Source organism: Streptomyces sp. NPDC002463, from assembly GCF_042889835.1.
Taxonomy (GTDB): Bacteria; Actinomycetota; Actinomycetes; order Streptomycetales; family Streptomycetaceae; genus Streptomyces; species Streptomyces nymphaeiformis.
Genome location: NZ_JBIARL010000011.1, coordinates 1 through 55922 on the forward strand (window position 1 = coordinate 1; position 55922 = coordinate 55922).

Consider the following 55922-nt stretch of genomic DNA (forward strand, 5'->3'; position numbering starts at 1 on the left):
GGTCCCTTTCGCTTTCGCTCCGGGCCCTTCCGGCGGTTCCGACTCTATCAGATCCTTTCGGCGTCTGATTCCCAGTCAGGGGGTTTGTCTTTCCGGCTGTTGGGCCGTTCCGACGAGTGAGACTTTAGCGGATTCCTGCCGTCCGACGCGAATCGGGCGACGTGCGCCCAGACCTTCGAACGCGAATTCCTCATTTCGCAAAAACGCACGGAAAGCACGACGGCGCGGCAAAGCACCGTCAGGTTCAGTGGATCTTGCGGAATGGCTGTCCGGGGCCGACCGGAGTCGGTGCTCACGTCGGACAACTCGGAGAACCTTACGGACCGGGGGGTGCCGTGTCAACCCTGGTCCGTGGGGGTTCCTCTGCCCGGGTGACGGAAGGCGTTGCGGTAGTCGCGGGGGCTGGTGCCCAGGTGGGAGGCGAAGTGCTGGCGCATGGTGACCTCGCTGCCGAAGCCCGCGCGGCGGGCCACCTCGGGGAGGGGGTGGTCCGTCCGTTCGAGGAGCTTCTGGGCTGCCGCCACGCGCTGGGTGATGAGCCAGTGGAGAGGGGTCGTTCCGGTCGTGGCCTGGAAGTGGCGGGCGAAGGAGCGGGGGGACATGCCGGCGACGGCGGCCAGGCTTGCGACGGTGTGGGGGTCGGCGAGGTGGGCCAGGGCGTGGGCGCGTACGGCGGCGAGGGCGTCGGCGTCGCGGTCGGCGCGGGGTGTGGGGTGCTCGATGAACTGTGCCTGGGTCCCCGTACGGAAGGGGGCCGTGACCATCGAGCGGGCGACGGTGGCCGCCGCCTCCGCTCCGTGGGCGGTGCGGATCAGGTGGAGGCAGAGGTCGATGCCCGCTGCGGTGCCGGCCGAGGTCCAGACGCCGGTGTCCTCGACGAAGAGCGCGTCGGGTTGGACCTGGACGGCCGGGTGGAGGGCGGCCAGGGTCCCGGCGAGGTGCCAGTGGGTGACGGCGCGGCGTCCGTCGAGGAGGCCGGCGCGGGCGAGGACGAAGGCGCCGGCGCAGAGCGAGGCGACCGGGACGCCGGCGGTGTGGGCGCGGCGGAGGGCGTCGAGGACGGGGGCCGGGAGGTCGGCGTAGGGGTCTTCGATGCCGGGGACGACGACGAGGTCGGTGGGGGTGAGGTCGTCGATCCAGGTGAGTGGGCGGTCGGGGGTGAGGGTGAGGCCGCCGCGCAGGGGGATGGGGGTGTCCGGGTCTGCGGCGGTTCTGCGGAGTTCGAAGGGCGGGACGCCGCGGAGGGTGCGGTCGCTGTCCCAGACCTCGGTGATGACGGAGATGTCGAAGGCGCGGATGCCGGGGAAGGCGACGAGGGCGATGCGCTGGGGGCGTGGTGTGGGTGTCTGCGGCACGGTTGGCAGTAAAGCATCGATCGCTGGCATTCACCCCTCTGGGACGCGGGGGCTCACGGCGGGAGGATCGTTGTCATGGAGATCAACGAGAACGCGGCGCTGGTGGTCATCGACGTGCAGAAGGGCTTCGAGTCGGAGTTCTGGGGGCGGCGGGACAACCCGGACGCCGAGAGGAACATCGCGGCTCTGATCGACGTGTGGCAGGAGACGGGGCGGCCGGTCGTCTTCGTGCGGCACGACTCGCCGCGGGCCGGGTCGCCGCTGGAGCCGGGGACCGAGGGCAACGAGTTCAAGGACTTCGTCGAGGAGCGGCGGGGGAAGGGCTCGGGGCCGGAGCTGTTCGTCACGAAGTCCGTGAACTCCGCCTTCTACGGGGAGCCCGATCTGGATGCCTGGCTGAAGGGGGCCGGCGTCGAGCAGTTCGTGGTGGTGGGGATCCAGACCAACATGTGCAACGAGACCACCGCGCGGATGGGCGGGAACCTCGGGTACGACGTGCTGTTCGCCCTGGACGCGATGCACACCTTCGACCTGGCGGGCCCGTTCGACTGGACGCAGACGGCGGAGGAGCTGACCCGGGCGACGGCGGTGTCGCTGCACGGTGGGCGCTTCGCCCGGGTCGTGACCACGGAGGACGTGGTGAAGGGTGCGTCGGCGGAGTAGTCGCTCAGCTGTTGCCGGAGGCGAGCTCGCGGCTGCGGTCGCGGGCCGCTTCCAGCGCGGCGATCAGGGCGGCCCGCACGCCGTGGTTCTCCAGCTCGCGGATGGCGCTGATGGTGGTGCCGGCCGGTGAGGTGACGGCCTCGCGGAGCTTGACCGGGTGCTCGCCGCTGTCGCGGAGCATCACGGCGGCGCCGATGGCGGCCTGGACGATGAGGTCGTGGGCCTGGGCGCGGGGCAGGCCGAGGAGGATGCCGGCGTCGGTCATCGCCTCGACGAGGAAGTAGAAGTACGCGGGGCCCGAGCCCGAGAGGGCGGTGGCGGCGTCCTGCTGGGACTCGGGGACGCGGAGGGTCTTGCCGACGCCGCCGAAGATCTCCTCCGTGTGGGCGAGGTGCTCGGGCGTGGCGTGGCTGCCGGCCGAGATGACGGACATGCCCTCGTCGACGAGTACGGGCGTGTTCGGCATGACGCGGACGACGGGGGTGCCGGCGGTGAGGCGGTCCTCGATGAAGGACGTGGGGATGCCCGCCGCCGCGCTGATGATCAGGCGGTCGGCGGTGACGTGCGGGGCGAGCTCGTCGAGGAGGCGGCCCATGTCCTGCGGCTTGACGGCCAGGATGAGGGTGTCGGCGCGCTTGGCGGCCTCGGCGTTGGTGACGGTCTCGACGCCGTAGCGGGTGCGGAGTTCCTCGGCGCGTTCGGCGCGGCGGGTGGTGACCAGGAGGTTGGTGGGGCGCCAGCCGGCGCGGATCATGCCGCTGAGGAGCGCTTCACCGATCTTGCCGGTGCCGAGGACTGCGACGGTCTGGGTCATGGGTCTGTTCACCTCGCCGGAGGGGGCCTTTTCGACATCCTTTCACCGGTGGGGGCCGGGGTGCGCGGGGTGTCCGAGGGGCGGTCAGGCGGTACGGCGGCGGAGGGTGGCCGCGCCGAGGCCGAGGACGAGGACGGCGCAGCCCGCGACGACGAGGGCGTCGCGGACGAAGGCGGTGGTCATGTCGGGGTGGCGCAGGACCTCGTTCATGCCGTCGACGGCGTATGACATGGGCAGGACGTTCGAGATCGCCTCCAGGGCCGGGGCCATGCGGTCGCGCGGGGTGAACAGGCCGCAGAGCAGGATCTGCGGGAAGATCACGGCCGGCATGAACTGGACGGCCTGGAACTCGGACGCGGCGAAGGCGGAGACGAAGAGGCCGAGGGCGGTGCCGAGGAGGGCGTCGAGGAGGGCCACCAGGAGGAGGAGCCAGGGGGAGCCGATGACGTCGAGGCCGAGGAACCAGACGGCGAGGCCGGTGGCCAGGACGGACTGGAGGACGGCGACGAGCCCGAAGGCGAGGGCGTAGCCGGCGATGAGGTCGGCCTTGCCGAGGGGCATGGCGAGGAGGCGTTCCAGGGTGCCGGAGGTGCGTTCCCTGAGGGTGGCGATGGAGGTCACCAGGAACATCGTGATGAGCGGGAAGATGCCGAGGAGCGAGGCGCCGATGTTGTCGAAGGTGCCCGGGCTGCCGTCGAAGACGTAGCGGAGCAGGAAGAGCATCAGGCAGGGGACGAGGAGCATCAGGGCGATCGAGCGCGGGTCGTGGCGCAGCTGGCGCAGGACGCGGGCGGCGGTGGCGAGGGTGCGGTTCGCGTTCACGGGCGGTGCTCCTGCTGTTCGGCTGCGGCTCGGGCGGCTCGTTCGTTCGCCGCGTCCACGAGGTGCAGGAAGGCTTCTTCGACGGTGGCCGTGTCGTTGCGGCGGCGGAGGTCGTCGGGGGTGTCCTCGGCGAGGATCTCGCCCTCGCGCATGAGGAGCAGTCGGTGGCAGCGCTCGGCCTCGTCCATCACGTGGGAGGAGATGAGGAGGGTGGTGCCCCGGTCGGCGGCGATCCGGTGGAAGAGGTTCCACAGGTCGCGGCGGAGGACGGGGTCGAGGCCGACCGTGGGCTCGTCGAGGACGAGGAGCTCCGGGGTGCCGAGGAGGGCGACGGCGAGGGAGACGCGGCTGCGCTGGCCGCCGGAGAGCCGGCCGGCGAGGGCGTCCGCGTGGTCGGCGAGGTCGACGTCCTCGATGGCCCGGTCGACGGCGGTGCGACGGTCGTGTCGGTGGGCGCGGCCGGGGAGCAGGACGGCGGCGAAGTAGTCGAGGTTCTGGCGGACGGTGAGGTCGTCGTAGACGGACGGGGCCTGGGTGACGTAGCCGATGCGGGAGCGGAGGGCGGGGTCGCCGGCGGGGCGGCCCAGGACCTGGAGGGTGCCGGTGACCTTGGCCTGGGTGCCGACGATGGCGCGCATGAGGGTGGTCTTGCCGCAGCCGGAGGGGCCCAGGAGGCCGGTGACCTGGCCGGTCGGGACGGTGAAGTCGATCCCGCGGAGGACTTGGCGGTCGCCTCGGACTGTGGTGAGGCCGTCTGCGATGACCGCTGCCTGGTCGGGCTTGCCCGGCAGGTAATTCATCATGCGATGAATAGTGGGGCTGGGGGTGTCCGGGCGTCAAGGACCTGGGCCTTGGGTTCGTGCGGGTGCATGTGGTGCGGGTCAAGGCGCGGAACGCGGAGGCGCCGCTGAGCGCGCCGTCCCGTGTGCCCACCCTCCCCCACGCCCCAGCGGGACGATTGCCCACACGGGCGGGACCCCCACCGAGGTGGGCTACTTGCGCTTCGGCTTCTTGCGGGTCGACGGGTTGCCCGTGCGGGAGGCTCGGCGGTTCTCGTACTGCTTCACTGCCGCTTCGTGTTCCGTGCGGTGGAGTTTTTCGCCCGGGGCCTCGATGAGGCAGCGGGCCGCGTAGGCCAGGAGGGAGCCGATGAAGCCGATGGCCTTCAGGCTGCGCAGGGACTCCTCGCGGGCCGGGTCGGCCGGGCGGCGGACGAAGCCCTCCCAGGTCTTGGCGAAGGCGATGGCGCTGCAGACCGCGAACATGATGACGACCAGCATGTTGACGACGCCGCCGACGTCCGCGATCTGCAGGCCCTCGTAGGCGAAGCGCAGCACGAAGCAGGCCGCGACGGCGGCGGCGAGCGCGCCGACGGCGAGGCCGGCGCGGCGCAGCGCGTAGTGGCCGCTGTGGTCGACCCAGGTCGTGCCGAAGAAGCGGATCTCCTCCGGCTGCGGGCCGCTGGGCTGCTTCTCTTCGTCGCTCACAGGGTCGATTATCCCCGGGGCGGCGGTGAGGAGCTCAGGAGCAGCGCGGTGCGACCATCTCGTCGCTGCCCGTGTGGACGTACGCGTCGGAGACGTACTCCCCCGGCGCGATGCTGTCCCAGATGTTCGTCGTGCCGTACGGGCCGCTGACCCACTCGCCGTACTTCTGGCAGTAGATCGCGACGGTGGCGCCGAGCGGCAGTGCCCGGACGATCGGGTACTTGGTGCTCGGGCCCGAGCGCACGTTGACCCGGTAGCCCGGTGCGACCTCGTAACGCGTGGTCATGGTGTCCTCCCCCTGTGGCGCAAAAGCGCTCCGCCGAGTTTCACTCTCCGCGACGCGCAGGCTAGCAAGCTCCACCGACATCGCGGGCACCATGGACTAGGCTCCGTCGGGTCGCGCACGTGCGCGCGATGTGACGGGGAATCACACGGGGGTGGGCGATGCCACCGTTGCGCGGCACCGGTGCCGAACGCTATGCGGAGGAGCCCGAATACGCGGGCGACTACCGTCTCCAGGCCTGTCTGGGATCCGGCGGCATGGGCGTCGTACACCTCGCGAGCTCAGCCTCGGGGCTGCGGCTCGCGGTGAAGGTCGTACACGCTCGGTATGCGGAGGACCCCGAGTTCAGAGCGCGTTTCCGCCAGGAGGTCGCGGCCGCCCGCCGGGTCAGCGGGGCCTTCACGGCGCCGGTCGTCGACGCCGATCCCGATGCCGAACGCCCCTGGATGGCGACCCTCTACGTGCCCGGCCCGACCCTCGCCGACCAGGTGAAGCGGAACGGCCCGCTGTCCCCGGCCGAGCTGCGCCGGCTCACCGCCGGGCTCGCCGAGGCGCTGCGCGACATCCACCGGGCCGGGGTGGTCCACCGGGACCTCAAGCCCAGCAACGTGCTGCTGACCGACACCGGGCCGAAGGTCATCGACTTCGGGATCTCCCGGCCGGTCGACAGCGATCTGCACACGGAGACGGGCAAGCTCATCGGCTCGCCGCCGTTCATGGCGCCCGAGCAGTTCCAGCGGCCCCGGGAGGTCGGGCCGGCGGCGGACGTGTTCGCGCTGGGTTCCGTGCTGGTGCACGCGGCGACCGGGCACGGACCGTTCGACTCCGACAGCCCGTACATCGTGGCGTACCAGGTCGTCCACGACGAGCCGGACCTGACGGGGGTGCCCGCGGACCTGGCGCCGCTCGTCGCGCGCTGCCTCGCCAAGGAACCGATCGAGCGGCCGACGCCGGCGCAGATCATGCAGGCTCTGCTGCCTCCCTCGTACGCGGCCGAGGCCTTCATACCGGCGCAGCGGCGGCGTCCCGCGCTGCCCGAGGGCGAGGACGCCGGCCACACGCCCGCGTGGGACGCGGACACGCCGGTCCGGGCACCCGCGCCGGCCGCACCCCGGCGCGGTCCGCGGATCCGGCCGCGTCCGACGATCGCCGCCGCCGCCGCGCTGGCGCTGACCGCTGCCGGGCTGTACGCGGCGCTCAGCCGGCCCGCGGACCGGCCCGAGACCCCGACGAGCCCGGACGAGGTGGCGACCTCGTTCGCCGGCTGGACCACCGGGCTCCAGAAGTACGGTCCGTCGTCCGCGCCCGCCTGTACGCACGACACGGGCGCGCTGTACTGCACGGCAGGGGGCATCGGGATCGCTCGGCTCGACCCGGTGACCGGGCGGGTCCTCTGGTCGCGAACCGCGCCCGTCGAGGAGCTGGCACCGAAGGCCCCCGTGTCCCTCGCGGAGGGGGTGGTCGGGGCCGCCGCTCCGGCGGGTCCCCTGCGGGCGTACGCGGCCGGGGACGGCGCGCCCGGCTGGACCGCGCGCGGCAAGCTCCCCGAGGTGTACCGGCCGGCCGGCGGGGCCGTCGTCCTGTCCGACGGCATGGGCGGCATCCGGGCGGTCGACGCGCGCGGCGGCGAGGAGCTGTGGCGGCACGGCCTTTCCGGCTTCGGGGTGCCGCGCCCCGGACCGTACGACGCGCCCTCGGGGCTCCTCACGGTGTCCGAGGCGTCGGAGGACGCGACGCACACCCGGGTCGGTGCGATCCGGCCCGCCACCGGCGAGGTGGTCTGGCAGCGGAACCTGGACGGCAACCTCGATCCGCTGGGCCGCACCGGGGACGGCACGCTGGTCCTCGCGGCCTTCCGCGGCGCCGACGCCTCGCTGGTCGACGCCCTCGTCCTCCTGGGGCCCGGCGGGGGCCACGGGGCCGTGCGCAGGCTGTCCCTGCCGTACCGGATGGACCTCCGGGGCATCGCGGTGAGCGGCGCCGTCGTCCATCTGCTCGACGCGGACGGGCACCTCACCGCCTTCGACACCGCCGCCCCGAAGGGGAAGGTGCTGTGGGACCTGGAGACGGCCGCCGGGAACGTCTCCCAGCCGGTCCTCGGCCCCCGCGACCGGCTCTACTTCTCCGTCCAGGACGGCCGGCTGCTCGCCGTCGACACGGTGCGCGGCGCGCTGGTCGGCCAGACCCGGCCCCGGCTGCGCAACGGCCGCCTCGGGTACGCGCCCCTGGTGCCCGCGCCGCTGGTCGCCGGGGACCGGGTCTTCGGGACGGCGCCGGACGGCTCCGTGTTCGCGGTGGACGCGCGCGATCCGGCGTCCTGGTGACCACGTACGACGAAGGGGAGCGGGTTCGGGAACCCGCTCCCCTTCGTCGTACGTCCTTCGCCGGGGTCAGCCCAGCTTCGTCACGTCCCGGACCGCGCCCTTGTCGGCGCTCGTCGCCATCGCCGCGTACGCCCGCAGCGCCGCCGACACCTTGCGCTCCCGGTTCTTCGGCGCGTACACGCCGCCGAGGGCCTCACGGCGGGCCGCCAGGGTGGCGTCGTCGACGAGGAGCTCGATCGAGCGGTTCGGGATGTCGATGCGGATGCGGTCGCCGTCCTCGACGAGCGCGATCGTGCCGCCCGAGGCGGCCTCGGGCGAGGCGTGGCCGATGGAGAGGCCCGAGGTGCCGCCGGAGAAGCGGCCGTCGGTGACGAGGGCGCAGGTCTTGCCCAGGCCGCGGCCCTTGAGGAAGGAGGTCGGGTAGAGCATCTCCTGCATGCCGGGGCCGCCCTTGGGGCCCTCGTAGCGGATGACGACGACGTCGCCGTCCTTGACCTGCTTGTTCAGGATCTTCTCGACGGCCTCCTCCTGCGACTCGCAGACGACGGCCGGGCCCTCGAAGGTCCAGATGGACTCGTCGACGCCGGCGGTCTTCACGACGCAGCCGTCGACGGCGAGGTTGCCGTGCAGGACGGCGAGGCCGCCGTCCTTCGAGTACGCGTGGGCCGCGTCGCGGATGCAGCCGTTCGCGGCGTCCGTGTCGAGGGTGTCCCAGCGCTCCGACTGGGAGAAGGCGGTCGCGGAGCGGACGCAGCCGGGGGCCGCGTGCCACAGCTCGACGGCCTCCTCTGAGGGGGAGCCGCCGCGCACGTCCCAGGTGTCCAGCCACTGCTTGACGGAGGGCGCGTGGACGGCGTGGACGTCCTCGTTCAGCAGACCGGCGCGGTAGAGCTCGCCGAGGATGGCGGGGATGCCGCCCGCCCGGTGCACGTCCTCCATGTAGTACGTGCGGTCCTTGGCGACGTTCGGGGCGACCTTGGCCAGGCAGGGCACCCGGCGGGAGACCTCGTCCATGTCCGGCAGGCCGTAGTCGAGCTCGGCCTCCTGGGCGGCGGCGAGCAGGTGCAGGATCGTGTTGGTGGAGCCGCCCATGGCGATGTCGAGGGCCATGGCGTTCTCGAAGGCGGCGCGGGACGCGATCGAGCGGGGCAGGACGGAGTCGTCGTCCTCGTCGTAGTACCGGCGCGTGATGTCGACGACCGTGCGGGCCGCGTTCTCGTACAGCGCCCGGCGGGCGGTGTGGGTGGCGAGCACCGTGCCGTTGCCGGGGAGGGAGAGGCCGATCGCCTCGGTCAGGCAGTTCATCGAGTTGGCGGTGAACATGCCGGAACAGGAACCGCAGGTCGGGCAGGCGTTCTCCTCGATGCGGGAGATGTCCTCGTCCGAGATCTTCGGGTTCACGGCGTCGGAGATCGCGTCGACCAGGTCGAGCGTGCGGACCGAGCCGTCGACGAGCGTGGCGCGGCCGGACTCCATCGGGCCGCCGGAGACGAAGACCGTCGGGATGTTGAGGCGGAGGGCCGCCATCAGCATGCCGGGGGTGATCTTGTCGCAGTTGGAGATGCAGATCAGGGCGTCGGCGCAGTGCGCCTCGACCATGTACTCCACGCTGTCCGCGATCAGGTCGCGGGAGGGCAGGCTGTAGAGCATGCCGCCGTGGCCCATGGCGATGCCGTCGTCGACGGCGATCGTGTTGAACTCGCGGGCGATGCCGCCGGCCGCGGTGATGGCCTCGGAGACGATCCGGCCGACCGGCTGGAGGTGGGTGTGGCCGGGGACGAACTCGGTGAAGGAGTTGGCGACGGCGATGATCGGCTTCCGGCCGATGTCCGCGCCGGGTACACCGGAGGCGCGCATAAGGGCGCGTGCGCCCGCCATGTTGCGGCCGTGGGTGACAGTGCGGGACCTCAGCTCGGGCATCGTCGCTCGCTCCTCGTGATGGGTGTGCTTGCATTCGAGCGTACGCCGGTGCTCCAAGATCTGGACAGGGCGTCCGGAATGCGGGACGGGTGTTCAGGCTTCGGTCAGGTGAGGCGTCAGGCTTCCGTCAGGTAGCGCTGGAGGGTCGGGGCCACCTGTTCGACGATCCGCTCCGGGTCCGCCGAGGCCAGCGGCTCGACCTGGATCACGTACCGCATGATCACGATCCCGATCATGTGCGAGGCGGCCAGCTCCGCGCGGAAGCCCGGGTCCGGCACGTCGAGCTCGGCCGCGATCCGCTCCAGGAGCCGGCGCAGCACGAAGGTCCGCAGCACCTTGGCCGCCGCCTCGTGGGTGAGCGCGGAGCGGACGATCGCGAGGAGCGGGGCGCGGGAGGCCGGGTTCTCCCAGACGCCGATGAAGAAGCGCGCGAGCCGCTCGCCGATGGCCTCGCGTGGGCCGCCGATGATCGCCGGGAGGACTGCCGCGGGCTCGAAGGAGACCTCGATCGCGGCGGCGAAGACCTCGTCCTTCGTGCCGAAGTAGTGGTGCACGAGCGCCGGGTCCACGCCGGCGGCCTTGGCGATGCCGCGCACCGAGGCCTTGTCGTAGCCGCGCTCGGCGAACTGGGCGCGGGCCGCCTCCAGGATGCGGGTCCGGGCGTCCGGGCCGCTCTCCTCCTCGGTACGGGACGGGCGGCCGCGCCGGCGCGGGGCCGGGTCGGTCATGTGCGGGGGGCCCGTTCGGTCGTCGGGCGGGCGGGCGCCGAGGCCAGGTGGAGGCGGGTGAAGGCGAGGGCCTCCGCGAGATCGGCCTCGCGTTCGGCGGCTGACATCGCGCGGCGGGTGTTGACCTCGATGACGACGTGCCCGTCGAAGCCGGTGAGCGCGAGCCGCTCCAGGAGCTCGGCGCAGGGCTGCGTGCCGCGCCCCGGGACGAGGTGCTCGTCCTTCGCGGAGCCCTTGCCGTCGGCGAGGTGGACGTGGCCGAGCCGGTCGCCCATGCGGTCGATCATCGCGAGGGCGTCGGTGCGGGCGGTCGCGGTGTGCGAGAGGTCGACGGTGAAGTGCCGGTAGTCGTCCTTGGTGACGTCCCACTCGGGGGCGTACGCGAGCATCTCGCGGTCCTTGTACCGCCACGGGTACATGTTCTCGACGGCGAAGCGCACGTCCGTCTCGTCCGCCATCCGCCAGATGCCGGTCACGAAGTCCTTGGCGTACTGGCGCTGCCAGCGGAACGGCGGGTGCACGACGACCGTCGACGCGCCGAGCCGCTCGGCGGCGGCCTGGGCGCGCTGGAGCTTGACCCACGGGTCGGTGGACCAGACGCGCTGCGTGATGAGGAGGCAGGGGGCGTGCACGGCCAGGATCGGGACCTGGTGGTAGTCGGAGAGCCGGCGCAGCGCCTCGACGTCCTGGCTGACCGGGTCGGTCCACACCATGACCTCGACGCCGTCGTACCCGAGGCGCGCGGCGATCTCGAAGGCCGTCGCCGTCGACTCCGGATAGACCGAGGCCGTCGACAGGGCGACCTTCGCATCCGGGATGCGCACCACTGGTTCTGCCACGGGGTAAGGGTACGGGGCGGGCCGGGGGGCCGGAGGGTGGTTCCGGTCACGCCCCGGCCGGTGCGGGGTGCGGATCGTCAGTGCTCCGGCAGGTGGTCCAGGCGGCGGAGGATGACGCCCTCGCGCAGGGCCCAGGGGCAGATCTCCAGTTCCTCGACGCCCAGCAGGTCCATCGCGCCCTCCGCGACGAGCGCGCCCGCGAGGAGCTGGCCGGCGCGGCCCTCCGAGACGCCGGGGAGGGCGGCGCGCTCGGGCGCGGTCATGCCGGCGAGGCGCGGGACCCACTCCTCCAGGGACTTGCGGGACAGGATCCGCTGGACGTAGAGACCCTCCCCCGAGCCGGGCGCGCCCGCGATCCTGGCGAGCTGCTTGAAGGTCTTGGAGGTGGCCACGACGTGGTCGGGGCGGCCGAAGCGGCTGAACTCGTGGACCGTACGGGCGATCTGCGCGCGCACGTGGCGGCGCAGCGCCTTCACGTCGGCGGTGTCCGCCGGGTCGCCGGGCAGCCAGCCCGCCGTGAGGCGCCCGGCGCCCAGGGGCAGGGAGACCGCCGTGTCCGGGTCCTCGTCGATGCCGTACGCGACTTCGAGGGAGCCGCCGCCGATGTCGAGGAGGAGCAGCTTGCCGGCGGACCAGCCGAACCAGCGGCGGGCGGCGAGGAAGGTGAGCCGGGCCTCCTCCTCGCCGGTGAGGACCTGGAGGTCGACCCCGGTCTCGTCCTTCACGCGCGCGAGGACCGCGTCGGCGTTGCTGGCCTCGCGCACGGCGGAGGTCGCGAAGGGCAGCACCTCCTCGCAGCCCTTGTCCTCGGCGGCGAGGAGCGCGTCCCGCACGGTCGCGATGAGCCGCTCGACGCCGTCGGGCGCGATGGCACCCCGCTCGTCGAGCAGTTCGGCGAGCCGGAGCTCCGCCTTGTGCGAGTGGGCGGGCAGCGGCCGGGCGCCGGGGTGGGCGTCCACCACGAGGAGGTGCACTGTGTTCGAACCGACGTCGAGGACTCCGAGTCTCATGGGCGGAACGCTACTGCGCCGACCCGCATACGCTTGGTCTTGTGCCAAAGACGAAAAAGGCGAAGCCGGGCAAAGAGAGCGAAGGCGCGCGCGTGAAGGACGCCAGGACCGCGCACGCGGCGAAGGCCGTGAAGGCGGTCAAGGTCGGGAAGCAGAAGCGGGGCAAGGCCGAGGAGCCCGACGAGAAGGGGCTCGACTTCGCGCGCGCGTGGGTCGAGTTCCCCGATCCGGCCGACGAGGAACAGGTCTTCCGCTGCGACCTGACCTGGCTGACCTCGCGCTGGACGTGCATCTTCGGCAACGGCTGCCAGGGCATCCAGGAGGGGCGCGCCGACGACGGCTGCTGCACGCTGGGCGCGCACTTCTCCGACGAGGACGACGAGAAGCGGGTCGCCGGGCACGTGGCCCGGCTGACGCCCGAGCTGTGGCAGTTCCACGACGTCGGTACGGAGTCTGGCTGGGTGCAGCTCGACGAGGACGGCGACCGGCAGACCCGCCGCTGGGAGGGGTCCTGCATCTTCCAGAACCGGCCCGGTTTCGCGGGCGGCGCGGGCTGCTCGCTGCACATCCTGGCGATGAAGGAGGGCCGCGAGCCCCTGGAGACGAAGCCGGACGTGTGCTGGCAGCTGCCGGTGCGGCGGACGTACGACTGGGTCGACCGCCCCGACGACACCAAGGTGCTCCAGGTGTCGATCGGCGAGTACGACCGGCGCGGCTGGGGTCCGGGCGGCCATGACCTGCACTGGTACTGCACGACGGCGTCGTCGGCGCACGTCGGCGGGGAGCCGGTGTACGTCTCGTACCGGCCTGAGCTGGTCGAGATGATGGGCGAGGAGGCGTACGAGGTGCTTGCCGGGCTGTGCGAGGCGCGGCTCGCCTCGCAGCTGCCGCTGGTGGCCCCGCATCCGGCGGACCCCGTCTAGGGCCTGTCCGCCCCTGATCCGCCGGGCAGGCCCTAGGCGCCTCGGTCTCTAGGGCGCCTCGGTCTCTAGGGCGTCTCGGTCGACGGCGGGGTCGTGGCCGGGTCCGAGTTCGTCGGTGGGGGTTCCTCGGTCGCCGGCGGTGTGGTGCTCGGGTCCGGCGTCGGCTCGGTGGTCGGCGGCGGGGTCGTGGGCTCGGTCGTGGGCGGCGTCGTCGGTTCCGTGGTGGGCGGGCTCGTGGGCGGGTCGGTCGGTTCCGTCGTCGGCGGAGACGTCGGCGGGGTCGTCGGTTCCGTCGTCGTGGCCGGCGGGGGTGTGACGACCCGGCCGGTCGGCGGCTTGGCGGGGCCGTGGCCGTCGATCCGTACGACCGCGCCCGAGGGGTTCACCCCCACGCGCGCGCTCCACGGGCCCGCGGGTGTCCGGCCGTGGTCGACACGGACGGCGATCGTGATCGTCTCGCCGGGGCGGAGCGTGCCGGAGGCCCGGCTGACGTACAGCCAGGGGGCGTCCGTCCACAGCGACCAGTCGACGGGTGAGCCGCCGGCGGCGGTGAGGGTGAGCAGGGTGACGTCGCCGTGGCCGGCGGCGGTGACCGTGATCCAGCCGGCGGCGGGTTCGCCGGGGCGGGCCGGTTCGGTGGGGGCGCCGGGGCTGACGACCTCGACGGAGACGTCGGGGGCACGGCTGCCCTGGGTGAAGCGGGGCTCCGGGGCGGCGCTCGCGTTGCCCGCGTTCTCGTAGCGGTCGTACGGGCTGCCGTCGGGGCCCACCGGTTCGTCCGCCTCGCGCGCGCTGATCCTGCGTCCGTCGTGGCCGGTCTCGTCGGCGGCCGGGGTGCCCCGGTACGAGGTCCACAGGGCGAGGACGGGGGCGGCGACCACGGCGGCGACGACGGTGGTGGTCACCGCGCGGGCCCGCATCCGGTCCCGGCGGGCGACGTGGTCCTTCGGGTCCATGGGGAAGCCGGTCGGCGCGAAGCGCGGGGCGCCGGCACGCGCGCGCGGGACGTGCAGCATCGCCATGTACGCGGCGGCCCTGGGCGCCTCGACGAGCGGCAGCCGGTCCGCCGGGAGGGCCGAGGCCCCGGGCCAGGGCCCTGCGGCACCGACCCGCTCGGCCGCTCGGCGGCAGCGGGGGCAGTCGTCGACGTGCCGGACGAGCTCGGCGCGCAGGGCGGCCGAGAGGAGCACCCGGTGGTCGCCGGTGAGCCGGGCGACGGTGGGGCAGCTGCCGGTCTCGACGACGGCGAGGGCGGCGCGGGTGCGTTCGACCTCGCAGCCGGCGGTGGCGAGGAGTTCCCGGGCGGCGAGCGGGTCGAGGGAGAGCACGGCGGCGACCTGACGGTGGCTGAGGCCGTGCCGCACGGCGAGCTCCAGGGCCTCCCGCTGCTCGGGCGTGGTGCCGGCGGCCTCGGGCCAGGCGAGCAGGGCGAGCTCGGCGCGGCGCCGCTCGGCGGTCTCCTCGGAGACCCGGGGCGGCTCGGGGGCGGTGACGGCGGGCCGGCCGGTGTGGGCGCCCTGGCGCTTGCGGCGCTGCTCGCCGAGGCTGCGCAGGCAGGCCCAGCGGGCGAGGGCGTACAGCCAGGCCGTGCGGCCGTCCTCGTCGGAGGGGCAGCGGCCGTGGTGGCGCTCGGCGACGGCGAGGACGTCGCCGAGGACGGCGGTGGCCGTGTCGTGGTCGCAGAGCACGGAGAGGCAGTACGTGAAAAGGCCGTCGAGGGCGGCCTCGTAACGGGCGGGGGGGCGCCGGCCGAGCGTGCGCGGTCCCTGGTCCGTGGCGCGGTGCGCCCGGTGTGCGCCGGTGGTGCGTGCGGGGGATTCCAGCCTGCTGCTCGTCACTGGGCGACCGTAGGCAAGGCCGGGGCACTCTTCGTACCGGTTGCTCCATTCTCATTCTTACGGGTGAAGGTATCGCTCGAAAGGGGACAGGAGGCGGGCGTTCCGGTGCCCTGGGGCCGCCCCTGTGGACGGCCGGGGCCCGTTGTCGGTGGCGGCGGATACGGTGTGACTCATGGCTGCCCGTACGAAAACCGCCAAGGACCGGCCGTCCTACCGCTGCACCGAGTGCGGCTGGCAGACGGCCAAGTGGCTCGGCCGCTGCCCCGAGTGCCAGGCCTGGGGGACGGTCGAGGAGTACGGCGCGCCCGCCGTCCGGACGACCGCCGCCGGCCGCGTCTCCACCGCCGCGCTGCCCATCGGGCAGGTCGACGGCCGGCAGGCGACCGCCCGCTCGACCGGCGTCGACGAGCTGGACCGGGTCCTCGGCGGCGGCCTGGTGCCCGGCGCCGTCGTGCTGCTCGCGGGCGAGCCCGGGGTCGGCAAGTCCACGCTCCTGCTCGACGTGGCGGCCAAGGCGGCGAGCGACGAGCACCGCACGCTGTACGTGACGGGCGAGGAGTCCGCGAGCCAGGTCCGGCTGCGCGCCGACCGGATCAACGCGCTCAGCGACCACCTGTACCTGGCGGCCGAGACCGACCTGTCGGCCGTCCTCGGGCACCTCGACGCGGTGAAGCCCTCCCTGCTGGTCCTGGACTCGGTGCAGACCGTCGCCTCCCCCGAGATCGACGGCGCGCCCGGCGGCATGGCGCAGGTCCGCGAGGTCGCGGGGGCCCTCATCCGGGCCTCCAAGGAGCGCGGCATGTCGACGCTCCTCGTCGGCCACGTCACCAAGGAGGGGGCCATCGCCGGGCCCCGGCTCCTGGAGCACCTGGTCGACGTCGTCCTCAGCTTCGAGGGCGACCGGCACGCGCGCCTGCGGCTGGTCCGGGGCGTGAAGAACCGCTACGGGGCGACCGACGAGGTCGGCTGCTTCGAGCTGCACGACGAGGGCATCACGGGACTCGCCGACCCCTCCGGACTCTTCCTGACCCGGCGTGACGTGGCCGTGCCCGGCACCTGCCTGACGGTCACCCTGGAAGGCAAGCGTCCGCTGGTCGCCGAGGTGCAGGCGCTGACGGTCGACTCGCAGATCCCGTCGCCGCGGCGGACGACCTCGGGTCTGGAGACCTCCCGGGTCTCGATGATGCTGGCGGTCCTGGAGCAGCGCGGCCGGATCAGCGCGCTGGGCAAGCGGGACATCTACAGCGCGACCGTCGGCGGCGTGAAGCTCACCGAGCCCGCCGCCGACCTGGCGATCGCGCTCGCGCTGGCCTCCGCGGCGAGCGACACCCCGCTGCCGAAGAACCTGGTCGCGATCGGCGAGGTCGGGCTCGCCGGCGAGGTGCGGCGGGTGACGGGCGTCCAGCGGCGGCTCGCCGAGGCGCACCGGCTCGGCTTCACGCACGCGCTGGTGCCGGGGGACCCGGGGAAGGTGCCGGCCGGCATGAAGGTGACGGAGGTGGCGGACGTGGGGGATGCGTTGCGGGTGCTGCCGCGGAGCCGCAGAGCGAAGGGCGCGGAGGAGAAGACGTCCAGCTGATCGAACCCGGTCCTCGGGGGTGCCGAACAGGCGGCGGAGCCGTCTCGGCGGGGGCCCGCCCTCCCCCGGACTCCGTCCGGGGGGACCCCCACGTCCTGCGGAACGTATGCCCACACCGCTGCGGCGAACCCTGCGCCGGGGTGGTGTCGCTAGACTTTGCCCTGGTCTCGCCCATCCGTACGAGCCGGAGGAGAGCAGTGGCAGCCAAGGACGGGAACGAAGCGCTGATGCGCGCAGCCCTCAGCGCGGTCGCTCCCGGCACCGCGCTGCGTGACGGCCTGGAGCGGATCCTCCGGGGGAACACGGGCGGTCTCATCGTCCTCGGCCTGGACAAGACGGTCGATTCGATGTGCACCGGCGGGTTCGAGCTGGACGTCGAGTTCACCGCCACGCGCCTGCGTGAGCTGTGCAAGCTCGACGGCGCGCTCGTCCTCGACAAGGACATCACCAAGATCCACCGCGCGGGTGTGCAGCTGGTCCCGGACGCCTCCATCCCCACCGAGGAGACCGGCACCCGCCACCGCACCGCGGACCGGGTCTCCAAGCAGTGCAGGTTCCCGGTCGTCTCCGTCTCCCAGTCGATGCGTCTGATCGCGCTGTACGTGGACGGTGAGCGCCGGGTCCTGGAGGAGTCGGCCGCGATCCTGTCCCGCGCGAACCAGGCGCTCGCGACCCTGGAGCGGTACAAGCTGCGGCTCGACGAGGTGGCCGGCACGCTCTCGGCGCTCGAGATCGAGGACCTGGTCACGGTCCGGGACGTCACCGCGGTCGCGCAGCGCCTGGAGATGGTCCGCCGGATCGCCACCGAGATCGCCGAGTACGTCGTCGAGCTCGGCACCGACGGGCGGCTCCTCTCGCTCCAGCTCGACGAGCTGATCGCGGGCGTGGAGCCGGAGCGCGAGCTGGTGATCCGGGACTACGTGCCGGAGCCGACGGCGAAGCGCTCGCGGACGGTCGCCGAGGCGCTCACCGAGCTGGACGCGCTCACCCACACCGAGCTCCTCGAACTTCCGGTCGTGGCGCGTGCCCTCGGCTACAGCGGCTCGCCAGAGACCCTCGACTCGGCGGTCTCGCCGCGCGGCTACCGGCTCCTGGCCAAGGTGCCGCGGCTGCCGGGCGCGATCATCGAGCGTCTGGTGGAGCACTTCGGCGGGCTGCAGAAGCTGCTCGCGGCGAGCGTGGACGACCTCCAGACCGTCGACGGCGTCGGCGAGGCCCGGGCCCGCAGTGTCCGCGAGGGACTGTCGCGCCTCGCGGAGTCCTCGATCCTGGAGCGGTACGTCTAGGACGTGCCGCCCGCTCAGTCCTTGGCGAGCGTGAACGAGGCGGCGAGCACCTTCGCGCCCGGCACCTTCGCCTCCACCAGGTAGGTGCCCGGGCCGGCCTGGCCCGCCGGGGCGCTGGCGCACTGCGGGGCGCTGTGACCTCGGTCCCATTCCACGGTGTGGGTGATGGTGGTGTGCGCGGGGACGCGCAGCAGGACCGGGGTGCCGGGGCGCGGGCAGTCGGCGGTGGACCAGACCTCGTCGTCACGGTCGTCACTGACCGTGAGAACCGCGCTGCGGGGCCCGAAGTCGGCCTTGCAGGTGGTGTTCGAGGTGTTCTTCGCGACGAGGTGGAAGCGGGGCTTCTCCCCTGCCTCGTAGGTGAGTTTGATGGAGCGGAGCTCCAACTGCAGCGCTCCGGCAGGGCAGTTCGGGAGCGGGGAGTTCGCCGGGACCTGCCGGCCCGCGCCGGTGCCCGCGCCGCCGTCGGCGCCGGCGCCGTCGGTGTCGCCGTTCTTGCCGGTGCCGGTGGTGCCTCCCGTGCCCTCGGCGCCGGAGTCCGTACCGGCGTCGGCTCCCGCGTCCGTACCGGAGCCCGCCGAGCCGCCGTTGTCGCCCGCGGTCTCGCCGGAGTCGCCCGACTCGTCGCGCCCACCGGGCTGTTGACTGATCGCCGGGCCGGTGCCGGAGGGGCCGGGAGTGATCGACGGCGGGGTCGGCGACGAGCCGTTGGCGGCGTCGTTCGGCTTCTTCCCGTCGCCGTCACCGGAGGTGACGGCCCATACGGCGAGCAGCGCGAGCAGCGCCACCAGGCACGCCGCCACCGCCCTCCGTCGCCAGTAGATGGTGGAGGGAAGCGGCCCGACCGGATTGCGCAAAGATCCCACGACCCGAACCTTACGAGAGATCCGGCCCAACTCCCGCCCCACCCGCCGCCCCAGGCCTCAAGTTTTGCCGATGATCACATCCGTGGGTTCCGGGAACTTTCCCCGATCCGGCGCGGATCCGGTACGGCATCCCGCCCTAAACCCGAGGGAAACCGTAGGGAACCGGGCCGAATCGCAGCCCCCCGCTGTCGCCGGGGGTCGTTCCGGCCGGCGGCCCGGGGCGGCGGACTCCGGATTCCGGTTAGCGTCGTACCCCATGAACACCCTTCTCGACCTCTCCGACCGTCTGTATCTCGACGTCGCCGACTTCGCCCACTCCACGCCCCACTGGTTCCAGTGGATCGCCGAGGTGTGGACGGAGCTCGGGCTGCTGCTCTTCGGCGTGCTGTTCCTCGCCGGCTGGTGGCGCACCCGGGAGGGTTCGAGCCGGGCGATGGCGCTCGCGCTGCTCGCCCCGATCGCCACCGGCTTCGGTTACGTGGTGAGCGAGGCCCTGAAGTCGCTGATCGACGAGGAACGTCCGTGCCGGGCGGTCGCCGAAGCGCCCGTCTCGCTCGTCGCCTGCCCGCCGCACGGCGACTGGTCCTTCCCCAGCAACCACTCCGCCATCGCGGGCGCCGCGGCGATCGCGCTCGCCCTGTCCTGGCGCGGGATCGTCTGGCTGACCGTGCCGATGGCGCTGCTCATGGCCTTCTCCCGGGTCTTCGTCGGCGTCCACTACCCGCACGACGTGACCGTCGGCCTGCTCGTCGGCGCCCTGATCGCCTTCGTCGTGATGCGGGCGGCGGAGCGCCCCGTCCGGGCGCTGGTGGAGACGGCCAGGTCGAGCCGGAGCTCGGCCGTGGTGTGGTGCGCGGGGCGCGGGCCGAGTGCGCACGCCCCCGCGCACTCCGAGCGGCGCTCGCGCGCGCGCCACGGCGCGTACTGATCACGCCGGGGACGTGCCAGGATCGGGGGTGCCATGACTTCCATCGACACTCCCCCCACGTCCGAGGCCCCCGTCGTGCTCCCCGCCGAGCTGCACGGGCCCGTCCTCGCCTGGTTCGACCGGCACGCCCGCGACCTGCCCTGGCGCCGCCCCGAGGCCGGTGCCTGGGGCGTCATGGTCAGCGAGTTCATGCTCCAGCAGACCCCGGTGGTCCGGGTCCTCCCGGTGTACGAGCAGTGGCTGGCGCGCTGGCCGCGCCCGGCCGACCTGGCCGCCGAGGCCCCCGGCGAGGCGGTCCGCGCCTGGGGCCGGCTCGGCTACCCGCGCCGGGCGCTGCGGCTGCACGCGGCGGCCGTCGCGATAACGGAACGGCACCACGGCGACGTGCCCAGCGACCACGCGCAACTGCTCGCGCTGCCCGGCATCGGCGAGTACACGGCGGCGGCGGTGGCCTCCTTCGCGTACGGGCAGCGGCACGCGGTCCTCGACACCAATGTGCGCCGGGTCTTCGCGCGGGCGGCGACCGGCGTCCAGTACCCGCCGAACGCGACCACGGCCGCCGAGCGGCGGCTCGCCCGCGCGCTGCTGCCGGAGGACGAGACGACGGCGTCCCGCTGGGCGGCCGCCTCCATGGAGCTGGGCGCCCTGGTGTGCACGGCGAAGAACGAGGACTGCGGGCGCTGCCCGATCGCCGAGCGGTGCGCCTGGCGGCTCTCGGGCAAGCCGGCGCACGACGGTCCGCCGCGGCGCGGTCAGACGTACGCCGGGACCGACCGGCAGGTGCGCGGCCGGCTCCTCGCGGTGCTGCGGGATTCGGCGGAGCCGGTGCCGCAGGCGGCGCTCGACGCGGTCTGGGACGAGCCGGTGCAGCGGGCCCGGGCCCTGGACGGGCTCGTCGCGGACGGGCTCGTCGAGCCGCTGGAGGGCGACCGGTACCGGCTGCCGCTGTCCTGAGCCCCTGGACGTCTTGAGGCCCCGCTCTCCCGAGAGCGGGGCCTCAAACCTTTTCCGTCCCCGCTGTTACACAACCGATGGGTAGCCGTGCGTCCACCGACGGCTGCCCCGCACAGCCCCGTGACAAGCGCTCCGTAGCGTCGTCCACGACACGAGGACAAGCAGGGCACGGGGAACGGAGGCGGTTCGGATGAGGCACGGCGGCGAGGTGCTCGACTTCGAGGATTACGTACGCACGCGGCAGGACGCACTGCTGCGCAGTGCCCGCCGCCTCGTCGCCGACCCCGTCGACGCCCAGGACCTCCTCCAGACGGCTCTGGCCCGTACGTACGGCCGCTGGGACGGCATCGCCGACAAGTCCCTCGCCGACGCCTACCTGCGCCGCGTCATGATCAACACGCGGACCGAGTGGTGGCGCTCCCGCAAGCTCGAAGAGGTGCCGACCGAGCAGCTGCCCGACGCGTGCGTCGACGACCCGACCGAGCAGCACGCCGACCGCGCCCTGCTCATGGACATCCTGAAGGTGCTCGCGCCGAAGCAGCGCAGCGTCGTCGTCCTGCGTCACTGGGAGCAGATGAGCACGGAGGAGACGGCGGCGGCGCTCGGCATGTCGACCGGTACGGTGAAGTCGACGCTCCATCGTGCGCTCGCCCGGCTCCGCCAGGAGCTGGAGAGCCGTGACCTCGACGCCCGTGCCCTGGGGCGGACCGGGGAGCGGGCGACCGTACGAGGTGACGAAGGGGGTCGGGAGCGGTGCGCGGCGTAGACGGCGACCCCTGTGGCAGACCGCAGGAAGGCCACCACTGTGTGAGCGGCGGCGACGACCGGTGTCCGACCGGACGGCGCCGCCCGCGGCGTACCGTCAGGGCGGCGAGCGTCACGGCCACGGCCGGGCTCGTCGCCGTCGGGCTTTCCCTGGCCGGATGCTCCACCGGTGGCACCGGCTCCCGCGACGAGGGCGCGGCCCGCTCCGACGAGATCGCCGCCGCCGCGCCCACCCCGTCCGTCTCCGGCACGGCGGGCCTGCAGTCGGCCGAGCGGGTGGATCCGATAGCGCTCCTGAAGGCGGACCCGAAGATCGGCGCGCGGCTCAAGGACGACCTGAAGCCGTGCGTCGCCGACGCGTACCCGGTGGAGACCTCCTACGGCAATCTCACGAACACCGCCTCCCCCGACGTCGTCGTCAACGTGATGACCTGCGGGGACGCCGTCGGCATCGGCTCGTACGTGTACCGCAAGGAGAACGACCGGTACGAGAACGTGTTCATGGCCGAGGAGGCGGCGGTCTACGCGACGATCGACCGGGGCGATCTCGTCGTCAGCAAGCAGGTGTACGCGAAGGGCGACCCGGTCGCGTACCCCTCGGGCGAGGACGTGATCACCTACCGCTGGTCGGGGAACGCTTTCACCCAGCACGACTGGGTGCACAACGAGTACAGCCGGGCCGTCGGCGACGCCCCCACCGCGGAGCCCGCCCCGAGCGAACCGGCCGCCAACTGAGCCGTGAGCCGTCCTGGACCGCCGCGGACCGCCGCCGGCCGAAAGACCGTACAGACCCCGAAGGGCACATCACGATGGCCGAAACCCATGTCCTGTTCGTCGAGGACGACGACGTCATCCGTGAGGCCACCCAGCTCGCCCTCGAGCGGGACGGCTTCCGGGTGACCGCCATGCCCGACGGGCTCTCCGGTCTGGACGCCTTCCGGGCACAGCGCCCCGACATCGCGCTCCTCGACGTGATGCTGCCGGGGATGGACGGGGTCAGCCTCTGCCGTCGCATCCGCGACGAGTCGACCGTGCCCGTGATCATGCTCTCGGCGCGCGCCGACTCCATCGACGTCGTGCTCGGTCTGGAGGCGGGGGCCGACGACTACGTCACCAAGCCCTTCGACGGTTCGGTGCTCATGGCCCGCATCCGGGCCGTGCTGCGCCGCTTCGGGCACGCGGGCGGCGTCGGCAACGGCGAACAGGGGGACGCGCCGGACGGCGGCGGGCTCCTCGTCTTCGGCGACCTGGAGGTCGACACCGAGGGCATGGAGGTCCGCAGGGGCGGGGCGCCGGTGGCGCTGACCCCGACGGAGATGCGGCTGCTCCTGGAGTTCTCGTCGGCGCCGGGCACCGTACTGTCCCGGGACAAGCTCCTGGAGCGGGTCTGGGACTACGGCTGGGGCGGGGACACCCGGGTCGTGGACGTCCATGTGCAGCGGCTGCGCGCCAAGATCGGCCAGGACCGGATCGAGACGGTCCGCGGCTTCGGCTACAAGCTCAAGAACTAGGGCCCGTACTTGTGCATGTGAAGCTGCGCCCCTTGCGTACCGGGGTCCGTTGGAAGATCGCCGTCGCCATCGCGGCGGTCGGCGCGCTCATCGCGGTCACCCTGAGCATCGTCGTGCACAACGCCGCCCGCATCTCGATGCTCGACAACGCGCGCGAGGTGCAGATGGAGCGGCTGCTCTTCGCCCAGCGGATGTACGAGACGTCGAAGCCGAAGGAGCCCCGCTTCGGCACGAAGATCAACGACCCGGCGCTGCCGCCGCAGCTCCACCAGCTGATGCGGGACAAGCGGCGCGGGACGTACGTGCAGGAGCACCGGCACGGCGGGCCGCCGGACGTGTGGGCGGCCGTGCCGCTCGCCAACGGCGACGTGCTGTCGCTGCACATCCCCTTCGCCGACCGCAGCGCGACGATCATGAACGATCTGGACCGGGCCCTCGTCATCGGCTCGGTGTCCGTGGTCTTCGGCGGCTGCGCGCTCGGCGTGCTCATCGGCGGCGGGCTCTCGCGGCGGCTGCGGAAGGCCGCCGTCGCGGCCGGCCGGGTGGCCCAGGGCAATACGGAGGTCCGGGTACGGGACGCCGTCGGCGGGGTCGTACGGGACGAGACCGACGACCTGGCCTGGGCGGTGGACGCCCTGACCGACGCGCTGAACGAGCGGATCGAGGCCGAGCGGCGGGTCACCGCCGACATCGCGCACGAGCTGCGCACCCCCGTCACGGGGCTGCTCACGGCGGCCGAGCTGCTGCCGCCGGGGCGGCCGACCGAGCTCGTACGGGACCGGGCGCAGGCCATGCGGACGCTGGTCGAGGACGTTCTGGAGGTGGCCCGGCTCGACAGCGCCTCGGAGCGGGCCGAGCTCCAGGAGATCGCGCTCGGCGAGTTCGTGGAGCGGCGGGTGCGGGCCCTGGACCCGGAGGTCGAGGTCCGGGTCGTGCACGAGTCCTGGGTGAACACCGACCCGCGCCGCCTGGAGCGGGTCCTGGGCAATCTCCTCGCCAACGCGGCCAAGCACGGCAAGCCGCCGGTCGAGGTCACCGTCGAGGGCCGGGTGGTCCGGGTCCGCGACCACGGTCCCGGCTTCCCGGAGGCGCTCCTCAAGGAGGGCCCGAGCCGGTTCCGTACGGGGACGAGCGACCGCGCGGGCCAGGGCCACGGCCTGGGCCTGACGATCGCGGCGGGCCAGGCCCGGGTCCTCGGCGCCCGCCTGACCTTCCGGAACGTGGCCGCGGAGGGGTCGCCGGGCGGGGTCGGCGGGGCCATCGCCGTGCTGTGGCTGCCGGACCACGCGCCGACGAACACGGGCAGCTTCCCGGTGCTGCGGCCGGCGGACTGACGGGTACGCGATCCCGGTGCTGCGGCCGGCGGAGTGAGAGGTACGGCGAAGGGGGCCGGGTCCATGACTGGACCCGGCCCCCTTTCCCGTACGGGAGATCGCTACGCGAGATCAGACGGTCTCGGCGACCTTGGGCGCGTCGTCGCCGGACTCCGCCTTCGGGGCCGCGGCCGGTCCGGCGCCGCGCAGCGCCACCTCCTTGACGAAGAAGGCGAGGACGAAGCCGAGGACGGCGACGGCCGAGGCGACGAGGAAGGCGCCGTGCGTGCCGGTGGCGACCGCGTGCTGGTAGGCCTCGCGGAGCGCGGCCGGCAGCTTGGCGAGGCTCGCCGCGTCGAGCTGGGCGGTCCGCTCGGTGAGCCCGCCACCGCCGCGGGACGCCATCTCGTCCTGGACGCGGCTGGTGAAGAGCGCGCCCATGATCGCGACGCCGAAGGAGGAGCCGAGCGTCCGGAAGAGGGTGGTGGAGGAGGAGGCGACGCCCATGTCCTTCATCTCCACGCTGTTCTGGGCGACCAGCATGGTGATCTGCATGAGGAAGCCCATGCCGGCGCCGAGGACGGCCATCCAGATCCCGGAGACGAGGCGCGAGGTGCCGGTGTCCATGGTGGAGAGCAGGAAGAGACCGGCGACCATGAGCGCGCCGCCCACGATCGGGAAGACCTTGTACTTGCCGGTGCTGGTGGTGAAGCGGCCCACGAGCAGCGAGACGACCATCATCGACAGCAGCATCGGCAGGAGCAGCAGGCCGGAGTTGGTGGCCGAGGCGCCCTGGACGGACTGCTGGAAGATCGGCAGGTAGAGGACCGCGCCGAACATCACGAAGCCGGTGATGAAGCCGATCAGGGACATCAGGGTGAAGTTGCGGCTGCGGAAGATGTGCAGCGGCATGATCGGGTCGCTCGCCCGGGTCTCGACGAAGAGGAAGGCCGCGAGCGCGGCGACGCCGCCGGTGATGAGACCGACGATGGTGGCCGAGCCCCACGCGTACTCGGTGCCGCCCCAGGTGGTGACGAGGACGATCGCGGTGATGCCGACGGTCAGGAGCGCGGCGCCGAGGAAGTCGATCCGGGTGCCGGTGGCACGTTCCTTCTTCGGCAGGTGCAGGACCGTGGTGAGCATGGCGAGGGCGACGGCACCGAGCGGCAGGTTGATGTAGAAGGACCAGCGCCAGCCCCAGTGGTCGGTGATGGTGCCGCCGACGAGGGGGCCGCCGATCATCGCGAGGGCCATGATTCCGGCCATCATGCCCTGGTACTTGCCGCGCTCGCGGGGCGGGATCAGGTCGCCGATGATCGCCATGACGCCGACCATGAGGCCGCCGGCGCCGAGGCCCTGGACGGTGCGGAAGCCGATGAGCTGACCCATGTCCTGGGCCATGCCGCTGAGCGCCGAGCCGATCAGGAAGATCACGATCGAGGTGAGGAAGACGCCCTTGCGGCCGAACATGTCGCCGAGCTTGCCCCAGATCGGGGTGGAGGCGGCGGTGGCCAGGGTGTAGGCGGTGACGACCCAGGAGAGGTGCTCGAGGCCGCCGAGCTCGCCGACGATCGTCGGCATCGCGGTGCCGATGATCATGTTGTCCAGCATCGCGAGCAGCATCGCGATCATGAGGGCGAGGAGGACGACCCGTACGCTGCGCGGCTGCGGGTCCGCAGCCTCCCCCTGTGCTGCCTGAACGTTCTGTTTCGTCGCCATCTCGATCCCTTACTTGCCGCCCGGCTAGTTACTACACTGAGGAAGGTAGGCCGGTAACTTGCCGGTCGTCAAGTAAGTTTTGTGGAATGTGGAGTGAGCAGCCATGGCCCGAGGCAACACCCGCCAGCGCATCCAGGACGTGGCTCTCGAACTCTTCGCCGAGCAGGGCTACGAGAAGACCTCGCTCCGCGAGATCGCCGAGCACCTCGACGTCACCAAGGCGGCGCTCTACTACCACTTCAAGACCAAGGAAGACATCATCATCGGGATCTTCCAGGACCTGACGCGCCCGCTCGACGAGCTCATCGAGTGGGCGGGCGATCAGCCGCGGACCCTGGAGACGAAGCAGGAGATCCTGCGCCGGTACCAGAAGGCCCTGCTCGCCGCGGCCCCGCTGTTCCGCTTCATGCACGAGAACCAGGCGACCGTGCGCGACCTGAGCATCGGGCTCACCTTCAAGGAGCGCTTCATCGCGCTCAACAGGTTCGTCCAGGAACCCGAGGCCCCGGTGAAGGACAAGGTCCGCGCCGTGAGCGCGGTCTTCGCGCTGCACGCCGGGACCTTCTTCATGGAAAACATCGAGGGCGACCCCGAGGAGAAGCAGGAAGCCGTCCTCGAGGTCGCCCTCGATCTGATCGAGCAGGCCGAGCGGGCCTGAAGCTCTACGGGGTGCGTCAGACGCCGACGCCGTGGGCCCGCAGGAAGGACATCGGGTTCACGGCCGAGCCGTAGTTCGGGGTCGTACGGATCTCGAAGTGAAGGTGCGGGCCGGAGGAGTTGCCGGTGTTGCCCGAGAGGGCGATCTGCTGGCCGACGGCGACCTTCTGGCCGATGTTGACCTGGATCCGCGACAGGTGGGCGTACTGCGAGTACGTGCCGTTGGCGTGCTTGATCACGATGGCGTTGCCGTACGCGGGGCCGTCGCCGCCGCCGTTCGGGCCGGCCTTCACGACGGTGCCGGCGGCCGCGGCCTTGACCGGGGTGCCGACCGGGACGGCGAAGTCCTGGCCGGAGTGCTTGTGGGCCCACATGGCGCCGCCCTGGTTGAAGCTGGCGCTGAGGGCGTAGGTGGTGACCGGCTTGACCCAGGCCGGGGCGGCCTTCTTGACGGCCTTCACGGGCGTGGCCTTCACGGCGGCGGCCTTGGCGACGGCGGCCTTCACCTGGGCGGCGACGTGGGCCTGGGCGTCGGCCTGGGCGGCCACGGCGGCGGACACGGTCAGCGCGGCCGGGGCGGCCTTGCCCTCGGCGGCGAAGGCGGACCCTGCTCCGGCCACCAGCGTCGCTCCCAGACCCGCGGCGGCGAGAGCAACGGCGGTGATACGGGCGGCGGGGTTCATGACGCGCTTCGACATACGGGGGAAAACCTCCGGGACGTACGGGACCCGGCGCGGACGGTGCGCTGCGCCGGGCTTGCTCATCCTTGGTAACCCGGACCCCCAGCCATCCCAAAACACCCCATCTACGACATGGCGTCGTAGCGATCTCTCCGGAAGTTCACCCTTCGACGACCCCTGAGAGGGGTCGCGAAAACGGACATACCGGAACAAGAGAATCGGTTTACGCGCACGTCGCGGGGGTCCGGAACCGCCCGAAACGCTGCCTGACGCCCGGTTCGGTCCACATCGGGACCAAAGCCCCGACGGTTCACACCTGAACGTCCCGAATCGACACCAAACGTCGCCACTATTCCGGTTAGTACCCCTCGAAACGCCTGTGCGCGAGGTCACCAGCGCCCCACCCCGAATGGGACCTGGGTCACGCAACCGAACCGCCCCGAAGCCCGTCCCGCACTACGCTGACCGCTTCGGGAATCCAGGGAATCCACGGGGGGACCACGCATGGAACCGGCACTCATCGGCACGCGCCTCGCGTCGGCCGCGATCGGCCCGCTGCTGAAGAAACTGCTGGTCAGCGAGGGTCCGGGTGCCGGTCTCACGGGCTCGTCGCAGAAGATCCGGCTCTCCTCCCTGGTCACCTTCCGCGGTGAGAAGCGCACCCTGACCGAACAGGACGTCCGCAAGCTCGCCTCGACCCTCGTCGAGCGGTCCCAGGGCGGGGACGGCGAGCGCCCCTTCCCCGCCGACGAGTCCGAGGCCGTCACCGACACCCTCGCCCGGACCCTCCTCGCCCTCGGCGACCTCGACATGGACGACGTCCAGGCGGTCCGCCTCGGCCACCGCGACCTCGCCCGCCGCCTGCGGACGGCGGCCCCGCCCCCGGACGGCCTCTCCACGGACTCGGCCCTCTATCTGGAGTCCCTGACCGAATGGGCCTGCCTCCACATCCTGGAGTTCTTCACCCAGCGCTCCACATTCGTCGCCCGCAGCCTGGTGGAGCAGACCCGGGCCCAGGCCGAACTCATCGCGAAGGTCGACGAGGTCATCCGCCGGACACCGCGCGCGGACTCACGGGACACCGACTTCGAACGCCGCTACCTGGCCCACCTCGCCAAGAAGCACGGGCGCCTCACGATCTACGGCGTGGACCTCCGGGACGCCCCGGAGAAGTGGCCGCTGGACGTGGCGTACCTGTCGCTGGAGGCGACGGGAGGCCTCGTGCCCCCGAGCCGCCTGCACCGGGAGTACGGGGAGTACGTCGGCACGGCTGATCGCGACGCGTTCGCCGGCACCGCCGGCGCCCTCCTCCGGGGAGACCCGTCGGGCGGCCGCGCCGACCAGATCCTCACCCGGCACGACAAGGTCCTCCTGCGCGGCACGGCCGGCTCCGGCAAGACGACCCTCATCCAGTGGCTGGCCGTCTCCGCCGCACGCGAGGACCTCGCGGACGGCATGACATACCTCCGCGACCGCATCCCCTTCGTCCTTCCCCTGCGCGCCCTCACCCGCCACGGCGAGCGGCTCCCCGCCCCCGACCGTTTCCTCTCCGCCGTCGGCTGCCCGCTCTCCGCGCCCGACGGCTGGGCCGACCGCGTCCTCGCCGCCGGGCGCGGCCTGGTCCTCGTCGACGGCATCGACGAGATCCCCGAGGCCGAGCGGGACCGCGCGCGCCGCTGGCTCCGCGACCTCCTCGACTCCTACGACGGCAACCGCTGGCTCGTGACCTCCCGCCCCACCGCCGTACGCGACGACTGGCTCGCCCCCGACGGCTTCGCCGAACTCACCCTCGCCCCGATGTCCTCCGCCGAGGTCGCCACCTTCGTCCGCCGCTGGCACCGGGCCGCCGGACCGGAAGCGACAGCGTACGAACAGCCCCTCCTCGACGCCCTGCGCACGACGGCGGACGTCGCCCAGCTCGCCACCAACCCCCTCATGTGCGGCCTGATCTGCGCCCTGCACCACGGCAGGCGCGGCTTCCTGCCGCGCGGCCGGAAGGCGCTGTACGACGCGGCCCTCGCGATGCTGCTCTCGCGCCGCGACCGCGAGCGGGACATGGGGACCCCGTACGGGATCGATCTCGGCGAGACCCCGCAGATCCAGCTGATCCAGCGGATCGCGTACTGGCTGACGCTCAACGGCCGCACGACGATGGACCGCGCGCACGCGCAGGACGTCGTACGGGAGGCCGTGCCCGCGATCACGGAGGCCGCCGGCTACGACCCCGCCCTGGTCTTCACCCACCTCCTCCACCGCAGCGGCCTCCTGCGCGAGCCGACGGCGGACACGGTCGACTTCGTCCACCGCACCTTCCAGGACTACCTGGCGGCGAAGGCGCTCGTGGACCGGTGGGACATCGGCGTCCTCGTCCGGCACGCGGCGGACGACCAGTGGGAGGACGTCATCCGCATGGCCGTCGGGCACGCGCGCCCGCGCGAGTGCGCGGAGATCTTCGACGAGCTGCTGAAGACGGCGGACGCGGCACCGGACCGCCGGACCCAGCTCCGCGTCCTGGTCGTGGCGGCGACGGCGCTGAACCACGCGACGGAGGTGGCACCGGAGATCCGGGAACGGATCCTGGCCCGCACGGCCGAGGTGATCCCGCCGCGCGGCCCGGACGAGGCCCGGGAGCTGGCGAGGGTGGGACGGGCGGTCCTGGACCTGCTGCCGGGCCCGGAGGAGCTGGACGAGGACGCGGCACAGGACGTGGTGATCACAGCGACCCACATCACCGACGACGCGACGCTGCCGTACCTCGCACGCTTCACGGACCATCCGTCCCTGGGCGTCCGCTCCCAGCTGATGTGGGGCTGGGCCCGGTTCGCGACGGCCCCCTACGCGGAGGAGATCATCGCCCGGCTCGATCAGACCGACCTCGACTTCACACTCGTGTCCGACGACCAGGCAGCCCAGGTCGCCCGCCTCGGGCTTCGCCCCGAGAGCCTCGACCTGCGCATGAGTCCGAGCCTCACCCTCGACGGCATGTCCACGATCCGCGCGGCGTTGGGCGAGGCGCGGATCGTGGGACTGTCGGGAGAACTGGCCCCGTCCCTGAGCCATCTCCCCTCCGACAACAAGCTGGGCAGTCTCACCCTGACCAGCCCTCCCCCAGGAGGGCTCGCCTTCCTCCGCCGCCTGACCGGTCTCCAGATCCTCGTCATGATCGAAGACGCCGTCATGAGCGAGGAGGACTGGCACGCCGTGGCTGCTCTGGAAGGCCTCTCGCAGCTTCAGCTGCCGGCCGAGAGCGTGCAGAGCCTCCCGGAATCGCTGCGGCTGTCGCAGACGGAGAATCTACTCGTGGACTGCTCCGGCCGCGCCGCACCGCTGGATGTCATCGCCCGGTCCTTCCCCTCCCTCCGGCTGCTGACCCTCCACTGCGACCGCGAAGGAGAGGTCCACGACCTCACACCGCTGGCGCCCCTGGCCGAACTCCGGTACGTCAACGGCTTCGGCCTCCGCTTCAGCGGCACCGAAGCCCTCGCGCCCACGGTCGGAATCCACACATGAGCTGACCGCCCTCCGCCTCCCCCGATACGTTCATGGCCATGACCGACATCGAGCTCGCCGACGCCATCTCCTCCGTACGCGACCAGCTCGTCACCGCCGCCACGCGGGCGACCGGGCAACCCGTCGCCTTCGAAGTGGGTGACATCGAGATGGAGTTCACCATCGAACTCCGCAAGGAGGTGAAGAGCGGCGGCAAGGTCAAGGCCTGGGTCGTCGAGGCCGGTGCCGACGCCTCCCGCACCCGGGGCGAGACCCACCGGGTCTCCTTCACCCTGAAGCCCCTGAACGCCACGACCAACGGCCCCTGGCTCGTCGGCAACGACGAGGGAGCGGATCTGTCCGACTTCGGCGGTGGGGCCGAGGGACGGTGAGCGACGTCGCCGGCGTTTTCGCCGTCCTCGGCGAGCAGCAGGGCACCGGGGTCCTGCTGACCTCGAACCTCATCCTGACCAGCGCCCACGTCCTCGGCGACGCCCGCTTCGTCACGGCCGCGGCACCGCACCAGGCGGTGCCGGGACGGCTGCCGGTCGTCTGGTCCGACGACCGCCTCGACGCCGCCCTCCTCCAGTCCGGCGTTCTCCTCGGCGTCCCGCCCCGGTTCAGCACCCTCGCCACCGACCGGCCGATACCCGGCTGCGAGATCGTCGGCTTCCCCCGTGTCCAGCGGTACGACGGCCGGAAGCTGGACGTCGACCAGTTCACCGGCACCGTCCTGCCCATGGCCGGGCTCCTCCGCCGCACGCTGACCGTCGAGCTCGACCACCCTCCCGTCACCGGGACGGAGGACGGCCCCTCGCCCCTCGCGGGCCTGTCCGGCGCCCCCGTCCTCGCCGACGGGAGGCTCCTGGGCATCGTCCGCGCCGTACCGCGCGGACGCGGCCACCGACGCCTGGAGTGCATGCCGCTCACCGCCGTCCTCGCGGACGAGGAGGTGCGTCGGTGGCTTCCCGCCGACGTCGCCCCGCCGATACGGATCACCGGCACGCACCCCCACGACCAGCCTTACGAGGAGGAGTACGCGGAGGCCGTCGGAGCCGCCTACCGCCGCACCCGGATCTTCGGCCTCGACGAACTGGGCAAGCGCGCCTCCCAGTGGGACCTCGACACCGCCTACCTCTCCCTGGAGGCCGCTTCCAAGACCCCCGACTCGCCCGCCCCCGTCCCGCAGCGCATCGACAACCTGCTCGCCTCCCGGCCGCGCGTCCTCCTCCGGGGCGACGCCGGGGCCGGGAAGACCACCCTCGTGTGGTGGCTGGCCGCGCACGCCGCCGCCGGGACCCTCGGGCCGAACCTCGCCGAGCTGAACGGCCTCGTCCCCTTCGTCGTCCCACTGCGCACCCTGCGCGCCCGGGGCAACGGCTACCCGTCCCCCGCCGACCTGCCCGGAGTCGCCGGGCTCATGGTCGACGCGGCCCCCGACGGCTGGGCGGGCCGAGTCCTGGCCGCCGGGCGGGGACTCCTCCTGGTCGACGGCCTGGACGAGGTCCCGGCGGAGGAGCGCGAGGCCGCCCACGCCTGGCTCTCCCAGCTGCTCACCCGCTACCCCCGCACCCGTTGCGTCGCGACCGTACGGCCCTTCGCCGTCGCCCCCGACTGGCTCGGCTCCGAGGAGTTCGAGGAACTCACCCTCCTGCCGCTCCGGGACGCCGACATCCAGGCCTTCGTCGCGGCCTGGCACGCGGCCGCCCGGCTGGACGGAGACCCCGACCGGAACCTCGCCGACCTCGAACGCGACCTGGCCCAGCAGTTCGACCACAACCCCGCCCTGGCCGACCTCGCCCGGACCCCGCTGCTCTGCGCGGTCATCTGCGCCCTGCACCGGCTACGTGAGGGCTTCCTGCCCAAGACCCGCTGGGCGCTCTACTCCTCCGCGCTCCAGATGCTGCTCGGCGCCCGCGACGAACAGCGCGGGATCGGCACCCCCGACGGCATCGGCATGACGGTCGACGAGCACACCGAGCTCCTCCAACGGCTCGCGGCCTGGCTGGTCCGGGGCGGCCAGACCGAGTTCACCCGGGAAGAGGCCCTGCGGCAGATCGCACGCGCCCTGCCCGGCATGCCGGACGTCGCCGGCCAGGGCACCCCGGAGAAGATCCTCACCCACCTCCTGAACCGGAGCGGCCTGCTCCAGGAGCGCACGGACGACGTCTTCCAGTTCGCCCACCGCACGTTCCAGGACTTCCTGGCGGCGAAGGAACTGGTGGACGGCGACCACCTCAAGGAGGCCCTGGTCCACGCCCACGACCAGCAGTGGCACGACGTCCTGCTCCTGGCGGCCGGCCACTGCACCCGCCGCGACCTGCCCGTCCTGATCGAAGGTCTCCTCGCTGCCGGCTCGGCCACCGGCAAACGGGACCTGAAGACCACGCTGTACGTCCTGGCCGCCCTGGCGGCCGAGCACGCGGCCTGGCTGGACGCCAGCCTGCACGGACGGGTGCGGAAGGCGGTGAAGTCGATGATCCGGCCGAGGAACCGACACCAGATCGACCAACTGGCCCGCCTGGGCGAGTACGTGCTGCCGCTGCTGCCGGAGCCGGAAGCGATGCCCGCGGATGCCGTGGGCCCGGTCACCGAACTGATCGCCTCGATCGGAGGCCACGTCGCCCTGACGTATGCCCAAGCTTTCTCCGAGGCGGGGCACGCGCACAGATTCGGCGACAAATGGCGGTATTTCCCTGCGGAGGCCTTCGCCCGCCAGATCGCCCCGCACCTCAACGACAACGTCGGGTTGCTGCTCGTGACCGAAGCAGCGCAGCTCCGCATCCTGAGCACCTTGCGAGGCCAGCAGGCCGTCCAGATCATCGGCGACTTCGACGAGGACGACCTCGCCCTCGGACTCGACATGCACCAGCCGACGTTCCTCGCCCTCGGACGCAATACCCGGGTCGCCGACCTCGGCTTCCTGCGAGCGCTGGACTGCTCCCGGCTCGGCATGATCGTCCTGAACGGCTGCCCCCGGCTGACCGACCTGACAGCGCTGGTCGACCTGCCGTCCGTGTCGATACAGGTCACCGGAGTGCCCCGCGACGAAATCATCGGCGCCGATGCCCTCGGCGATCGGCTCAGGGCCCGATAGACGGCAAAGGGGCGGCCCCGGAACCAATCAGGTTCCGGGGCCGCCCCTCACAGCGCTACAAGCTCAGCGCAGCGTCACGCTTCCTTCGAGAGGTTCGGGCCCGAGCCGCCCGCGGCCTCGATCGGCGGGGCGTCCGGCAGGGCCGACTTCTCCTCGCCGCGGAAGGTGAACTTGCGCTCCTCGCCCTCGCCCTCCGTGTCCACGACCACGATGTGACCGGGGCGCAGCTCGCCGAAGAGGATCTTCTCCGAGAGCGTGTCCTCGATCTCGCGCTGGATCGTCCGGCGCAGCGGCCGGGCGCCCATCACGGGGTCGTAGCCCTTCTTGGCGAGCAGTTCCTTCGCGGACTGGGAGAGCTCGATGCCCATGTCCCGGTCCTTGAGGCGCTCGTCGACGCGGCTGATCATCAGGTCGACGATCTGGAGGATGTCCTCCTGCGTCAGCTGCGGGAAGACGATGATGTCGTCCACACGGTTGAGGAACTCCGGGCGGAAGTGCTGCTTCAGCTCGTCGCTGACCTTCGCCTTCATCCGCTCGTAGTTGGACTTCGTGTCGCCCTGGGCGGCGAAGCCCAGGTTGAAGCCCTTCGAGATGTCCCTGGTCCCGAGGTTGGTCGTCATGATGATGACCGTGTTCTTGAAGTCCACGACCCGGCCCTGGGAGTCGGTCAGGCGACCGTCCTCCAGGATCTGGAGAAGGGAATTGAAGATATCGGGGTGGGCCTTCTCGACCTCGTCGAAGAGGACGACGGAGAACGGCTTGCGGCGCACCTTCTCGGTGAGCTGACCGCCCTCTTCGTAGCCGACGTATCCGGGCGGCGAACCGAAGAGACGGGAAACCGTGTGCTTCTCACTGAACTCCGACATGTCGAGGGAGATCATCGCGTCCTCGTCGCCGAAGAGGAATTCGGCGAGCGCCTTCGAGAGCTCGGTCTTACCGACGCCGGACGGGCCGGCGAAGATGAACGAGCCACCGGGGCGCTTCGGGTCCTTCAGACCCGCACGGGTGCGGCGGATGGCCCGCGAGAGGCCGATGACGGCGTCCTTCTGGCCGATGACGCGCTTGTGGAGCTCGTCCTCCATGCGGAGCAGACGCGAGGACTCCTCCTCGGTCAGCTTGAAGACCGGGATGCCGGTGGCGGTCGCGAGGACCTCGGCGATGAGCTCGCCGTCGACCTCGGCGACGACGTCCATGTCGCCGGCCTTCCACTCCTTCTCGCGCTTGGTCTTCGCGGCGAGGAGCTGCTTCTCCTTGTCGCGGAGGGACGCGGCCTTCTCGAAGTCCTGCGAGTCGATCGCGGACTCCTTGTCGCGGCGGACGCCGGCGATCTTCTCGTCGAACTCGCGGAGGTCCGGCGGCGCGGTCATCCGGCGGATGCGCATCCGGGAGCCGGCCTCGTCGATCAGGTCGATCGCCTTGTCCGGGAGGAAGCGGTCCGAGATGTACCGGTCGGCCAGGGTCGCGGCCTGGACGAGGGCCTCGTCGGTGATGGAGACCCGGTGGTGGGCCTCGTACCGGTCGCGCAGACCCTTGAGGATCTCGATGGTGTGCGGCAGCGACGGCTCGGCGACCTGGATGGGCTGGAAGCGGCGCTCGAGGGCGGCGTCCTTCTCCAGGTACTTGCGGTACTCGTCGAGCGTGGTGGCACCGATGGTCTGGAGCTCACCGCGGGCGAGCATCGGCTTGAGGATGCTCGCGGCGTCGATCGCGCCCTCGGCGGCGCCCGCACCCACGAGGGTGTGGAGCTCGTCGATGAACAGGATGATGTCGCCGCGGGTGCGGATCTCCTTGAGGACCTTCTTCAGGCGCTCCTCGAAGTCACCGCGGTAGCGGGAGCCGGCGACCAGCGCGCCGAGGTCCAGGGTGTAGAGGTGCTTGTCCTTGAGGGTCTCGGGCACCTCGCCCTTGACGATGGCCTGCGCCAGGCCCTCGACGACGGCGGTCTTGCCGACGCCGGGCTCGCCGATGAGGACCGGGTTGTTCTTGGTGCGGCGGGACAGCACCTGCATGACCCGCTCGATCTCCTTCTCGCGCCCGATGACCGGGTCGAGCTTGGATTCGCGGGCCGCCTGGGTGAGGTTCCGGCCGAACTGGTCGAGGACCAGGGACGTCGAGGGGGTGCCCTCGGCAGGACCGCCGGCCGTGGCGGCTTCCTTGCCCTGGTAGCCGGAGAGCAGCTGGATGACCTGCTGCCGCACCCGGTTGAGGTCGGCGCCCAGCTTCACGAGGACCTGGGCGGCGACGCCCTCGCCCTCACGGATCAGGCCGAGCAGGATGTGCTCGGTGCCGATGTAGTTGTGGCCGAGCTGGAGGGCCTCCCGGAGCGACAGCTCCAGGACCTTCTTGGCACGAGGGGTGAAGGGGATGTGCCCGGACGGGGCCTGCTGGCCCTGGCCGATGATCTCCTCCACCTGCTGGCGGACCGCCTCGAGCGAAATCCCGAGGCTCTCCAGGGCCTTAGCGGCGACACCCTCACCCTCGTGGATAAGGCCCAGAAGGATGTGCTCGGTGCCGATGTAGTTGTGGTTGAGCATCCGGGCTTCTTCCTGAGCCAGGACGACAACCCGCCGCGCGCGGTCGGTGAACCTCTCGAACATCGTTAATCGCTCCTCAGAGCGGTCAGTCAGTTAGGGGTCGATCCCCTCCCTGTCCTTCCGCAGCTTAGTCCCGCAAGCGGGGACCGCTCATTCCAACTGCCGACATCCGTCCGGATCACCCCCTTCTCAGTGGGGAGACCTGCTGCCGAACAGCCGACAAATGCTCCAACCCGATGGTGCGAGACGATGTTCCCGCAGGCCAAGTAGTTACCCGCGCCTTCACTACGCCGATGGCGAACGTGAGACGCCGAAGCCCGCGAGTCGCCCCTCTCCACTAGGAATGTCTTACCCGTAAGGACTGACACTCCATGCGGCGCACCCCGGTTCCCTCCGCTACCAGCGAACACCCTTGCGCGCCCGAATGCACTCGCACACCCCCATCCCGGACACCTTGCGCGACCTGTGGGGGACGCTGTGTCACCGTCGGGCGTAACCGACGTGCCCTCTCGGGAGTTCCCCCGGCATGACCTTCACCGTTCCGCCGCCCCGCTCGCCGATCGACGGCGGCGTCGCGCGGTGGTACGAGGACGAGCTCGGCTGGGCGACGGTGGCGGGCCCGCCGGTGGGTCTGGTCACGGGGCTGCGCTTCGACGTCCTGGAGGTGCCTGCCGAGGCCGGCCGGGGAGTGCTGCGCCGGATGGGCGCGGCGACCGGTCCCGTGGCCCTCGTGGGGCGCCGGATGGGGCTGCTCGTGGCCGCGGGGAGCGCGGAGGAGCTGCCGGGGCTGCTCGACTGGCTGGAGTGGGGCGGGATCTCACTGGATCTCGCGATCCTCGGTGCCGACGGCCGGATGACCGCACCCCTTCCCCCGGGGCGGGGCGGATCCGGCGCGCCGGGCGCCGCGGTGTGGCTGCGGGCGCCCGCGCCGGGTCGCGAGGTCGAGGCCTCGCTTCCGGTGCTGCGGTCCGCGCCGTGGGGCGTTGCGGATGCCCCCTGCCTGGTGCGCCTCGTGGCCGCCGCCGCGGCGGAGTGCCACCGGGTGCGGCTGCTGAGTGCCCGTACCCGTGGGGCGTCTCAGCAGCTGTCGCCTCAGCGGTTCGCGTCCTCGTAGGCGGCCTTGATGTCGGCGGGAACGCGACCGCGGTCGTTGACGTTCATGCCGTTCTCCTTGGCCCACGCGCGGATCTTCGCGGTGTCCTGGCTGCCCGTCGCCACGGCACGGCCCTTGCCGCGTCCGCCGGTGGTGCGGCCGCCGGTGCGACGGCCACTCGTGGTGTACGGCTCGAGCAGGCCACGGAGCTTTTCCGCGTTGGCGGTGGTGAGGTCGATCTCGTAGGTCTTGCCGTCCAGCGCGAACGTCACGGTCTCGTCCGCCTCGACGCCGTCGAGGTCGTCGACAAGAAGGACCTGAACCTTCTGTGCCACCGGATTTCCTTTCATCGAAAATGCAGTACGCGGAAAGGAAACCGCTTTTCCCGGAAAAACACAAACCCCTGGGAGAGGTTCAGATCCCTGGCAACGCGGGAAACGTGCGCGATTCGGACATAGGGTTCCACGAGAGGATCACGGGCTTCCGCGTCACAGGTGCAGAAGCATCCGGCTGTTGCCCAAGGTGTTCGGCTTCACTCGTTCGAGACCGAGGAACTCGGCGACTCCCTCGTCATAGGAACGGAGGAGCTCGCTGTAGACATCTCCGTCGACCGGGGTCTCGCCGATCTCGACGAAGCCGTGCTTCGCGAAGAAGTCGACTTCGAAGGTCAGGCAGAATACCCGCCGCACCCCGAGCCATCGGGCGGTGTGCAACAACTTGTCCAGCACCTGATGTCCGACGCCGGCGCCCTTGAAGTCGGGATCGACGGCGAGAGTACGGACTTCTGCGAGGTCTTCCCACATGACGTGGAGTGCGCCGCAGCCGACGACGACGGCGTCCTCGTCGCGTTCCGCGACCCAGAACTCCTGGATGGACTCGTAAAGGGTCACGGTCGCCTTGTCGAGCAGGATGCCGCGCTGCACGAATGGATCGACGAGACGGCGGACCGCGGCCACATCGCTGGTGCGGGCCCTGCGTACGGTGACGGCTTTGACGGAGGTCGACATGGGGGGACGCTATCGCTACGGAGCGGCCTGTCCCTCGCCACCCTCGGCCTCGCGCGGGGCGGCGGGGAGGGGGTTGTCGCGCTGGACGATGCGGATGGCGTCGTTCAGCGACTCGCGCTGTTCCGGCGACATCATCCCGAAGAAGGCGACGAGTGCGGCGGCGGGGTTGTCGCTCTGCGCCCATGCCTCGTTCATGAGGGCGGCGGAGTAGGCGGCGCGGGTGGAGACCGCCGTATATCGATAGGCGCGGCCTTCGACTTCCCTGCGGACCCAGCCCTTCTGATGGAGATTGTCCATGACGGTCATGACGGTGGTGTAGGCGATGGACCGTTCCTGCTGGAGGTCCTCCAGAACCTCCCGGACGGTCACGGGGCGGTTCCATTGCCAGACGCGCGTCATGACGGCGTCTTCGAGTTCTCCCAAGGGGCGCGGCACAGCGTCACCATAGTGTGCAAAAGGTCAATATGGGGATATCCGCTCCAGAAAACCAACAAAAAGGACGTACGACCTCGAAGGGTCGTACGTCCTCGGCGCTGTACGGAGTGGAGCTAGGAGCCGTCCGCCTGGCGGGTGGCCTCGGCGCGGGCGAGGGCGGCGTCCACGACCGCGTCCTCCTTGGCCTTGTTGGGGCCGCCCTGGCTCTTGACGATCGTGACGACGAGACCGATGAAGAAGGCGGCCATCACGACGGGGGGCAGGAGCGCGGATACGTAGTCCATGCCGTCCAGAGTAGCTATCCGGCGGCCCGCTCCTCGGGTGGGGGCGGGGGAACCGGGCGTCGGCGTGGCGGGAAGACCTCGGAGGGCTTGGGGGCCGGGCGCTTGACGGGGGCGGGCGGGGTCGGCTTGGGCTCGTCGCCCGCCGCGCGCCCGCCGGGCAGCGCGAGCAGCCGGGCCCGGGAGACGGAGGGCACGCTGGAGGCGGTGGCCTGGGAGACCCGGGCCAGGCGCGCGCGTACGGAGCGCTCGGCGAGGACCTGGCAGCGGGCGAGCAGCTCGGCGGCGGCCGGGTTGCGGCGCAGCGCGCGCAGGGCGGCGAGGTCGTCGGCACCGGGGTCGTAGCCGGCGGCCAGCGCGTCCCGGAGGAGCTCCAGGTAGCCGCTGAGGGACCCGGGCAGCGCCTCGCGGTAGCGGGCCAGGTCGTCGAGGAGGAAGGCGCGCTGCCGGCCGGCCTCGCGTACCGCCTCGTCCACGGATTCGGCCAGGCACAGGCAGTCCCGGACGTCCTCGCTCTGGAGGGGGGCAGGATGGAGGGCAGTGGCAAGGGCGCGGCGGAGCACACGCAGCTCGTCCGCGCTGAACGCCATGCCGCCGCGGGATCCGTATGGCGTGGGCATGGGCCGACACTACGCGCTAATCGGACAATTTCCTCTTAGCGATCATCGCGGCGCGCCGGACCCACCCTCACATGCGGGACACGTTCCGCTCGTACACGAGGCGCAGGCCGATCAGAGTCAGCCAGGGCTCGTGCGCGTCGATCTCCTTCGAGTCGGCGAGGACCATCGGCGCCAGGCCGCCGGTCGCGATCACCGTGACGTCGGAGGGGTCGCCCTTCGGGCCGACCAGTTCGCGCTTCATCCGGGCCACGACGCCGTCGACCTGGCCCACGTACCCGAAGACGATGCCCGACTGCATGGCCTCGACCGTGTTCTTGCCGATCACGCTGCGCGGGCGGGCCAGCTCGATCTTGCGGAGCATGGCGCCCTTGACGCCCAGGGCCTCCACCGAGATCTCGATGCCCGGGGCGATCGCGCCGCCCGCGTACTCGCCGCGGGTGGTGACCGCGTCGTACGTCGTCGCCGTGCCGAAGTCCACGACGATCGCCGGGCCGCCGTACAGCTCGACGGCCGCGACCGCGTTGACGATGCGGTCGGCGCCGACCTCCTTGGGGTTGTCCGTGAGGATCGGCACCCCCGTCTTGACGCCCGGCTCCACGAGGACCGCCGGCACGTCCCCGTAGTACCGGCGGGTCACCTCGCGCAGCTCGTGCAGCACCGAGGGGACCGTCGCGCAGATGGCGATCCCCTCGATGCCGTCGCTCAGTTCGACGCCGAGCAGCGGGTGCATGCCCATGAGGCCCTGGAGCAGGACCGCCATCTCGTCGGCGGTCCTGCGCGGGTCCGTGGAGATCCGCCAGTGCTCGACGATCTCCTCGCCGTCGAAGAGACCGAGCACCGTGTGCGTGTTGCCGACGTCGATGGTGAGCAGCATCAGGCGCGCACCTCGCGCAGGTCCAGGCCGATGTCGAGGATCGGGGAGGAGTGGGTGAGGCCGCCGACCGCCAGGTAGTCGACGCCGGTCGCCGCGTACGCCCGCGCGTTCTCCAGGGTCAGCCGGCCCGAGGACTCCAGGACGGCGCGGCCCGCGACGAGCGCGACGGCCTCCTCGGTCTCCATCGGGGTGAAGTTGTCGAGCAGGATCAGGTCGGCGCCCGCGTCCAGGACCTCGCGGACCTGGTGCATCGTGTCGACCTCGACCTCGATCGGCACCTCGGGGAACATCTCGCGGACGGCCTTGAAGGCCTCGGCGACGCCGCCGGCCGCCACCACGTGGTTGTCCTTCACCAGGGCGGCGTCGGACAGCGACATGCGGTGGTTGACGCCGCCGCCGCAGCGGACCGCGTACTTCTCCAGGGCGCGCAGGCCCGGCGTCGTCTTGCGGGTGTCGCGGACCTTCGCCTCCGTGCCCTCCAGGGCGTCCGCCCACGCGCGCGTGGCGGTGGCGATGCCGGACAGGCGGCACAGGATGTTCAGGGCGCTGCGCTCGCCGGTGAGCAGGTCGCGGGTGCGGGCGGTGACGCTCAGGAGCACCTGCCCGGCCTCGACGCGCTCGCCGTCCTCGACGTGCCGCTCGACCTCGAACTCGTCGGTGCAGACGATCGACAGGACGGCCTCGGCGACCCGCAGACCGGCCACGACACCGGCCTCCCGGGCGGTGAAGTCGGCGGTGGCGACGGCGTCCTCGGGGACGGTCGCCACGGTCGTGACGTCGACCCCGCCGTCGAGGTCCTCGGCGATCGCGAGGTGCGCGATGTCCTCGACCTGGACGGGGTCGAGACCGGCGTCGGCGAGCAGCTGCGCGAGGGCGGGGTCGAGCCCGCACTCGAACTCCTCGCCGCCGCCGCAGCCGCAGCCGTCGCCGCAGCCGCCGGTCTCGTCGGAGGAGACCGTGTTGATCTGGATGAGAGGGACGTCCACGGGCTGCGGACGGGCTTCCTCGGGCGTGCTCACTTACGGCTCCCTGGGGGCGTCGAGGGTGGGGGGGAAGTCGGAGGTGTCGGTGGTGCGGACGTCGAGGGTCCGCTCCGGGGTGAGACGGACGACGAGGTGCCGGTGCCAGCGCGCGTCGTCCCGGTCGGGGTGGTCCTCGCGCCAGTGGCAGCCGCGGGTCTCCTCGCGGCGGTCCGCCGCCGCGACCAGGAGGCGGGCGACGGTCAGCAGGTTGGTGGTCTCCCAGGACTCGACGCCCGGCTCGGCGGACTTCCGGTCGCCGGCCTCGTCGTCGGGTGCGGCGGGCGGGAGGTGGAGGGCTTCCAGCTCCCGGGAGGCCGTACGCAGGCTCTCGGCGGACCTGAGCACTCCGGCGCCCAGGGTCATGGTGCGCTGGATACGGCGCCGGGCGCCGGGTTCGAGCAGCGGCAGGACCACCGGGGCCGGGTGCTCCACCGGGACGGCGGGGCCGCGGCCGGGGGCGCTCGCCACGACGTCCTCGGCGATCCGCTCGGCGAAGACCAGGCCTTCGAGGAGCGAGTTCGAGGCGAGCCGGTTGGCGCCGTGGACGCCCGTGCAGGCGACCTCCCCGCACGCGTACAGGCCCGGCACGGTCGTCCGGCCCGACAGGTCCGTACGGACGCCGCCGGAGGCGTAGTGGGCGGCGGGGGCCACCGGGATCGGCTCCGTCACCGGGTCGATGCCGTGGGAGCGGCAGGCCGCCAGGATCGTCGGGAAGCGCTCCGCCCACATCTCGGCGCCGAAGTGGCGGGCGTCGAGGTACATGTGCTCGGCGTCCTGCTCCTGCATCCGGCGGATGATCGCCTTGGCGACGATGTCCCGGGGCGCCAGCTCGGCCAGCTCGTGCTGCCCGAGCATGAAGCGGACCCCGTCGGCGTCGACCAGGTGGGCGCCCTCGCCCCGTACCGCCTCGGAGACCAGCGGCTGCTGGCCCTCGGAGCCGGCCCCGAGGAAGAGCACCGTCGGGTGGAACTGGACGAACTCCAGGTCGGAGACCTCGGCGCCGGCCCGCAGCGCGAGCGCGACGCCGTCGGCGGTGGAGACGCCCGGGTTGGTGGTGGCGGAGAAGACCTGCCCCATGCCGCCGGTGGCGAGGACCACCGCGGGCGCGTGGACGGCGCCGACGCCGTCGTGCTGCCCCTCGCCCATGACGTGCAGGGTCACGCCCGCCGTGCGGCCCTCGGCGTCCGTGAGGAGGTCCAGGACGAGGGCGTGCTCGATGAAGCGCACGCCCCGGTCCCGTATCGCCTCGACCAGGGCGCGGGAGATCTCGGCGCCGGTCGCGTCCCCTCCCGCGTGGGCGATCCGGCGGCGGTGGTGGCCGCCCTCCCGGGTCAGCGCGATCTCGCCGTCGGCGGTCTTGTCGAAGTCGGCGCCGGTCGCGATCAGGCGGCGGACGGCACCGGGGCCGTCCGTCACCAGGGCCCGCACGGCCCGCTCGTCGCAGAGCCCGGCACCGGCGACGAGGGTGTCGTCGAGGTGCTGCTCGGGGGTGTCGCCCTCGCCGAGCGCGGCCGCGATGCCGCCCTGGGCCCAGCGGGTGGAGCCCTCGTCGAGCCGGGCCTTGGTGACGACGACCGTACGGAGCCCGGCGGCGGTGCAGCGCAGGGCGGCGGTGAGCCCGGCGACCCCGGAGCCGACCACGACGACGTCGGCGTCGATGGCCCAGCCCGGGGTGGGCGCGTGCAGCCGTATTCCGGTCACTTGGAGGCTCCGAAGGTCAGGGGGACGTTGTCGATGAGCCGCGTGCTCCCCACGCGCGCGGCGACCGCGAGGACCGCCTCCCCCTCGTGGCCGTCGGCGACCTCGGTGAAGTCGGCCGGGTCCACGAGGGCCAGGTAGTCGAGGGTGAGCGGCGGCTCGGCCTTGGCCGCCTCGTCCAGGACGGCACGGGCCGCGGCCCGCACGGCCCCGGCGGCGCCGCCCTCGGCGGCCTGCGCGACCGCGTGGGCGTCGGCGGCGGCCCGGGCCTCGCCGAGCCGCGACAGGGCCTCGGCGCGGTTCTCGGCCCGGCCCTGGGCGCCGGGCAGCGAGGCGGCACGCGCGCGCAGCGCCTCCTGCGCGGCGAGCCGCTCCCGGCCGGCGAACAGCGCGCGGGACAGCGACAGGGCCGTCCGGCGCTCCCCGGCCGAGAGGTAGCGGTTGCGGCTGGAGAGGGCGAGGCCGTCGGCCTCGCGGACGGTCTCCACGCCGACGATCTCGACGGGGAAGTTCAGATCGCGGACCATGCGGCGGATCAGGGCCAGCTGCTGGGCGTCCTTCTGCCCGAAGAAGGCCAGGTCGGGCGCCGTGAGGTGGAGCAGCTTGGCGACGACCGTCAGCATGCCGTCGAAGTGGCCGGGCCGGGAGGCGCCTTCGAGGCGCTCGCCCATGGGCCCGGCGGTGATCCGGACCTGCGGCTCCCCGCCCGGGTAGACCTCGTCGACGGAGGGCGCGAAGACGGCGCTCGCGCCCGCCCCGAAGGCCAGCGCGAGGTCGGCGTCGAGGGTACGGGGGTAGCGGTCGAGGTCCTCGCCGGCGCCGAACTGGAGCGGGTTCACGAAGACGGTGACGACGACGAAGCCCTTGGCGCCGACGCGCTCGCGTGCGGCCCGGATCAGAGTGGCGTGGCCCTCGTGGAGGGCGCCCATGGTCATGACCACGGCGGTACGGCCGGGCACGCCCCAGTGGGCCACGGCGTCGCGGAGGTCCTCGACCGCGGGCAGCAGCTCGGCCGGCTCGTGGCGGACGGGACGGCCGTCTTCGGCGCTCTTGCGGGCGGACAGGGTCATCGGTCGTCTCCTTGCGGCCCGTCGGCGGCAGTGGTGGTGCTGTCGGCGGCGAGCACGCCCAGCAGGTCCTCGGCCAGCTCGGGCTTGAGCAGGCCGTGCGCGAGCGCCCGGTCGGCGGTGGTGCGGGCCATCGCCAGATAGCCGGCGACGGTTCCGGGCGCGTGCTTGCGGAGCTCGGCGACGTGGGCGGCGACCGTGCCGGCGTCACCGCGCGCGACGGGCCCGGTGAGGGCCGCGTCCCCGGACCGCAGGGCGTTGTCCAGGGCGGCGCCCAGGAGCGGGCCCAGCATCCGGTCGGGGGCGGCGACCCCTGCCTTGTGGAGCAGCTCCATGGACTGGGCCACCAGGGTGACCAGGTGGTTCGCGCCGAGGGCCAGGGCCGCGTGGTAGAGCGGCCGGGCCTCCTCGGCGATCCACTCGGGCTCGCCGCCCATCTCGATCACCAGGGCCTCGGCGGCGAGCCGCAGCTCCTCGGGCGCGGTCACCCCGAAGGAGCAGCCGGCGAGCCGCTGCACGTCGACGGCGGTGCCGGTGAAGGTCATGGCCGGGTGCAGGGCGAGCGGCAGGGCGCCGGCCCGGCGGGCGGGGTCGAGGACCCGTGCCCCGTACCGCCCGGAGGTGTGCACGAGCAGCTGGCCCGGCCGTACGGCTCCGGTGTCGGCGAGGCCCTCGACCAGGCCCGGCAGCGCGTCGTCCGGCACGGTCAGCAGGACCAGGTCGGCGAGGGCGAGGACACGGGCCGGCTCGACGACCGGGACGTCGGGCAGGAGCTCGGCGGCGCGGCGCCGGGAGGCGTCGGAGACCGCGGAGACGGCGACGGGACGGTGCCCGGCGAGCCGGAGCGAGGCGGCGAGGGCGGGGCCCACCCGGCCGGCTCCGACGACTCCGACGGTGAGCCGGGCGGGTCGGTCCTCGGCCCGGGGCTCCGATGCTCTGGGCTCTGGCGCTGCTGGTGCGTTCACGGTGGGGACGGCCTTCCGTTCCAGTCCTCGGCGGGTACCGGACGATTTCTGGTCATGCTACGCCAGCGTTTCGACCTGCCTCCGTGGCTGTCCACAGGGTGTGGGCGGTGGTGTGATGATCGGCCCATGAATCCTGAGACTCCTGTCGAGACCTCCGTCGAGACTCCTGTGGACGAGGAAGCGGCCCGGCTCCACCGGGCGAAGGTGTGGGGCGGCGCCGAGCGCACCCTGTGGAACACCTCGGTCGACGGCACGGTCGGCTCGCGGCTGCGCGAACTGGCCGCCTGGACGGAGGCCGCCGGCCACGAGGAGGCCCCGCTCGACACGTACGGCAACGGGCTCGTGGAGGAGCTGGAACGGCGCGTCGCCGAGGAGCTCGGCTTCCCCGCCGCCGTCTTCTTCCCGACCGGCACCATGGCCCAGCAGGTGGCGCTGCGCTGCTGGGCCGGCCGCACCGGCAGCCCCGTCGTCGCCCTCCACCCGCTCGGCCACCCCGAGGTCCACGAGAACGGCGCGTTCGGAGCCGTCTCGGGGCTCCGCACGGTCCACCCGACCGACGCGCCCCGGCTCCCGACCGCCGAGGAGGTACGGGACCACCCGGAGCCCTTCGGCACGCTGATGCTGGAGCTGCCGCTGCGGGACGCCGGCTTCGTGCTGCCGTCCTGGGAGGAGCTGGCCGAGGCCGTGGAGGCGGCCCGGGAGCGGGACGCGGTGGTCCACTTCGACGGGGCCCGGCTGTGGGAGACCACGACGCACTTCGGCCGCGGGCTCGCGGAGATCGCGGGGCTCGCCGACAGCGTGTACGTCTCGTTCTACAAGTCCCTCGGCGGCATGTCCGGGGCCGCGCTCGCCGGTCCCGAGGACGTGATGGAGGAGGCGAGGATCTGGCGGCACCGGTACGGCGGGATGGTCTTCCAGCAGTACCCGGCGGCGCTCTCCGCGCTCCGGGGCCTGGACGTCGAGCTGCCCCGGCTGCCCTCGTACGTGGCACACGCGCGCGTGGTGGCCGACGCGGTCCGCGAGGCGCTCGCGGAGGCGGGCACCGGCTGGTTCCGGGTCCACCCGGAGACCCCGCACACCCACCAGTTCCAGGTCTGGCTCCCGTACGACCCGGACGTCCTGACGGCGGCGGCCCTCGCCCAGACCGAGGACACCGGCACCGCGCTCTTCCGCCGCTGGTTCACCCCGGGCGCGGCCGGCCCGCCGGGGGTTTCCTTCACGGAACTGACCGTGACCGACCCCGGCCTGGAGTGGACGGCGAAGGACGTGCAGGAGGCGGTACGGGACTTCCTGGCGCGCGTCGAGGGCTGACCCCCGCCCGGCCTCAGGCGGTGCGGCGCGGCAGGCGGCGCAGGGCCGCGCGGACGGTGCCGTGCGCCCGGCGGCCCGCCAGCACCCGCTCGAAGCGGCGGTGGTCGCGGACGGCCCGCAGCACGGCCACGTCGTGGGTACCGGGCTCCGGTGGCAGCGGTTCGCCGAGGCGGGCGGCGCGGTACGTGTCGAAGAGGTACTGGTGCAGCGCGTTCATGGCCTCACCGTGCGCCGCGCCGCCACGGCCCGGCCCCCGGATTGACGGCCCCCGTCAATCCGGGGCCCGCCGATTGACGGGGGCCGTCAAACGGGACGACAGCTCCCCCGGCGCACCCCGCACCATGGACGGGTGAGCGTGACCATCGACATCACCGGACTGCCGCACGAGCGGATCGCCTTCTGCCCCTCGCCGCTGGCCGAGCTGGGCGCCGCCCTGCACGCCCTCGCCGAGCCCACGCACCACCCCCGGCTGCACGCCTGGACCACCACGACGGCCGCCGCGCTCAAGCCGGAGCTCGCGGACCGCCTGCACGAGGCCGACTTCATGTGGCGCTCGACCCGCTCCGACATCCTGCTGCCCGCCCGGCCCCGCGAGACCCTCGCCGAGGAGCTGGACGACCTCGACCGCATGGACGACGAGAAGTACGTGGCCTCGGCCCTGGAGATCTCCTGCGCCGGCCACTACACGCACGGCGCCCCCTCCCCTCTCGTCGACGAGCGGATGCGGCGCCGCGCCCTCGACCTCGCCGCCGCGCGCGGCCCGCGCCAGGCCGCCTTCGCCGAGCGGATGCTCGCGGACCCGCCCGCCACGCGCGCGTGGGTCCGGCGGCTCCTGGAGGACTGCGACGAGGCCTTCTTCGCCGACACCTGGCACCGCGTCCGGATCCAGCTCGCCGCCGACGCCCGCCACAAGACCGAGCTGATGCGCCGCAAGGGGCTGGCCGAGGCCGTCGCCGACGCCTCCTCCGCGATGGTCCTGGAGGAGGACACGGCCGGCACCCGGATCGTCGTGGACAAGCTGATCCACGGCCGCACCAGCGCCGAGGGCTCGGGCGTGACGTTCCTGCCGACCGCCTTCGGCTGGCCGCACCTCTTCGCGCTGCACGCGCCCGGCTGGCAGCCGGTGGTCCAGTACCCCGTGCCCGCCCGCGACCTCGGCGGCGGCGCCCCCGTGGAGGCCGTGAAGCTGCGCCTGGAGGCACTCGCGCACCCGATGCGGATGCGCATGTGCCGCAGCCTCGCCCGGGGCGCGTACACGACGAGCGAGCTGGCCGACGCGTACGGCATCACCGCCCCCGAGGTCTCCCGCCACCTCACGGTCATGAAGAAGGCCGGGCTGACCACCACGCAGCGCCGCGGCCGGTACGTGCTCCACCAGCTCGACGTCTCCGTCGTCGCCCGGCTCGGCAGCGACTTCCTGGAGTCGGTGCTCCGGTAGGACCTCCGAGGCGCTCTACAGCGCGCCGCCGCCCGCCCGGACCAGGCCCGTCTCGTACGCCAGGACCACGACCTGGACCCGGTCGCGCAGGCCCAGCTTGGTCAGGATGCGGCCCACGTGCGTCTTCACCGTCGCCTCGGAGAGGACGAGCCGGGCGGCGATCTCGCCGTTCGACAGGCCCTGCGCGACCAGCATCATCACCTCGCGCTCCCGGTCCGTCAGCCGCTCCAGACCCTTGTGCTCGGGCTCCTTGCCCGAGGACGGCAGCATCGGCGAGAAGCGGTCGAGCAGCCGGCGGGTGGTCGAGGGCGCCACCACCGCGTCGCCGCTGTGCACCGAGCGGATCGCGCCCAGCAGCTCCGCCGGCGGCACGTCCTTCAGCATGAAGCCGCTCGCGCCCGCCTTCAGGCCCGAGAAGGCGTACTCGTCGAGGTCGAACGTCGTCAGGATCAGCACCTTCGGCGCCCCCGGCTCCGCGCAGATCCGCCGGGTCGTCTCCACGCCGTCCAGCTTCGGCATGCGCACGTCCATCAGGACGACGTCGACCGCCGTGGAGCGCAGCACCTCCAGGGCCTCGACGCCGTCGCCGGCCTCCGCCACGACCTCCATGTCGGGCTGGGCGGCGAGCACCATGCGGAAACCGGTCCGCAGCAGCACCTGGTCGTCGACGAGCATCACGCGGATGGACATCAGGTCAGTTCCTTAGGGGTCGTCAGTGAGCGGGCTTGAGGGGGAGCAGGGCGCTGATCCGGAAACCGCCGCCCGGACGCGGGCCCGCGTCCAGAGTGCCGCCGACCATGCCGACCCGCTCCCGCATGCCGATCAGACCGTGGCCCCGGCCGTCGGCGCCCCCGTCCTCGTACATCTCCTGCGGAGCGCCCCGGCCGTCGTCCTCGACGAGCAGGCCGAGACCGTCGTCGAAATAGACGAGGCGCACGCTGGCACCGACGTCGGGACCGCCGTGCTTGCGCGTGTTGGTGAGGGCCTCCTGCACGATCCGGTACGCGGTGAGCTCGACGCCGCTGGGCAGCGGGCGCGGGCTCCCCTCGATCGCGAAGTCGACCGTGAGGCCGGCGCCCCGGACCTGCTCCACGAGGTCCTCGATCTGCCCGACGTCGGGCTGGGGCACGTACTCCCCGGCCTCCTGGTGCTCGCCGGTGCGCAGGATCCCGAGGAGTCTGCGCATCTCGGCGAGCGCCTGCCGGCCCGTGCTGGAGATCGTCTCCAGGGCCTGCTTGGCGGTCTCCGGGGAGGAGTCCATGACGTAGGCGGCGCCGTCGGCCTGGACCACCATCACCGACACGTTGTGCGCGACGACGTCGTGCAGCTCGCGGGCGATCCGGGCCCGCTCGGCGGCGACCGCGACCTTCGCCTGGGCCTCGCGCTCCTGCTCCAGGCGGGAGGCCCGCTCCTCCAGCTGCGCGAAGTACGCCCGGCGGGTTCTGAGCGAGTCGCCGAGGACCCAGGCCAGGGCGAACGGCACGGTCATGATGATCGTGAAGAAGACCTTCGCCGCGTCCGAGCCCGGCGCCTCCATGGGCCATCTGATCTGCGAGAGCGTGGAGGCGCTCAGTCCGCCGATGAGCGCGAGCCGGGACGCCCAGCGGGGTCCGTCGTGCGCGGCGACGGTGAAGATGATCACGAGCATCGCGAAGTCGGCCAGGAACGGCACCACGCCGAGGACGAGCTGGGCCACGCCCAGGGCGACCGCGAGCAGCAGCATCTTCTCCGGGGCCCGTCTGCGCAGGGCCACGACCAGGGAGAACAGCGCGGCGATCACGCCGTACGCGACGGGGCGGTCCACCGTCGGGTAGGTCTGCCCCACCCACAGCAGGGAGATCCCGAGGAGGACGACGGCCCAGAAGCCGTCGACGCCCGTCGGGTGTCTGCGGATGAAGTCGTAGAGGCGCTGCACGTCACCCAGAGTAGGGAAAGCCGACAGGTGTCCGGATCAACCGTGGGGCCGATCCTTGGCGCGGGACCCGTACTCCCCGAGGTGGAGACTGGGGCACGTGACGGACGAGACGTGTCAGGGGCAGGAGTGGCAGGGGTGGCGCGAGGCCACGGAGCGGGCGCTGTACGGCCCCGGGGGCTTCTATCTGCGCCCCGAGGGGCCGGCGGGGCACTTCCGCACCTCGGTGCACGCCTCCCCGCTCTTCGCGGGAGCCGTGGCCCGGCTGCTCGCCGAGGTCGCCGAGGAGCTGGGGACGGACGAGGTCGACCTGGTGGACGTGGGCGCGGGCCGCGGTGAGCTGCTGACGTCGGTGCTCACGGCGGTCGGGTCCTCGCTCACGGTGCGGGCGGTCGCGGTCGAGCGCGCCGCCCGCCCGGACGGGCTCGACCCACGGGTGGAGTGGACGGACCGGGTGCCGCGCGGCGTGCGCGGGCTGCTGTTCGCGAACGAGTGGCTCGACAACGTGCCGGTGGACGTCGCCGAGGCGGACGCGGACGGCACGGTCCGGTACGTGGAGGTCGCGCCGGACGGCACCGAACGGCTCGGCGCCCCCGTCACCGGCCCGGACGCCGACTGGCTGGACCGCTGGTGGCCGCTGCGGGAGCCGGGCGCGCGGGCCGAGATCGGGCGCCCCCGCGACGAGGCCTGGGCGGCGGCGGTCGCCTCGCTGGCGGCGGGCCGCGCGGTGGCCGTGGACTACGCGCACGTGCGGGCCGCCCGCCCGCCCTTCGGGACCCTGACCGGCTTCCGAGACGGCCGCGAGGTCCCGCCGGTCCCGGACGGAAGCTGCGACGTGACGTCACATGTGGCACTGGACGCGTGCGGGGGGCTTTACGCCGAGCTGGTCACGCAGCGGGAGGTGCTGGGGCGGCTCGGGGTCTCCGGGGAGCGGCCGCCGCTCTCGCTCGCCTCGACCGACCCCGCCGGGTACGTCCGCGCGCTCGCCTCCGCCGGTGAGGCCGCCGAGCTGACCGCCCGCGGCGGTCTCGGCGACTTCCTCTGGCTGAGCTGCCGCGTCCGCCCCTAGGACGGGGGCCCGGGGGCCCGGGACGGCAGGGGATACTGGCCGCATGACGGAGACGACGGTCGGAATCGGCGGCGCGGCGGAGAGCACCGACATGGTGCTGAACATCGGACCGCAGCACCCCTCGACCCACGGCGTGCTCCGGCTCCGGCTCGTGCTCGACGGCGAGGTCGTCCGGCACGCCGAGCCGGTGATCGGCTACATGCACCGGGGGGCCGAGAAGCTCTTCGAGGCGCGGGACTACCGGCAGATCATCATGCTGGCCAACCGCCACGACTGGCTGTCCGCGTTCTCCAACGAGCTCGGCGTCGTCATGGCCGTCGAGCGGATGCTCGGCATGGAGGTCCCGGAGCGTGCCGTGTGGACGCGGACGCTGCTCGCCGAGCTGAACCGGGTCCTCAACCACCTGATGTTCCTCGGCTCGTACCCCCTCGAACTGGGCGGCATCACGCCCGTCTTCCACGCCTTCCGGGAGCGCGAGGAGCTCCAGGCCGTGATGGAGGAGGTCTCCGGCGGCCGGATGCACTACATGTTCAACCGGGTCGGCGGCCTCAAGGAGGACCTGCCCGCGGGCTGGCTGGGCCGTGCGCGGCAGGCCGTCGCGGACGTGCGGTCGCGGATGGACGTGTACGACCGGCTGGTCCTCGGCAACGAGATCTTCCGGGGCCGTACCCGCGGGGTCGGCGTCCTCGCCCCGGAGACCGTCCACGCGTACGGGGTGTCCGGGCCCATCGCCCGCGCCTCCGGCGTCGACTTCGACCTGCGCCGTGACGAGCCGTACCTCGCGTACGGGGAGCTCCAGGACACGTTGAAGGTGGCCGTGCGGCAGGAGGGCGACTGCCTCGCCCGCTTCGAGTGCCTCCTCGACCAGACGCACAACTCGCTCGACCTGGCGGACGCCTGCCTGGACCGGATGGCCGAGCTGCCGCAGGGGCCCATCAACCAGCGGCTGCCGAAGGTGCTCAAGGCGCCGGAGGGCCACACGTACGCCTGGACCGAGAACCCGCTCGGCGTCAACGGCTACTACCTGGTGTCGAAGGGCGAGAAGACCCCGTACCGGCTGAAGCTGCGCTCGGCGTCCTTCAACAACATCCAGGCGCTGGTGGAACTGCTGCCCGGGACGCTCGTCGCCGACATGGTGGCGATCCTGGGCTCGCTCTTCTTCGTCGTCGGCGACATCGACAAGTAGCCGGCCGCCGGGCCCGGGGTCACCGCGCCGGGCGTCACTGCTCCCGGCGCATCACGACGTACTCCCGCTGCTCCCTGCCGGGCCGCCGCCGGTCGACGACGGTCCAGCCCCAGCCCGTGTAGCGGTCCGTCAGTTCCGGTACGTCGAGGGTCATGAGCAGGGCGGGTCCGGGGGCCGCGGCCAGGAGCAGCGCGTCGTGGAGCCGGCGGCCGATGCCGCGGCCCTGGTGGCCGGGGGCGACGACGAGCTCGGCGAGCTCGAAGGCGGAGGCGTCCCCGGTGAGGACCGTGTCGCTCCAGCCGGCGGAGAACCCGAGGAGGGCCTCCTCGGCGTCGAGCGCGGCCACCGCCGTGAAGTCGTCCCTCCCTGCGGCCGAACCCAGCAGCCTGTCCACGGTCCGTACGGCGCCGAGCGGCGGCTCGTGCCAGGGCTCGCCGCCGAAGGCCTGCGCGCACAGGGCGAGGAGCTCGTCGCGGCGGCCGGCGAGCTCCGTGGCCCCGAGGGGGGCCAGGCGGTACGTCACGAGTTGACCGCGCCGCGCAGTTCGGCCATGTCCAGCTGTTCGGTCTCGTCGTGCGCGGTCAGGTCGATGACCTGGCCGATCGCCCGGGGCGGCGCCGTGACGTGCGGGGCGAGGGGCGCGGCGACCGGGGCGAGCAGCGGGGTCCCCGAGGCCAGGGCCTCTTCGAGGACCTCCTCGCCCACGACGTCGGCGAGGTCGCTGTTCTGCACGGCCTCGATCGCGGCCGCCGCCTTCTGCGTACCGAAGAAGTCGAAGTTGCCCTCGGGGCGCGGGACGGGCCGGCGGGCCGCGTACGGGACGACCGCGGAGGCGACCGGGACGGCGGGCAGGGCGGTGGAGGGGGTGACGGCGGCCGTGCGGGTGTGCTGCTCGGTCCCGGCGGCCGCCGCGTGCTTCCCCTGCGGCTCCTCCGTGTCCCGGGCGCGCTCGGCGAGGTCGCGGGCGCGGGCGGCCTCGGCGGTGCGGCGGGCCTGCTGGGCCGCGGCGTTGCGCGGGAGGTCGCGCAGGGCCTGGGCGGCGCGGCGGAAGGCCTCCGGGGTGGGCGTGGATCCGGCGGCGGGCAGCGCCTTGGCGTCGGAGGCGGCGGCGCCCGTCTCCAGGGCGAGGACGCGGCGGCCCTCCAGGGCGCTGGCGCGCTCGGTCTCCGCGGTGGCGTACCGGCGGAGCAGGTCGGCGTGCTCGCCGCGCAGTCCGGCGAGCTCCACGCGCTTGGCGCGGAGTTTGGCGTCGAGCCGGGAGCGCAGCGCGCGGGACTCCTCGAGGTCGGCCTCCAGCTCGGCGGTCCGCTCCTCGGCCTTCCACACCTCGGCGGCGCGCGCCCGGTCGAGTTCGGCGACCTTGAGGCCGGCGCTCCGGTCCCAACTGCGCATGAGGACGGCGCCGGTGACGGCGGCCGCGGCCGCCGCGACCGCGAGCAGCCGCGCGATCACCGGGTCGCCGGGCAGCCAGGCGGCCGCGGCGCACACGACCGCGGCGCCGGCGACCGCGGACGGCGGCATCAGCTTGTGCAGAGGCGGGGAATGGCGGTGGCGTCCACGTGGCATGGCCTGAAATTTACCGTGCGTAGGCGCCATGTGGGGCGTCGGCCCGGCAATCTCTTGGCCACTTCTCGCCACCAGAAGTGGATATCGACGGTTCCGGTTCCGTTTCGGGCCGACTCCCCTCCCCCACCGTCTACTTCTTGAGCAGCCCCTTCGTCTCCAGATACTCCTTGGCCACGTCCTCCGGCTTCGCCCGCTCGGCGTCCACCCTGCGGTTGAGTTCGGCGAGATCCGCAGTGGTGAGCACCTTGGTGATCTTGTCGAGGGCGGCGGCTATCTCCGGAGCGCCGGCGTCCTTGGCGTTGACCACGGGCAGGACGTTGTCGGCGTTCTGCAGCTTCTTGTCATCGGTGAGGAAGACGAGGCCGTAGCCGTCGACGGTGGCGTCCGTGGTGGTCGTCAGGACCAGCTGGTCCACCCCGTCCTTGACGGCCTGCTTGGCCTGCGGCGTACCGACGCCCTTGGGGTCGATCCCGGCCACGTCGATCCCGTACGTCTTCTTCAGACCGGGTGCGCAGAAGGGCCGCACCGCGCATTCGTCACCGGCCGCGATCTTCACCTTCAGCTTCGCGCGGCCGAGATCGGAAAGCGTCGTCAGCTTGTTCTTCGCGGCGAATTCCTTCGTCACCGCGAAGGCGTTCTGATCGACGGCCTCTCCGGCCGCGAGGACCTTCAGACCGCGCGGTTCGGCGAGCTTCCGCAGGGCGTCGACGGTGGCCGTCACGTCACCCGAGGCGACCGGCTTGTCCTCGGGCGCCTTCGGGCCGTTCACCTTCGCGTTGAGGAATTCCGCGACGGTCGCCGCGTATTCCGGGACGACGTCGATCTCGCCGTTCTCCAGGGAGGGTTCGTACAGCTCGCGGTTCTTCACGGTGGTGATCGACACCGAGTAACCCTCGGCCCTCAGCGACTGTGCGTACAGCTCGGCGAGGACCTTGGCCTCCGTGAAGGCGGCCGCGCCGACCACCAGCGAGCCCTTCTTCCCGGCGCCGGAGTCGCCGGAGCTCCCGGAGTCCTTCTTCTTGCCTTCCTCCAGGCTGTCGCCGCCGCACGCGGCGAGGGCGACGGTCAGCGCCGCCGTCCCCAGCAGCGCGCCCGCGATACGCGAGACCCTGTTCACGAGATCACCCATCCCAGTCAGCGTTCGGTCATTCGTCTGTCACGTGTCAAAAGGCGGTCCGCGGCCACCAGGACGCCCTCCACCAGGAGCGCCAGCAGCGCCACGAGCACGGCGCCCGCGACCACCTGCGCCGTGTCGTACGTGGCGAAGCCGGCCGTGATGATCCGGCCCAGGCCGCCCTGGCCGACCATCGCGGCGACCGTCGCGGTGGCGACGACCTGCACGGCGGCCGAGCGGACCCCGGTCATGACCACGGGCCGGGCCAGCGGGAGTTCGACCCGCAGGAAGACCTGACCACCCGTCATCCCCATGCCCCGCGCCGCCCGCACCGCCGCCGGGTCGACCTCCCGCACCCCCACGTACGCGTTGGTGAGGAGCGGGGGTATCGCGAACAGCACGAGGGCCACCACGGTCGGCACATAGCCGGCGTTCCGCAGGGGCGACACCATGAACAGCGCGAGGACCGCGAAGACGGGGATCGCCCGCCCCACGTTCGACACGTTCACGGCGAGCGCCCCGCCGCGGCCGAGGTGGCCGAGCCACAGGCCGAGCGGAAGCGCGAGCGCCGCGGCGATCAGCAGCGCCGCCCCGCTCACGTACACGTGCTCGGCGAGCCGCCGCCCGATGCCCTCCCCGCCCGTCCAGTGCGCGCCGGTGGCGAGCCAGCCCCAGGCGTCCGTCACGATGCCCATGTCACCCGCCTCCCGGCGCGGTCCGTATCCGGGTCCAGGGCGTGAGCAGCCGCTGGAGGCCCAGGAGCAGCAGGTCGGCGGTGACGGCGAGCAGCACGCACAGCACCGAGGCGGCGAGCATCTGCGCCTTGAAGAAGGTCGGCAGCGCGTCGTCGATGAGGTTGCCCAGGCCCCCGCGGCCGACG

At 72.5% G+C, this 55922-nt stretch carries 53 protein-coding genes (1 of these 53 running past the window's edge); 20 read left to right on the plus strand and 33 right to left on the minus strand.

The window, feature by feature from the left end:
* Positions 1-338: 338 nt before the first annotated feature.
* Positions 339-1385, minus strand: coding sequence for a GlxA family transcriptional regulator (locus tag ACFYX3_RS22320; protein ID WP_389015994.1), 1047 nt, complete (start codon positions 1383-1385; stop codon positions 339-341).
* A gap of 45 nt (positions 1386-1430) precedes the next feature.
* On the opposite strand from ACFYX3_RS22320, the gene ACFYX3_RS22325 reads away from it, so the two are divergent.
* The gene (locus ACFYX3_RS22325; protein WP_389015997.1) at positions 1431-2018 is read left to right on the plus strand and encodes a cysteine hydrolase family protein; all 588 of its coding nucleotides are present in this window, start codon (positions 1431-1433) and stop codon (positions 2016-2018) included.
* Positions 2019-2022: 4 nt separating this feature from the next.
* On the opposite strand, the gene proC is transcribed toward ACFYX3_RS22325, so the two are convergent.
* The 5 genes from proC to ACFYX3_RS22350 all read right to left on the minus strand — a co-directional run bounded on the left by proC (position 2023) and on the right by ACFYX3_RS22350 (position 5427).
* Positions 2023-2832, minus strand: coding sequence for a pyrroline-5-carboxylate reductase (gene proC, locus ACFYX3_RS22330; RefSeq protein ID WP_376594583.1), 810 nt, complete (start codon positions 2830-2832; stop codon positions 2023-2025).
* An 84-nt stretch (positions 2833-2916) separates the two neighbouring features.
* Entirely contained in the window at positions 2917-3654 is a 738-nt protein-coding gene (locus ACFYX3_RS22335) for an ABC transporter permease (RefSeq protein ID WP_359510804.1), read from the minus strand.
* Positions 3651-4457, minus strand: a complete 807-nt coding sequence (locus tag ACFYX3_RS22340; RefSeq protein WP_389016001.1) for an ABC transporter ATP-binding protein — start codon at positions 4455-4457, stop codon at positions 3651-3653. Before ACFYX3_RS22340 ends, ACFYX3_RS22335 begins: the two co-directional genes overlap by 4 nt.
* 189 nt (positions 4458-4646) lie before the next feature.
* The gene (locus ACFYX3_RS22345) at positions 4647-5141 is read right to left on the minus strand and encodes a hypothetical protein (protein ID WP_385660348.1); all 495 of its coding nucleotides are present in this window, start codon (positions 5139-5141) and stop codon (positions 4647-4649) included.
* Between the two features lie 34 nt (positions 5142-5175).
* A complete protein-coding gene (locus ACFYX3_RS22350; RefSeq protein ID WP_376594586.1) occupies positions 5176-5427 on the minus strand; it encodes an SH3 domain-containing protein in 252 nt (83 codons plus the stop codon).
* Between the two features lie 158 nt (positions 5428-5585).
* Here ACFYX3_RS22350 and ACFYX3_RS22355 point away from each other — a divergent pair, with 158 nt between their 5' ends.
* Positions 5586-7748: a PQQ-binding-like beta-propeller repeat protein gene (locus tag ACFYX3_RS22355; protein WP_389016006.1), complete on the plus strand. Its 2163-nt coding sequence runs from the start codon at positions 5586-5588 to the stop codon at positions 7746-7748.
* A gap of 66 nt (positions 7749-7814) precedes the next feature.
* Here the strand turns inward: ACFYX3_RS22355 and ilvD are convergent, their stop codons facing one another.
* The 4 genes from ilvD to ACFYX3_RS22375 form a co-directional block, all read right to left on the minus strand.
* Positions 7815-9668 (minus strand): dihydroxy-acid dehydratase, encoded by a 1854-nt coding sequence (ilvD, locus tag ACFYX3_RS22360; protein ID WP_382661529.1) that lies wholly within the window; start codon positions 9666-9668, stop codon positions 7815-7817.
* Between the two features lie 116 nt (positions 9669-9784).
* Positions 9785-10396: a TetR family transcriptional regulator gene (locus tag ACFYX3_RS22365; RefSeq protein ID WP_389016010.1), complete on the minus strand. Its 612-nt coding sequence runs from the start codon at positions 10394-10396 to the stop codon at positions 9785-9787.
* Positions 10393-11235 (minus strand): sugar phosphate isomerase/epimerase family protein, encoded by an 843-nt coding sequence (locus tag ACFYX3_RS22370; RefSeq protein WP_389016013.1) that lies wholly within the window; start codon positions 11233-11235, stop codon positions 10393-10395. Before ACFYX3_RS22370 ends, ACFYX3_RS22365 begins: the two co-directional genes overlap by 4 nt.
* Before the next feature lie 77 nt (positions 11236-11312).
* On the minus strand, positions 11313-12245 hold the full coding sequence (locus tag ACFYX3_RS22375; protein WP_389016016.1) for a Ppx/GppA family phosphatase: 933 nt from the start codon (positions 12243-12245) through the stop codon (positions 11313-11315).
* Between the two features lie 128 nt (positions 12246-12373).
* On the opposite strand from ACFYX3_RS22375, the gene ACFYX3_RS22380 reads away from it, so the two are divergent.
* Positions 12374-13168 carry a hypothetical protein gene (locus tag ACFYX3_RS22380; protein WP_389016676.1) on the plus strand — a complete coding sequence of 265 codons (795 nt, stop codon included), beginning with the start codon at positions 12374-12376 and terminating at the stop codon, positions 13166-13168.
* Between the two features lie 65 nt (positions 13169-13233).
* Here the strand turns inward: ACFYX3_RS22380 and ACFYX3_RS22385 are convergent, their stop codons facing one another.
* On the minus strand, positions 13234-15006 hold the full coding sequence (locus tag ACFYX3_RS22385) for a hypothetical protein (RefSeq protein WP_389016019.1): 1773 nt from the start codon (positions 15004-15006) through the stop codon (positions 13234-13236).
* A gap of 172 nt (positions 15007-15178) precedes the next feature.
* Between ACFYX3_RS22385 and radA the strand changes: the two genes are divergently transcribed.
* Together radA and disA are read left to right on the plus strand one after the other, a co-directional pair.
* Positions 15179-16585 (plus strand): DNA repair protein RadA, encoded by a 1407-nt coding sequence (gene radA / locus ACFYX3_RS22390; RefSeq protein WP_389016022.1) that lies wholly within the window; start codon positions 15179-15181, stop codon positions 16583-16585.
* A gap of 227 nt (positions 16586-16812) precedes the next feature.
* Complete coding sequence (disA, locus tag ACFYX3_RS22395) at positions 16813-17871, plus strand: DNA integrity scanning diadenylate cyclase DisA (protein WP_116165462.1); 1059 nt, start codon at positions 16813-16815, stop codon at positions 17869-17871.
* Positions 17872-17885: 14 nt separating this feature from the next.
* Here the strand turns inward: disA and ACFYX3_RS22400 are convergent, their stop codons facing one another.
* Complete coding sequence (locus ACFYX3_RS22400) at positions 17886-18737, minus strand: hypothetical protein (protein WP_389016025.1); 852 nt, start codon at positions 18735-18737, stop codon at positions 17886-17888.
* A 256-nt stretch (positions 18738-18993) separates the two neighbouring features.
* Here ACFYX3_RS22400 and ACFYX3_RS22405 point away from each other — a divergent pair, with 256 nt between their 5' ends.
* From ACFYX3_RS22405 to cseC, 6 genes are all read left to right on the plus strand, one after another.
* A complete protein-coding gene (locus ACFYX3_RS22405; RefSeq protein WP_389016028.1) occupies positions 18994-19665 on the plus strand; it encodes a phosphatase PAP2 family protein in 672 nt (223 codons plus the stop codon).
* A gap of 33 nt (positions 19666-19698) precedes the next feature.
* Complete coding sequence (locus ACFYX3_RS22410; RefSeq protein ID WP_359510786.1) at positions 19699-20619, plus strand: A/G-specific adenine glycosylase; 921 nt, start codon at positions 19699-19701, stop codon at positions 20617-20619.
* A gap of 190 nt (positions 20620-20809) precedes the next feature.
* On the plus strand, positions 20810-21385 hold the full coding sequence (locus tag ACFYX3_RS22415; RefSeq protein ID WP_376594595.1) for a SigE family RNA polymerase sigma factor: 576 nt from the start codon (positions 20810-20812) through the stop codon (positions 21383-21385).
* Positions 21386-21426: 41 nt separating this feature from the next.
* The gene (locus ACFYX3_RS22420; RefSeq protein WP_382661535.1) at positions 21427-22119 is read left to right on the plus strand and encodes a hypothetical protein; all 693 of its coding nucleotides are present in this window, start codon (positions 21427-21429) and stop codon (positions 22117-22119) included.
* Positions 22120-22193: 74 nt separating this feature from the next.
* On the plus strand, positions 22194-22895 hold the full coding sequence (gene cseB / locus ACFYX3_RS22425) for a two-component system response regulator CseB (RefSeq protein WP_389016033.1): 702 nt from the start codon (positions 22194-22196) through the stop codon (positions 22893-22895).
* On the plus strand, positions 22784-24229 hold the full coding sequence (cseC, locus tag ACFYX3_RS22430) for a two-component system sensor histidine kinase CseC (RefSeq protein ID WP_376773557.1): 1446 nt from the start codon (positions 22784-22786) through the stop codon (positions 24227-24229). The genes cseB and cseC overlap by 112 nt, the downstream gene beginning before the upstream one ends.
* Positions 24230-24340: 111 nt before the next feature.
* Here the strand turns inward: cseC and ACFYX3_RS22435 are convergent, their stop codons facing one another.
* On the minus strand, positions 24341-25927 hold the full coding sequence (locus tag ACFYX3_RS22435; protein WP_389016035.1) for an MDR family MFS transporter: 1587 nt from the start codon (positions 25925-25927) through the stop codon (positions 24341-24343).
* Between the two features lie 103 nt (positions 25928-26030).
* On the opposite strand from ACFYX3_RS22435, the gene ACFYX3_RS22440 reads away from it, so the two are divergent.
* Positions 26031-26585, plus strand: coding sequence for a TetR/AcrR family transcriptional regulator (locus ACFYX3_RS22440; RefSeq protein WP_389016037.1), 555 nt, complete (start codon positions 26031-26033; stop codon positions 26583-26585).
* Positions 26586-26601: 16 nt separating this feature from the next.
* Here ACFYX3_RS22440 and ACFYX3_RS22445 read toward each other — a convergent pair whose 3' ends face one another.
* Positions 26602-27282, minus strand: coding sequence for a M23 family metallopeptidase (locus tag ACFYX3_RS22445; RefSeq protein ID WP_389016040.1), 681 nt, complete (start codon positions 27280-27282; stop codon positions 26602-26604).
* A gap of 486 nt (positions 27283-27768) precedes the next feature.
* On the opposite strand from ACFYX3_RS22445, the gene ACFYX3_RS22450 reads away from it, so the two are divergent.
* From ACFYX3_RS22450 to ACFYX3_RS22460, 3 genes are read left to right on the plus strand one after another with little or no spacing between them, the layout of a single operon-like run.
* Positions 27769-30774, plus strand: a complete 3006-nt coding sequence (locus tag ACFYX3_RS22450) for an NACHT domain-containing protein (protein ID WP_389016043.1) — start codon at positions 27769-27771, stop codon at positions 30772-30774.
* Between the two features lie 32 nt (positions 30775-30806).
* Positions 30807-31145, plus strand: coding sequence for a trypco2 family protein (locus ACFYX3_RS22455; RefSeq protein ID WP_389016046.1), 339 nt, complete (start codon positions 30807-30809; stop codon positions 31143-31145).
* On the plus strand, positions 31142-33850 hold the full coding sequence (locus ACFYX3_RS22460) for an NACHT domain-containing protein (protein WP_389016049.1): 2709 nt from the start codon (positions 31142-31144) through the stop codon (positions 33848-33850). The genes ACFYX3_RS22455 and ACFYX3_RS22460 overlap by 4 nt, the downstream gene beginning before the upstream one ends.
* A gap of 74 nt (positions 33851-33924) precedes the next feature.
* Here ACFYX3_RS22460 and ACFYX3_RS22465 read toward each other — a convergent pair whose 3' ends face one another.
* Positions 33925-36447: an ATP-dependent Clp protease ATP-binding subunit gene (locus tag ACFYX3_RS22465; RefSeq protein ID WP_116160339.1), complete on the minus strand. Its 2523-nt coding sequence runs from the start codon at positions 36445-36447 to the stop codon at positions 33925-33927.
* 463 nt (positions 36448-36910) lie between these two features.
* On the opposite strand from ACFYX3_RS22465, the gene ACFYX3_RS22470 reads away from it, so the two are divergent.
* On the plus strand, positions 36911-37498 hold the full coding sequence (locus tag ACFYX3_RS22470; protein ID WP_389016053.1) for an SCO3374 family protein: 588 nt from the start codon (positions 36911-36913) through the stop codon (positions 37496-37498).
* Here the strand turns inward: ACFYX3_RS22470 and ACFYX3_RS22475 are convergent.
* The 10 genes from ACFYX3_RS22475 to ACFYX3_RS22520 form a co-directional block, all read right to left on the minus strand.
* Positions 37477-37812 carry an Lsr2 family protein gene (locus ACFYX3_RS22475; RefSeq protein ID WP_030324199.1) on the minus strand — a complete coding sequence of 112 codons (336 nt, stop codon included), beginning with the start codon at positions 37810-37812 and terminating at the stop codon, positions 37477-37479. The two genes, ACFYX3_RS22470 and ACFYX3_RS22475, sit on opposite strands and share 22 nt — an antisense overlap.
* A gap of 153 nt (positions 37813-37965) precedes the next feature.
* Positions 37966-38484 (minus strand): amino-acid N-acetyltransferase, encoded by a 519-nt coding sequence (locus tag ACFYX3_RS22480; RefSeq protein ID WP_376581657.1) that lies wholly within the window; start codon positions 38482-38484, stop codon positions 37966-37968.
* Positions 38485-38499: 15 nt separating this feature from the next.
* Positions 38500-38919, minus strand: coding sequence for a BlaI/MecI/CopY family transcriptional regulator (locus tag ACFYX3_RS22485; RefSeq protein ID WP_116160335.1), 420 nt, complete (start codon positions 38917-38919; stop codon positions 38500-38502).
* Positions 38920-39032: 113 nt separating this feature from the next.
* Positions 39033-39203, minus strand: coding sequence for a hypothetical protein (locus tag ACFYX3_RS22490; RefSeq protein ID WP_359510775.1), 171 nt, complete (start codon positions 39201-39203; stop codon positions 39033-39035).
* Positions 39204-39217: 14 nt separating this feature from the next.
* Positions 39218-39790 carry a hypothetical protein gene (locus ACFYX3_RS22495; RefSeq protein WP_389016680.1) on the minus strand — a complete coding sequence of 191 codons (573 nt, stop codon included), beginning with the start codon at positions 39788-39790 and terminating at the stop codon, positions 39218-39220.
* Positions 39791-39887: 97 nt separating this feature from the next.
* A complete protein-coding gene (locus ACFYX3_RS22500; protein WP_116160333.1) occupies positions 39888-40694 on the minus strand; it encodes a type III pantothenate kinase in 807 nt (268 codons plus the stop codon).
* Entirely contained in the window at positions 40694-41713 is a 1020-nt protein-coding gene (gene nadC, locus ACFYX3_RS22505; protein WP_389016059.1) for a carboxylating nicotinate-nucleotide diphosphorylase, read from the minus strand. Before nadC ends, ACFYX3_RS22500 begins: the two co-directional genes overlap by 1 nt.
* Positions 41714-43417 carry an L-aspartate oxidase gene (locus tag ACFYX3_RS22510; protein WP_389016061.1) on the minus strand — a complete coding sequence of 568 codons (1704 nt, stop codon included), beginning with the start codon at positions 43415-43417 and terminating at the stop codon, positions 41714-41716. It lies immediately after the preceding gene.
* Entirely contained in the window at positions 43414-44484 is a 1071-nt protein-coding gene (gene panC, locus ACFYX3_RS22515) for a pantoate--beta-alanine ligase (RefSeq protein WP_389016064.1), read from the minus strand. The genes ACFYX3_RS22510 and panC overlap by 4 nt, the downstream gene beginning before the upstream one ends.
* Positions 44481-45446, minus strand: a complete 966-nt coding sequence (locus ACFYX3_RS22520) for a DUF2520 domain-containing protein (RefSeq protein WP_359510770.1) — start codon at positions 45444-45446, stop codon at positions 44481-44483. The genes panC and ACFYX3_RS22520 overlap by 4 nt, the downstream gene beginning before the upstream one ends.
* Positions 45447-45572: 126 nt before the next feature.
* Here ACFYX3_RS22520 and ACFYX3_RS22525 point away from each other — a divergent pair, with 126 nt between their 5' ends.
* Positions 45573-46757: a threonine aldolase family protein gene (locus tag ACFYX3_RS22525; protein ID WP_389016067.1), complete on the plus strand. Its 1185-nt coding sequence runs from the start codon at positions 45573-45575 to the stop codon at positions 46755-46757.
* A gap of 13 nt (positions 46758-46770) precedes the next feature.
* Here the strand turns inward: ACFYX3_RS22525 and ACFYX3_RS22530 are convergent, their stop codons facing one another.
* The gene (locus ACFYX3_RS22530; RefSeq protein WP_389016070.1) at positions 46771-46974 is read right to left on the minus strand and encodes a hypothetical protein; all 204 of its coding nucleotides are present in this window, start codon (positions 46972-46974) and stop codon (positions 46771-46773) included.
* A 132-nt stretch (positions 46975-47106) separates the two neighbouring features.
* On the opposite strand from ACFYX3_RS22530, the gene ACFYX3_RS22535 reads away from it, so the two are divergent.
* Complete coding sequence (locus ACFYX3_RS22535; RefSeq protein WP_389016073.1) at positions 47107-48195, plus strand: DUF5937 family protein; 1089 nt, start codon at positions 47107-47109, stop codon at positions 48193-48195.
* Between the two features lie 15 nt (positions 48196-48210).
* Here the strand turns inward: ACFYX3_RS22535 and ACFYX3_RS22540 are convergent, their stop codons facing one another.
* Both ACFYX3_RS22540 and ACFYX3_RS22545 read right to left on the minus strand, forming a co-directional pair.
* Complete coding sequence (locus tag ACFYX3_RS22540) at positions 48211-48885, minus strand: response regulator transcription factor (protein WP_116160325.1); 675 nt, start codon at positions 48883-48885, stop codon at positions 48211-48213.
* 22 nt (positions 48886-48907) lie between these two features.
* Positions 48908-50110, minus strand: coding sequence for a sensor histidine kinase (locus ACFYX3_RS22545; protein WP_389016078.1), 1203 nt, complete (start codon positions 50108-50110; stop codon positions 48908-48910).
* Between the two features lie 97 nt (positions 50111-50207).
* Here ACFYX3_RS22545 and ACFYX3_RS22550 point away from each other — a divergent pair, with 97 nt between their 5' ends.
* Positions 50208-51176: an SAM-dependent methyltransferase gene (locus ACFYX3_RS22550; RefSeq protein WP_389016081.1), complete on the plus strand. Its 969-nt coding sequence runs from the start codon at positions 50208-50210 to the stop codon at positions 51174-51176.
* Between the two features lie 43 nt (positions 51177-51219).
* Positions 51220-52362, plus strand: a complete 1143-nt coding sequence (locus ACFYX3_RS22555) for an NADH-quinone oxidoreductase subunit D (protein WP_116160322.1) — start codon at positions 51220-51222, stop codon at positions 52360-52362.
* A 34-nt stretch (positions 52363-52396) separates the two neighbouring features.
* Here ACFYX3_RS22555 and ACFYX3_RS22560 read toward each other — a convergent pair whose 3' ends face one another.
* From ACFYX3_RS22560 to ACFYX3_RS22580, 5 genes are all read right to left on the minus strand, one after another.
* Positions 52397-52885 carry a GNAT family N-acetyltransferase gene (locus ACFYX3_RS22560; RefSeq protein WP_382661551.1) on the minus strand — a complete coding sequence of 163 codons (489 nt, stop codon included), beginning with the start codon at positions 52883-52885 and terminating at the stop codon, positions 52397-52399.
* Positions 52882-53928, minus strand: a complete 1047-nt coding sequence (locus tag ACFYX3_RS22565; protein ID WP_389016085.1) for a hypothetical protein — start codon at positions 53926-53928, stop codon at positions 52882-52884. The genes ACFYX3_RS22560 and ACFYX3_RS22565 overlap by 4 nt, the downstream gene beginning before the upstream one ends.
* 130 nt (positions 53929-54058) lie before the next feature.
* Positions 54059-55057 (minus strand): ABC transporter substrate-binding protein, encoded by a 999-nt coding sequence (locus ACFYX3_RS22570; protein ID WP_389016088.1) that lies wholly within the window; start codon positions 55055-55057, stop codon positions 54059-54061.
* A 5-nt stretch (positions 55058-55062) separates the two neighbouring features.
* Complete coding sequence (locus ACFYX3_RS22575; RefSeq protein ID WP_389016091.1) at positions 55063-55737, minus strand: ABC transporter permease; 675 nt, start codon at positions 55735-55737, stop codon at positions 55063-55065.
* A gap of 1 nt (position 55738) precedes the next feature.
* Positions 55739-55922, minus strand: the 3' end of a protein-coding gene (locus ACFYX3_RS22580) for an ABC transporter permease (protein ID WP_389016094.1). Its footprint extends 503 nt past the window's final position; only the last 184 of its 687 coding nucleotides appear in the window; the start codon falls outside the window, past its right edge — the gene reads right to left on this strand; it ends in the stop codon at positions 55739-55741.

Excerpts from the sequence above, each read along its gene's own strand:
- ACFYX3_RS22410 (WP_359510786.1), top strand. The coding sequence starts at position 19,699 with ATGACTTCCATCGACACTCCCCCCACGTCCGAGGCCCCCGTCGTGCTC.
- ACFYX3_RS22470 (WP_389016053.1), top strand. The coding sequence starts at position 36,911 with ATGACCTTCACCGTTCCGCCGCCCCGCTCGCCGATCGACGGCGGCGTC.
- ACFYX3_RS22565 (WP_389016085.1), bottom strand. The coding sequence starts at position 53,928 with ATGCCACGTGGACGCCACCGCCATTCCCCGCCTCTGCACAAGCTGATG.
- ACFYX3_RS22570 (WP_389016088.1), bottom strand. The coding sequence starts at position 55,057 with ATGGGTGATCTCGTGAACAGGGTCTCGCGTATCGCGGGCGCGCTGCTG.
- ACFYX3_RS22325 (WP_389015997.1), top strand. The coding sequence starts at position 1,431 with ATGGAGATCAACGAGAACGCGGCGCTGGTGGTCATCGACGTGCAGAAG.
- ACFYX3_RS22495 (WP_389016680.1), bottom strand. The coding sequence starts at position 39,790 with ATGGCGTTCAGCGCGGACGAGCTGCGTGTGCTCCGCCGCGCCCTTGCC.
- ACFYX3_RS22405 (WP_389016028.1), top strand. The coding sequence starts at position 18,994 with ATGAACACCCTTCTCGACCTCTCCGACCGTCTGTATCTCGACGTCGCC.
- ACFYX3_RS22575 (WP_389016091.1), bottom strand. The coding sequence starts at position 55,737 with ATGGGCATCGTGACGGACGCCTGGGGCTGGCTCGCCACCGGCGCGCAC.
- radA (WP_389016022.1), top strand. The coding sequence starts at position 15,179 with ATGGCTGCCCGTACGAAAACCGCCAAGGACCGGCCGTCCTACCGCTGC.
- ACFYX3_RS22480 (WP_376581657.1), bottom strand. The coding sequence starts at position 38,484 with ATGTCGACCTCCGTCAAAGCCGTCACCGTACGCAGGGCCCGCACCAGC.
- ACFYX3_RS22530 (WP_389016070.1), bottom strand. The coding sequence starts at position 46,974 with ATGAACGCGCTGCACCAGTACCTCTTCGACACGTACCGCGCCGCCCGC.
- disA (WP_116165462.1), top strand. The coding sequence starts at position 16,813 with ATGCGCGCAGCCCTCAGCGCGGTCGCTCCCGGCACCGCGCTGCGTGAC.
- ACFYX3_RS22540 (WP_116160325.1), bottom strand. The coding sequence starts at position 48,885 with ATGTCCATCCGCGTGATGCTCGTCGACGACCAGGTGCTGCTGCGGACC.
- ACFYX3_RS22365 (WP_389016010.1), bottom strand. The coding sequence starts at position 10,396 with ATGACCGACCCGGCCCCGCGCCGGCGCGGCCGCCCGTCCCGTACCGAG.
- panC (WP_389016064.1), bottom strand. The coding sequence starts at position 44,484 with ATGACCCTGTCCGCCCGCAAGAGCGCCGAAGACGGCCGTCCCGTCCGC.
- ACFYX3_RS22375 (WP_389016016.1), bottom strand. The coding sequence starts at position 12,245 with ATGAGACTCGGAGTCCTCGACGTCGGTTCGAACACAGTGCACCTCCTC.
- ACFYX3_RS22445 (WP_389016040.1), bottom strand. The coding sequence starts at position 27,282 with ATGTCGAAGCGCGTCATGAACCCCGCCGCCCGTATCACCGCCGTTGCT.
- cseB (WP_389016033.1), top strand. The coding sequence starts at position 22,194 with ATGGCCGAAACCCATGTCCTGTTCGTCGAGGACGACGACGTCATCCGT.
- ilvD (WP_382661529.1), bottom strand. The coding sequence starts at position 9,668 with ATGCCCGAGCTGAGGTCCCGCACTGTCACCCACGGCCGCAACATGGCG.
- ACFYX3_RS22415 (WP_376594595.1), top strand. The coding sequence starts at position 20,810 with ATGAGGCACGGCGGCGAGGTGCTCGACTTCGAGGATTACGTACGCACG.
- proC (WP_376594583.1), bottom strand. The coding sequence starts at position 2,832 with ATGACCCAGACCGTCGCAGTCCTCGGCACCGGCAAGATCGGTGAAGCG.
- ACFYX3_RS22450 (WP_389016043.1), top strand. The coding sequence starts at position 27,769 with ATGGAACCGGCACTCATCGGCACGCGCCTCGCGTCGGCCGCGATCGGC.
- ACFYX3_RS22555 (WP_116160322.1), top strand. The coding sequence starts at position 51,220 with ATGACGGAGACGACGGTCGGAATCGGCGGCGCGGCGGAGAGCACCGAC.
- ACFYX3_RS22435 (WP_389016035.1), bottom strand. The coding sequence starts at position 25,927 with ATGGCGACGAAACAGAACGTTCAGGCAGCACAGGGGGAGGCTGCGGAC.
- ACFYX3_RS22340 (WP_389016001.1), bottom strand. The coding sequence starts at position 4,457 with ATGATGAATTACCTGCCGGGCAAGCCCGACCAGGCAGCGGTCATCGCA.
- ACFYX3_RS22500 (WP_116160333.1), bottom strand. The coding sequence starts at position 40,694 with ATGCTGCTCACCATCGACGTCGGCAACACGCACACGGTGCTCGGTCTC.
- ACFYX3_RS22320 (WP_389015994.1), bottom strand. The coding sequence starts at position 1,385 with ATGCCAGCGATCGATGCTTTACTGCCAACCGTGCCGCAGACACCCACA.
- ACFYX3_RS22490 (WP_359510775.1), bottom strand. The coding sequence starts at position 39,203 with ATGGACTACGTATCCGCGCTCCTGCCCCCCGTCGTGATGGCCGCCTTC.
- ACFYX3_RS22355 (WP_389016006.1), top strand. The coding sequence starts at position 5,586 with ATGCCACCGTTGCGCGGCACCGGTGCCGAACGCTATGCGGAGGAGCCC.
- ACFYX3_RS22440 (WP_389016037.1), top strand. The coding sequence starts at position 26,031 with ATGGCCCGAGGCAACACCCGCCAGCGCATCCAGGACGTGGCTCTCGAA.
- ACFYX3_RS22525 (WP_389016067.1), top strand. The coding sequence starts at position 45,573 with ATGAATCCTGAGACTCCTGTCGAGACCTCCGTCGAGACTCCTGTGGAC.
- ACFYX3_RS22455 (WP_389016046.1), top strand. The coding sequence starts at position 30,807 with ATGGCCATGACCGACATCGAGCTCGCCGACGCCATCTCCTCCGTACGC.
- ACFYX3_RS22465 (WP_116160339.1), bottom strand. The coding sequence starts at position 36,447 with ATGTTCGAGAGGTTCACCGACCGCGCGCGGCGGGTTGTCGTCCTGGCT.
- ACFYX3_RS22350 (WP_376594586.1), bottom strand. The coding sequence starts at position 5,427 with ATGACCACGCGTTACGAGGTCGCACCGGGCTACCGGGTCAACGTGCGC.